The sequence below is a fragment of the Kordia algicida OT-1 genome (assembly GCF_000154725.1).
Classification (GTDB): domain Bacteria; phylum Bacteroidota; class Bacteroidia; order Flavobacteriales; family Flavobacteriaceae; genus Kordia; species Kordia algicida.
In genome coordinates this window covers 853428-910936 of record NZ_DS544873.1, presented here as the reverse complement: position 1 = coordinate 910936, position 57509 = coordinate 853428, and the positions used below count along the sequence as shown (strand labels likewise).

35 protein-coding genes are annotated in these 57509 nt (G+C 35.9%); 1 reads left to right on the top strand and 34 read right to left on the bottom strand.

Annotated features, from left to right (window positions below; all coding sequences use genetic code 11):
• The 6 genes from KAOT1_RS03975 to KAOT1_RS03950 all read right to left on the bottom strand — a co-directional run.
• Window positions 1-1370 (bottom strand): DUF1302 family protein (locus KAOT1_RS03975; protein ID WP_007093423.1); only part of this gene is annotated, 1370 nt, incomplete at its 3' end.
• A gap of 40 nt (window positions 1371-1410) precedes the next feature.
• Window positions 1411-11979, bottom strand: coding sequence for an SDR family oxidoreductase (locus KAOT1_RS03970; RefSeq protein ID WP_007093422.1), 10569 nt, complete (start codon window positions 11977-11979; stop codon window positions 1411-1413).
• Between the two features lie 164 nt (window positions 11980-12143).
• Complete coding sequence (locus tag KAOT1_RS03965; RefSeq protein WP_007093421.1) at window positions 12144-12710, bottom strand: UpxY family transcription antiterminator; 567 nt, start codon at window positions 12708-12710, stop codon at window positions 12144-12146.
• A 541-nt stretch (window positions 12711-13251) separates the two neighbouring features.
• Window positions 13252-13788, bottom strand: coding sequence for a LacI family DNA-binding transcriptional regulator (locus KAOT1_RS03960; protein ID WP_007093420.1), 537 nt, complete (start codon window positions 13786-13788; stop codon window positions 13252-13254).
• Complete coding sequence (locus tag KAOT1_RS03955; protein WP_007093419.1) at window positions 13785-14453, bottom strand: bifunctional 4-hydroxy-2-oxoglutarate aldolase/2-dehydro-3-deoxy-phosphogluconate aldolase; 669 nt, start codon at window positions 14451-14453, stop codon at window positions 13785-13787. The genes KAOT1_RS03960 and KAOT1_RS03955 overlap by 4 nt, the downstream gene beginning before the upstream one ends.
• A 23-nt stretch (window positions 14454-14476) precedes the next feature.
• A complete protein-coding gene (locus tag KAOT1_RS03950) occupies window positions 14477-15517 on the bottom strand; it encodes a sugar kinase (protein ID WP_007093418.1) in 1041 nt (346 codons plus the stop codon).
• A gap of 149 nt (window positions 15518-15666) precedes the next feature.
• On the opposite strand from KAOT1_RS03950, the gene KAOT1_RS03945 reads away from it, so the two are divergent.
• Window positions 15667-16689 (top strand): LacI family DNA-binding transcriptional regulator, encoded by a 1023-nt coding sequence (locus tag KAOT1_RS03945; protein WP_007093417.1) that lies wholly within the window; start codon window positions 15667-15669, stop codon window positions 16687-16689.
• Between the two features lie 60 nt (window positions 16690-16749).
• On the opposite strand, the gene KAOT1_RS03940 is transcribed toward KAOT1_RS03945, so the two are convergent.
• From KAOT1_RS03940 to KAOT1_RS03820, 28 genes are all read right to left on the bottom strand, one after another.
• Entirely contained in the window at window positions 16750-17514 is a 765-nt protein-coding gene (locus KAOT1_RS03940) for an SDR family NAD(P)-dependent oxidoreductase (RefSeq protein ID WP_007093416.1), read from the bottom strand.
• Between the two features lie 18 nt (window positions 17515-17532).
• Window positions 17533-18804: an MFS transporter gene (locus KAOT1_RS03935; protein ID WP_007093415.1), complete on the bottom strand. Its 1272-nt coding sequence runs from the start codon at window positions 18802-18804 to the stop codon at window positions 17533-17535.
• A 190-nt stretch (window positions 18805-18994) separates the two neighbouring features.
• The gene (locus tag KAOT1_RS03930; RefSeq protein ID WP_007093414.1) at window positions 18995-19696 is read right to left on the bottom strand and encodes a FadR/GntR family transcriptional regulator; all 702 of its coding nucleotides are present in this window, start codon (window positions 19694-19696) and stop codon (window positions 18995-18997) included.
• Window positions 19697-19864: 168 nt separating this feature from the next.
• Window positions 19865-20758 (bottom strand): polysaccharide lyase family 7 protein, encoded by an 894-nt coding sequence (locus KAOT1_RS03925; RefSeq protein ID WP_007093413.1) that lies wholly within the window; start codon window positions 20756-20758, stop codon window positions 19865-19867.
• A 7-nt stretch (window positions 20759-20765) separates the two neighbouring features.
• Entirely contained in the window at window positions 20766-21620 is an 855-nt protein-coding gene (locus KAOT1_RS03920) for a PKD domain-containing protein (RefSeq protein ID WP_007093412.1), read from the bottom strand.
• An 18-nt stretch (window positions 21621-21638) separates the two neighbouring features.
• Window positions 21639-23063 (bottom strand): RagB/SusD family nutrient uptake outer membrane protein, encoded by a 1425-nt coding sequence (locus KAOT1_RS03915; RefSeq protein ID WP_007093411.1) that lies wholly within the window; start codon window positions 23061-23063, stop codon window positions 21639-21641.
• Between the two features lie 26 nt (window positions 23064-23089).
• Window positions 23090-25030 (bottom strand): SusC/RagA family TonB-linked outer membrane protein, encoded by a 1941-nt coding sequence (locus KAOT1_RS23725; RefSeq protein WP_007093410.1) that lies wholly within the window; start codon window positions 25028-25030, stop codon window positions 23090-23092.
• A 129-nt stretch (window positions 25031-25159) separates the two neighbouring features.
• Complete coding sequence (locus KAOT1_RS23720) at window positions 25160-26137, bottom strand: carboxypeptidase-like regulatory domain-containing protein (RefSeq protein ID WP_007093409.1); 978 nt, start codon at window positions 26135-26137, stop codon at window positions 25160-25162.
• 284 nt (window positions 26138-26421) lie between these two features.
• Entirely contained in the window at window positions 26422-26769 is a 348-nt protein-coding gene (locus KAOT1_RS03905) for a cupin domain-containing protein (RefSeq protein WP_007093408.1), read from the bottom strand.
• Window positions 26770-26877: 108 nt separating this feature from the next.
• Complete coding sequence (locus KAOT1_RS23715) at window positions 26878-28461, bottom strand: polysaccharide lyase family 7 protein (RefSeq protein WP_316927972.1); 1584 nt, start codon at window positions 28459-28461, stop codon at window positions 26878-26880.
• Window positions 28391-28942, bottom strand: coding sequence for a polysaccharide lyase family 7 protein (locus KAOT1_RS23660; RefSeq protein WP_262494771.1), 552 nt, complete (start codon window positions 28940-28942; stop codon window positions 28391-28393). Before KAOT1_RS23660 ends, KAOT1_RS23715 begins: the two co-directional genes overlap by 71 nt.
• A gap of 146 nt (window positions 28943-29088) precedes the next feature.
• Window positions 29089-29289, bottom strand: coding sequence for a hypothetical protein (locus KAOT1_RS22705; RefSeq protein ID WP_007093404.1), 201 nt, complete (start codon window positions 29287-29289; stop codon window positions 29089-29091).
• A gap of 10 nt (window positions 29290-29299) precedes the next feature.
• On the bottom strand, window positions 29300-30253 hold the full coding sequence (locus tag KAOT1_RS03895) for a polysaccharide lyase family 7 protein (protein ID WP_007093403.1): 954 nt from the start codon (window positions 30251-30253) through the stop codon (window positions 29300-29302).
• A 205-nt stretch (window positions 30254-30458) separates the two neighbouring features.
• Entirely contained in the window at window positions 30459-34232 is a 3774-nt protein-coding gene (locus tag KAOT1_RS21830) for a T9SS type A sorting domain-containing protein (RefSeq protein WP_007093402.1), read from the bottom strand.
• Window positions 34233-34644: 412 nt separating this feature from the next.
• Window positions 34645-37485: a T9SS type A sorting domain-containing protein gene (locus KAOT1_RS21825; protein WP_007093401.1), complete on the bottom strand. Its 2841-nt coding sequence runs from the start codon at window positions 37483-37485 to the stop codon at window positions 34645-34647.
• A 108-nt stretch (window positions 37486-37593) separates the two neighbouring features.
• Complete coding sequence (locus KAOT1_RS03880) at window positions 37594-38280, bottom strand: LytR/AlgR family response regulator transcription factor (RefSeq protein WP_007093400.1); 687 nt, start codon at window positions 38278-38280, stop codon at window positions 37594-37596.
• On the bottom strand, window positions 38280-39983 hold the full coding sequence (locus tag KAOT1_RS03875; RefSeq protein WP_007093399.1) for a sensor histidine kinase: 1704 nt from the start codon (window positions 39981-39983) through the stop codon (window positions 38280-38282). The genes KAOT1_RS03880 and KAOT1_RS03875 overlap by 1 nt, the downstream gene beginning before the upstream one ends.
• A gap of 383 nt (window positions 39984-40366) precedes the next feature.
• Complete coding sequence (locus KAOT1_RS03870; protein ID WP_007093397.1) at window positions 40367-41743, bottom strand: sugar porter family MFS transporter; 1377 nt, start codon at window positions 41741-41743, stop codon at window positions 40367-40369.
• 14 nt (window positions 41744-41757) lie between these two features.
• Window positions 41758-42591 (bottom strand): endonuclease/exonuclease/phosphatase family protein, encoded by an 834-nt coding sequence (locus KAOT1_RS03865; RefSeq protein ID WP_007093396.1) that lies wholly within the window; start codon window positions 42589-42591, stop codon window positions 41758-41760.
• Window positions 42591-44444: a family 43 glycosylhydrolase gene (locus KAOT1_RS03860; protein ID WP_007093395.1), complete on the bottom strand. Its 1854-nt coding sequence runs from the start codon at window positions 44442-44444 to the stop codon at window positions 42591-42593. The genes KAOT1_RS03865 and KAOT1_RS03860 overlap by 1 nt, the downstream gene beginning before the upstream one ends.
• Window positions 44445-46169 carry a sulfatase family protein gene (locus KAOT1_RS03855; protein WP_007093394.1) on the bottom strand — a complete coding sequence of 575 codons (1725 nt, stop codon included), beginning with the start codon at window positions 46167-46169 and terminating at the stop codon, window positions 44445-44447.
• Window positions 46169-47056, bottom strand: a complete 888-nt coding sequence (locus tag KAOT1_RS03850; RefSeq protein WP_007093393.1) for an alpha/beta hydrolase — start codon at window positions 47054-47056, stop codon at window positions 46169-46171. Before KAOT1_RS03850 ends, KAOT1_RS03855 begins: the two co-directional genes overlap by 1 nt.
• Window positions 47056-49656, bottom strand: coding sequence for a glycoside hydrolase family 2 (locus KAOT1_RS03845; RefSeq protein ID WP_040559308.1), 2601 nt, complete (start codon window positions 49654-49656; stop codon window positions 47056-47058). Before KAOT1_RS03845 ends, KAOT1_RS03850 begins: the two co-directional genes overlap by 1 nt.
• Window positions 49657-49666: 10 nt before the next feature.
• On the bottom strand, window positions 49667-52024 hold the full coding sequence (bglX, locus tag KAOT1_RS03840; protein ID WP_007093391.1) for a beta-glucosidase BglX: 2358 nt from the start codon (window positions 52022-52024) through the stop codon (window positions 49667-49669).
• Between the two features lies 1 nt (window position 52025).
• Complete coding sequence (locus tag KAOT1_RS03835; RefSeq protein ID WP_007093390.1) at window positions 52026-52811, bottom strand: carboxylesterase family protein; 786 nt, start codon at window positions 52809-52811, stop codon at window positions 52026-52028.
• 9 nt (window positions 52812-52820) lie between these two features.
• Window positions 52821-54173 carry a glucoamylase family protein gene (locus tag KAOT1_RS03830; protein ID WP_007093389.1) on the bottom strand — a complete coding sequence of 451 codons (1353 nt, stop codon included), beginning with the start codon at window positions 54171-54173 and terminating at the stop codon, window positions 52821-52823.
• The gene (locus tag KAOT1_RS03825) at window positions 54174-55559 is read right to left on the bottom strand and encodes a glucoamylase family protein (protein ID WP_007093388.1); all 1386 of its coding nucleotides are present in this window, start codon (window positions 55557-55559) and stop codon (window positions 54174-54176) included.
• Between the two features lie 117 nt (window positions 55560-55676).
• Entirely contained in the window at window positions 55677-57410 is a 1734-nt protein-coding gene (locus KAOT1_RS03820) for a LamG domain-containing protein (protein ID WP_007093387.1), read from the bottom strand.
• Window positions 57411-57509: the final 99 nt, after the last annotated feature.

The window sequence follows — 57509 nt, the reverse complement described above, 5'->3', positions numbered from 1 at the left end:
AAAGCACTTTGCTCGTCATTTGTTATGGGTATGATTGCATCTAGCGAAAGCGTCATGTTATCGTTGAGTTTGTACGCGCCTGAGAGCAAATTAAAAAATGTCGTATTTGGTCCGTTGTACATGGTAATGTAATTCAGCGACAAGTTATTTTTCATCAGTTCTTTTACGACGACAAAGAATGCTGTAAAGTTGTTTCTAGGAACTCCAACGATGTCTTCTGTCCAATCGATCACGTGATTGTTTACGAGTTCGAGCGTAAAGGTTGTTGTACTATTTAATCCGTATTCAAAACCTAAAGAAGTATCAAATGCATTGCGTTCTATAAGTTCTAAAGAAGCTGTGTTAAACGTTCGTGGAAATTTTATGGCATTTTCTCCTCTAATTAATAGATTCCCGATTGCATAGTTAAAACTCATTCCAACCGTAGTAAATCGTTTTTCTCTGAGCAATACTAGGTTTGGATTTACTTGTTCTTGTGCGAGATTGTTATCTATTAAACTCGTTACTATTAAGCTTACATCACTTTTTTCGAAGGCTTTTTTCCAACGAAATCCGTATTCGATGGAGTTTTTGCCATCATCAACTTCTTGTGTTACAATGTCGGTTCCTGCAAAAGGATCTTCAAAAAATCGTGTTCCTTCTTTAGGAAATAGGTTGAATTTTGCGTTTGGCACAAAGAAACTACTAAAGTTTCCGATGGATGTGTAAAAGTTGAGTCCAACCATAAATTGTCCAACGCGCAATTCGTCAATATTTAGGTTTAACGGATCTCGAAAGTCAAACGGATTGATTTCATCAGTTACCGCAGCAAAATCAGATTCTCCCCAAGCTAAGGTTTGTATACCAACTTTGAAGCTACTTTGTTTGTAACTGTACTGTATGAATGCGTTTCGTGTAATTGATCCAAATCCTACATTTGCGCGTTCAAAATCATCATTGTTGAAATAGGTCAATTCTCTACTTCGACTGTCGCCATCCATAAAAATGAACGATTTTGTATCTAATTGAACAAATAGATTGTTGAATAGAAATTTTGAGTATTCTATCCGAAAGGCAAATCTGTTTTTGATGACTTCCGTTGGATCTGTAAAGTTATAGGTGAATTCATAACTTGCGCCTAATCGTGATGGACTGAATACGTATTCTTTCCAGAATGATTTTTTGGTTTCTACTTCGTCAAGATTGTTCTCTACAACCGTAACTTCTTCTGTTCCTGTATCGAACATATCGCCATCCAACATGTCTAAATTGATTCCGCCTTGTTGTTTTTTAATCGTATCCTTTTTCTTTTCAGGTATTGGCGTTTGACTAAAACTTACGTGTGCAAATAGTAAGAAACACACGGTTATGGAGAAAAATGATTTTATCATTGTATACTCTTTTGTGATTTTTTAATCTTTTTTGTGATTCTTACGAAAGCTTATCGAAGTCTTTCCCTAATAGTTTTTTGAATTCTTCTGCAATATCATCCGATGATTTTTTTGTGGAACCATTGGAGGTAATGTTGTAAAAGGATTCAAGATATTGTTCAAATTCTATTGATTCTGGTGTGTTGTACAGTTTGTATTCTTCATTCATAAACACCAATGATTTGAGCGAGATACATATTTGACCATTGCTGTTTAGCAAATAAATATCTAATACGATTTCTTCATCGTTATGTTTGCTGTTTCTCGCATGACGAACCCAAATAGACATTTCATCTTCGCATGGTGCTAATACCGTGAGTTGCTCTAACTTTATTGGTTGTGGAGCACTTTCTGTGTAATAATCTGGTTCAATCATAAAACCAGATGCATGCAAGGCTACTTCGATCATTGCTGGATGAATGGTGTATTTTGAAGCATCTTTTTTCAGATCATCCGATAAGACAACTTTGAGCAACATTTGTTTGTGTCCCGTATGAATTTGCTGAATTTTTGGATATGTATATCCATTTAATCCTTGTTGTCTGAATGTGTTGAAAAAATCTTCGCTTGTTGCTGTAGTATCTTCCAATTGCTTTTGAAGCACCTCAATATCAATTTGTTTGGATTTTGTCATCACATCAAGTCGTGCCATTCCCTCAAAGTGTACATTTTCTTGATCGTCTTCCTTGCTGAATGCTTCAAAACCGACAGTATTTTCGTTTTCTTCTCGCAGTGCTAAAGAGATTGATTTTTCATCTGCAATGTTGAAAGCACTAAACCATTGAAGGTTTCTAAATGCTACTGCTTTAAAATCAAGGGAATTTGTGGTTGCATGTGTTACTGCGGTATTTGCCATTTCTAAGAATGCCCCAATTGATAGAACTTTTTCTGTAGAATTTTCATCTTCGGATAAGAAAAATTCATTTTTATTAAAAACTGAACTGTACGCTTGCTGCTTTAATACCGAAGTATTTGTGTGCAATAACGGATGCATCAGTTTTGCTGTAGCTTGTCCGCTTGTATTTGACTCATCAAAGTCAAACCAATAACTTTCTCTGGCAAAAGGATAGGTTGGAATGTTTTCTCTTTTTGGCTTTTGAGTTCCGTAAATTTTATTCCAAGTTACCTCAGCTCCAACGACCCAAGCTTTTAAGAGTTCTTCATGGTTATATGCTGAAATAAATGCATCAACTTCTGCGCTTGTTGGAATGACTATTTCCTTATTTTTCTTGTTGACTTTCCCCGTGTAAAGATTTTCTACGTCTTTGTCGTTGATGTAATCTGTCAATAATTGTTTGAGTTCATCAACTGTATTTACAGCGATTCCAAGACGTTGTTTCATTTCGTCTCTACCGACTTGTGTTGTGTATGTTAGGTTGAGCAGACTGATTTCATTGTTTTCTACAAATTGCAGCATATTGCTTGCATACGCTTTGAGTCTGTCTTCATTTTTAGCAGAAAGCACAAATAGGAATGGCTTTTTAAATTCTACTGGTTTTTCTTCTTTTTTAGGAATGTATTCTTCAATCACGACATGCGCGTTTGATCCTCCAAATCCGAAAGAACTGATTCCTGCTCTGCGTGGATATTCTTTTCCATCTGCTCCTTTTATTCTTTCCCAAGGTTTGGTTTCATCAACTACGTAGAAAGGCGTTCCTGCAAAACTGATATGGGGATTGAGTTCATTAAAGTGTAAACACGCTGGAATTTGCTTGTGTTTTATTGCCAATACTGCTTTTAAGAAACTTGAGATTCCCGCAGCCGTTTCTAAGTGACCAATATTGGTTTTTACAGAACTTAGTCCAATGTGTGGTGTTTCTGGAATTGGCTTATTGTGCTTACCGTATAGTTCTTTGAAGCATTTTGCTAAGGCTCTGATTTCAATCGGATCACCTAAACTTGTTCCTGTTCCGTGACATTCTATGTACCCAACTGATGCTGGATCGATATTTCCTTTTTCATACGCTTCCACTAATAATTCTGCTTGTGCATGCGGATTTGGTGCCGTTAGCATGGTTGCTTTTCCACCGTGATTTTCTGAAGTAGATTTGATAACTGCATAAATTTGATCGTTGTCAGCTTCCGCTTGCGCTAGTGGTTTTAAGAATATTGCTCCCGAACCTTCTCCACGCACATATCCGTTGGCATCTTTGTCAAAGGTTTTACATTTTCCATCGCTACTTAACATTCCTGCCATTCCGAAAGAAATATGTGCGGCTGGTGTCATCATTAATTGTACTCCACCAACAATTGCCATGTCGCTACTTCCCGTATGGATAGATTCTATTGCACGGTGAATCGCAATTAATGAACTTGAACATGCCGTATCAATTGGTGCGCTTGGTCCTCGTAAGTTGAGTAAGAATGAGATACGATTTGCTAAGATACAGTGTGAATTTCCTGAAGCTGTATAGCCATCAAGTTCTACATTGAGCGTATTCATCAAATCACTATAATCATGAACCGCAACACCGACAAAGAGTCCTGTTTTTGTTCCAGATAGGTCAGATACCTTATAGCCAGAATCTTCAATAGTATTCCAAACAGTTTCTAGGAATACGCGCTGTTGCGGATCCATCATTTCGGCTTCCCTTGGAGAGATTCCAAAAAATAGAGGGTCAAATTTATCGGCATCATCAATGAATCCACCGTATTTAGAGTTTGTTTTATTTTTTTCTGTGATTGGATCACCATCGTAATCTTCCCAAATCCAACGATCTCTTGGAACTACTGAAATCATATTTTCTTCATTTTTCAGATTTTCCCAGTATTCCTGCATGTTTTTCGATTTCGGCATCACACCACCAATTCCAACAATCGCAATCGGACAGTCAATAAAGCGAGAATCTACAGAAAGTCCTGTGCCTGTTGCGTTATTCACGGCTTGCGGTTGTGAAGTATCTACATTCCAACCTTTGTTGATTCCTGCAAATGCTGGTGTTTCCGCTTTTGTTTCTTTTACAGGAGTAGTTTGGGCTGTAGTAGTTGCCTGAGCTGGTGCGCTTCCGCCTGCCAAGTTGTAAGTGTTTGCAACGGCTCCGCTATGGTCTTTTACTAAATATTTAGTGATTTCGTTGATAGATGGATATTCAAAGAATAATACAGGTGTAATGACGTCTAAACCGTATTTTTCATTTAGCGCATTGGCATACGAAGCGAGTCCGATAGAGTCAAAACCAATGTCAAGTAGTATTTTGTCTACCGCAACATCTTCTTCTTCTAATTTTAGGAAGTCCATTACAATTTGTATCAAATCTTGGCGGACTAATCCTGTAATTTCCCCACTAGCTTCATCTGTTGTAGCAACGTTTGTTGATGCTTCATTTCCTGTTGCTGTTTGTGGTTCTTCTTCTTTTTCACGAATTCCCCAAGCAATTTCCATTCGCTCTTGCATACCTTCCACCACAACTACTTGTGTTTCTTCTGCAAATAATCCGCGAGTGAATGTGCCAATTCCTATTTCAGATTTTAATGGACGAATTCCTAAGCTATTTTTGAAGAAAGCTTCCATTTGTGCATCTAGCTTCATTCCACCATTTGCCCAAATTGACCAGTTTAAACTGAGTGATTTTCCTGATCGTAGTCCTTTTTCTTGCAATGCTTCTCTACGTTTAACATACGTATCCATGAAGTGGTTGGCGTACGAGTAATCACTTTGTCCCATGTTTCCTCCAACGGCTGCCATTGAGGAGAATGTTACGAAAAAGTCTAGTTCTGTATCTTTTGTTAACGTATCAAGGTAATAAGCTCCGTATATTTTTGGCGCAAATACCGCTTGCATTTCTTCTATGGTTTTGTTGCGAATGTTGGAATCGCGCAAGACTCCTGCACTGTGTAGAATTCCATTGATCGCACCAAATTTCTTTTTGGTTGCTGCGATGACTTTTTTGACATCTTTTAGTTTGGAAACATCAGAAGCTACATATAATACTTCTGCTCCCAATTCTTCTAGTATTGCTATTTTGGCTGATTTTTCTTCTGAAAGTTTTGATCTTCCTGTCAATACCAATCGTGCTTTGCATTCTTTTGCAAGATATTCTGCAAAGATAAATCCTAAGCCGCCAGCGCCACCTGTAATGAGATAGACTCCTTTTTCTTTGATACCTTGTTTGTTGTTGGAAGTATTATTTTTACGCCAATTTGCGATATTTTGTAGTTTTCTAACGAAACGTTCTTCGCCTTCGTACCGAACTGCCAATTCTTCTACAGTGTCTTCTTGTAGTTCTGCAATGACAAGTTCTGCAATTTTTGAGCTGTCTTCTACTTCTAGTATTTCAATTGTTTTACAACTAATGCTCGATTGTTCTAAGTGTAAACTTTTTGCAAAACCGTTGATCGCTGCGTTGTGTGGTTGTGCATCATTTTCAGCTCCGTGATAGAAATAAGCAATTGAAATGTTGTTCTCAGATTTTAACTGCATTACTGCCTGACACACATATAAAAACGCGTATACTCCAGTTTTTAATGCGTTATCTAATGATTTTTCATCTTCTTTGAAGGTATCTTTTGACCAACCGTAACAGATTTTATCCAAACCAATTCCTTGTTCTTGTAAGGATGTGAATAGTTGGTTAAAGTCTTCTTTGTTTTCTGGATTGATCGTGAATTGATTGTCAGAAACTTTTTGGAACGCTTTTCCTTGTTGTACTAATATGACAGGTGTTTTTGTATCCTTTTTGTAACTATTGAATAGTTTTTCATCCGTATCAAATACAACAATACTTTTGCTTGTATCTAGTTCTTTTGCATTTTTCGTTACAGAAGATGCTTCCCAAATATGTGTGTAATATAAGTCTGTAAATTCGTCTACTTCAGTTGCTTCTCCTGTTGTTGGTATGTCTGCTGGTTTTTCATGGATATCTGTTAATGGAATTCCAACAGAATCTTTGATTTTCACCAATACTTTACCATTTTCATCTGTGATCGTCAGATTGGCTTTTGATAGATTTGAATTTGGTTCGTCTACTTTTTGAATGTAACTGTAACAGTTTTCTACTAACGGATGAAATATTTCAACTTCTCCAAACGAATATGGTACAAATAATCCTTCGGATGATTCTTCACTTGCCGAAAGTAAGTGTGCTGCCATTACCGTTTGTCCTGCGCCATCAAGTAACGAAGGATGCAATAGGTAATCTTTGAATTCATTTTCACAAACGTCTGGTACTTTCATGATTCCCAGCATTTCGTCATCATTTTTGTAGACTTCTTGCAATACTTGGAAACTTGGTCCTAATCCTAAACCTAGTTTGTGGAATTCTGGATAAGCTTGGTCGCCATTTGCTACTTTTGCACAACGTTCTTGAATTCCTTTTACGTCTATAAATTCAGTTGCAGCTTCTACTTCCTCTGCTTCAACGTAGGTTAGTTTTCCTTGCGAGTGTAATTGCTTGTCGCCTGCTTCGTTTTTACTAAATACTTCAAATTTTACAATTTGTCCTGCTTGCGGAAGTAATTCAATCCAAACATCTGTTGGTTGGGAATCGTTTACCGTAATCGGATTTAGCCAAATGATATTTTTGATGGCTTTTACTTTTCTTCCTGCCGCCAATTCTCCTGCTTTTCGAGCAAAGTCTAAGTAAGCAACTCCTGGCAATGTAGGAATGTCTGATACTAAATGGTCATAAATGAAGAATTCTTGATCGTGAAATGTCTTTTTGAATAGTTGACGCTCAAAAGTAGATTCGTTGGCGTCAATCATTGGATGATTGATGCTTGAAACTCCAACAACAGCTTCGTTGTCCGTTCTTTCAACCCAATGGCGTTTGTCTGCAAATGGATAGGTTGGCAAGGAAACTCTTTTGGCATCACTGTCGCTTGCAATTGCTTGCCAATCGTTGATGATTCCTTCAATCCAAAGCTGACCTACTTTGTGAAGATCGCCACTTTCTGCAATGAGTTCTATGAAGGCTTTCTTTTCGTTTTTGTTGAGTAGTTTGGCAATGTTTCCTACTTTTTCAACAACTCCAGTAAGGATATTTTGATCTTTTTTATCTTCAATGAAAAGTGTGAGTTTTTCAATGAGTTCTTCTTTGGTTTCTGCAATGATGATGAGTCTGTGCTCAAAGGATTTTTTTCCAACTCGAAGCGTATGTCCAATGTTTACAAGACTTATTTCTTTGTTTCCATCATCTTTTAAGAAGTTTAGTAAACGTTCTGCAGCAGCGTTGAGTCTGTCCTTTTTTACCGCAGATAGTGGAAATATTTGATATCCTTCTTCTGCTACAGTAGTTTCTTTTCGTTCGTATGATTCGATGATAACGTGTGCATTTGCGCCACCTGCTCCAAACGAGCTGATTCCCGCACGAAGCGGAAATTCTTCACCATCTATTATTTTTGGTTTCCATTCTTCTACTTGTTGTTCTACGTAGAATGGAGAATTTTCAAAGTCAATGAATTCATTGAGTTCTGTGGAGTGCAATGAAGGCACGAGTTTTTTGTGCTTCATTTGCAAGAGTACTTTGTGAATTCCTACAACTCCAGCCGCAGCTTCTAAGTGACCAATGTTTGTTTTTACCGAACCAACTGCTACGGTTTGGTTGGCAACATCATATTTGTCAAAGGCTCTTTTGAGTCCTGAGATTTCTATTGGATCTCCTAATTCTGTTCCTGTTCCATGAGCTTCTATGTAACCAACACTTCTTGCATCAATGTCTGCTTTTTCTAAAGCTGTTACTACCAAATTAGCTTGTGCTTTTGGATCTGGCACCATGTAACCACTTGTACGACCACCATGATTTACCGATACACTTTTGATGATTCCGTGGATGTTGTCGCCATCTTTTTCTGCTTGTGCTAATGGTTTGATGAAGATGGTTCCTACACCTTCTCCAGCAACATATCCGTTGGCTCCTTTCCCGAATGTACGACAAACGCCATCTGGTGAGAGTGCACCTCCAAAGGAATTGATGTCAAATTTACTTTGATGTAAGTCTAAGTTTACACCACCAACAATTGCACCTGAGCATTCTCCATTGTAGATAGATTCGCATGCCAAGTATAAAGCTGTCATACTTGATGAACACGCTGTATCAACCGACATACTTGGTCCTGAAAGGTTGAGACAGTATGAAATTCGGTTGGCAACACTCCACAGGAATGAGTTTGGATTGGTATCGTGACCAACTAATTTTTCTTCGGCGCCAATCATTTGATACATTGTCCAAACGGCACCTACAAAGACTCCAATGTTTTTTGGTGTGTTTTCTGGTGTGAGGATTTCAGGATAGTAACCTGCATCTTCTATTGATTCCCAAGCCGTTTCTAGCAGTAATCGCTCTTGCGGATCAAACATTTCTGCTACTGCTGGCGGAATGTTGAAGAACATAGAATCAAATTTGTCTACGTCTTCAAGAAAACCTCCACGGTATTTTTTTGTGAATTTGGTATTTTTTCGTTGTGCTAATCGTTCTTCTGGAATCACTTCGACACAGTCTTTTCCTGCTAGAAGGTTTTCCCAAAGTTTGTCTAGGTTTTTTGCTTTTGGATATCTTCCCGACATTCCCACGATGGCAATGTCTTGATGTTTGTAGTTTGTATTTTTTGCTGGCTGTTGTTGTGATGCTGAAATGGTTGCTTCGTTTGTACTTTCTGCGGAAGCGGTAGAAGCAAACTCAGTAACGTCTTCCGACACTTCAACGTCATTAACAGCAACAATTGTATTAGTTGGGTTGTGGAATTGTTTTAGTTGATATTTGGCATTTATGGTTCCAAATGTTTCTGGAGTTCCTTTTGTTTCAAGCTCAGGAATGTTTTCCATTTGTTGAAACAGTTGTACTAATTTTTGACTGATTTCAGTAGCTTCGTTCGTTTCCATTCCAACGTGAATTGCCAAGCGTACGACTTCGTTGATTGCCGAATTGCTTTGCATTCCTGCATTGTGTACACTTCCGCGAATTCCCGTATTTACGTATAACCAAGCCGTGAAAGATATTGCTGGATTTTTGAAGTTTTTGAATTGAGGAATTTGTTTTACGTCTATGAGTACGCAATGTGTTCCTACTGGATTGATTACAGGAATTCCCTGATTTTTTAATGCTTTGTGAATGATTTGTACACATTCCATTCGGTTGGTAATGCGTTTTTCAATGACTTGTTTGTTTTCGAAAGAAGTCGCGATGAGTTTTTTGTCGATGATGTCTAGTCCTACACCTTCATCTTCAATGGCATCTTGTACTTTATGAAATAGGTTTTCGTCATTTGTAGCAACGATTCCACCTTTGTTTACGCAAAAATCTTTTGGTAAGCTTGCCCAAACTGCATCTGCAAATGAATAGATTTTTTGAGCAACTTCCCAAATGGTTTTGCCTGCATATTCTTTTTCATTTTCAATGACAAATTTGGCGTTTTCTAATACACGCGTACCATCCATTATTAATGGAATGTTGTAATTTTTGAGTAGTTCTTTGACTTTTGTAAGATGTGCAATGGATATTGGAGCGCCGCCAGCGGCATTGTTAGAAATTTCGATAGCTACAAAAGCGAGCGATTCGTGTTCTTTTTCAACTAAAGAGACTAATTGTTCCCAGTGAAGATTTGCTTTGAAACGCACTTCTGAGTTGAGATCAAATACTTCGTTACTTGGAATTTCTCTTGGTGTGAAACCATTTTGAATTTCACTGTATATCGCTGTTGGAAATAGTAGGTTTTGCAATACAATTCCTTTGTTGTCCCACGATTGGAAGAATACTTTTTCGGCATCTCGTCCAGAAGTAGTGAGCGCAACATTTGTAAACGGAAAAACCGTTTGCAGACTTTTTGAAATGTCGGTTGCCTTGTATATTTGTGAGTATAGAAAATTGAGTTGCGCGTCAATGGCTTTTGAGTCCAATTGTGCCCAAGAATCTGTTTTAAGATCGTGTGTTACGTCGGCATTTGGAATGTTTAACGGATTGTATCCGTGTGCTGCCAATAGTTGCGAGTATTCATTGCCTTCAATCATTACAGTTTCGTCTGTAGTGACTTGAACTGTTGTTGTAGGTTCGTTTTGCAGGTTGTTTTCTGTAGTTTTTTCTTCTTTTGTGTCCTTCTCTGCCGATACTGACATCTTGATCGTAAGTTGTTCGTAGGTGCTTTTTGTTGTAGCTTCAGCATCTGCTTTTGAAGGATCGGCAATCATCATGATAATGTCGGTTACATTGTCGGCATTACTGATTGCTTGTGGTCTACAGATAAATATTGTTTGATGTTTTGGTCGGAATTTGTTTTTGAATTGCAGGTTTCCTTCATCATTAAAGATTTTGCTTTCGCGAAGGAAATCGAGTGTTTTTTCTAGTTCAGGATCTGCATTTTGAGATTCTTCTATTTTACAACCGTAGGTTCCTCCAAGACTGAGCATGTTTGAACCTTCGCTCGCCAAGGCTTCCATCATTTTCACGATTCCGTATTCCAATCCGCCAAGTGGCATGTCTGTTGGATAGAATTCTAAATCCATCAGATAGCCATTTAGTTCGTCTGATAGTTTTGAGATTAGAATTGCGTTTTGGAGCTTGTCATCTAAATATGTTAGAAATAATCGGTGTTCTTTGTTTAGTTTTCCTTTGAGGATTTCTTCTCTTACGATATGAATCAACGGATTTACCATGGTTCTTGCGGCAGACCATTCATCGATCAATCGAACAATTTCTTTGTCTGTTTTTTTGTCGGTTCCGTTGGTGTATTCAACCGTTTTACAGTCACCCGTTTTTTCAAATTTTGAAACTTGATAACGCAAACGACGCATTTTACTTCCGCTTAGCGAAAATTTTTGCATGTTTTCAACCCTAGAAATGACACCAAAAGGTGTTGCGTAGAATGCTGTGTCGTTGATGGATTCGATTGCATGATCGGATAAGATGGTGATTTCAAAACCATTGTCTTCACAGTATTGTGTGATTTCTTCGGCAATTGTAGTTAGGTACGATCGTGGTCCTGTATACGCGTATACTAATATGATGTTTCCACTTTTGCTGTAGTTTAGATATCCTTTTCGTTCGCTTCCAATGAATAGTAATGGTGCTATATTTCGTGTTCCTCTTGAGGTAGAACTTTCATTTTTGTGTTCTTCAAAGATGGATAAATACCAGTCTTTTAAGTCTTTGTGTGTCATCAACTCTTTTTCTGAGATGATGATTGGTCTTCGAATGAGTGTTTGCTTTTTTACAATTTTTTTTGTTGGTGTAGCTTCCACTACTTTTTGCGGTGCGCTTATTTTTTTCTCCTCTTGAACCCTTACTGGTTTTTGTGGTGTTTTAGTTTGTTTTTTTACTTCTGGAGATTTCGCTTTTTTCACAACTATTTTTTTGGCGTTTCCTGTATTGGAAAATTTAGCGGTCAATATAGATGCATAGGTTTCCACAAAGTAGTTGCTAAGGTCACTAATATTAAAGTTTTCAAACAACAGTGTTTTTGGTAGTGTTCCAAAGTCTTCTTCTAGCTTCTTTATGATTTGCAATACACGAAATGAGTCAATCCCCAGTTCTAAAAAAGGAGTTGATGCATCATTAGTTGTGATTGGCAAATCTGCTACATCAGAAATTAGTGAACACAAATACGATTCTGTAGTTTCTAGTAATTTTTCTTTTTGATTCATTCTTTTCAAATTGTGAATAAATGATTTGTTTTTTTATTGTACCCTAATATTAATTCGCATATAATCAACTTCTACAACCATTGCATGAGCGGTTTTTACGCTCAATTAGGTATAGTGTTACGAAAAAATTAAAAATTTGATTAGATGGGTTGTGGAAGTTTTTTTTAGAATTTTTCTAATGCACTCGTGCATATTTCTATGGAAGCCACCTGATTTATCTCTTTCAGATGTATCCCGAATTTTGTTTTTGACTTTTGCTGAACAAGTACGCCATTGTAACCCGCAAGTGGACCTTCTACGATCCGGACTGATTCACCTTCTATGAAATCATTTCCAACGGAAATTTCTTGATCCATACTTAGCATACATTTAATTGCTTCAATACATTCAGGAGAAACCTTACAGGGTTTGCCTCCGCAATGTATATAAGTTGCAATTTTATTAATCCTGCATATTTCAGCAAGATACCGTTCGTCAGTTTTAACAAAAATGTAGCTTGGAAAGAGTACGGAATCAATAAGCTTTTTTTGACGATTTTTCCATATTCTTAATGATTTAGTCATTGGAAGAAATACCTCATATCCTCGATATTCGAGTTCCAGCTTTGCTTTCTTTTCTGCTCTAGGAGCTGTATAGAGAACAAACCAATTACGATTTTTGGAAGGTACAGTTAATTTTCTTTTGACTGGTTGGGTCGCTACTTTTATTCCGTCATTTTGCGAAAAAGACATTGTGTTTTAGTATTTAGATTCGTTTATTTGATTTACTCAATGATCTAACTAAATATTAACTGGGGGTATAAGGGTAAGATAAGCGAAAATATTTTAGATTGTATATGCTTTTTTTATACAGCTTCGCTTGGTCAATTAGCAACTAGCGCTTCTAATTAACATTTTTTTAAGAATTACATTTGTAACAAAAATATGAAATATAGTAGATACTAAATATGGGTAAGCCATAAAATAAGTAAGCTTTTACCCTACAGATATCAAATTCGCAGATGAGACTGCGTAAACACTAGAAAAATCCCACAATACACAGGATGAATACACGGGAGAATATTCTGTAATTTTTCAAAAAAAACAGCTTTTTCTTACGTGAATTATTTGTAACTATTTGAGATAAATTTGTGGAAATTTTGGAAGAAAATAACAGTTTTTGTTAGTTTTCTTAAAAATTATACATTCAATTTTAATCTGAATGTATTTTTGTAGTTTTCAGACAATCAATCACCTATGATTTGTAAAATTGTACTTTTATTGTTTTTAAAATTTAAGCACTTATTCTTTGTAATAAATTTTTAAACCCTGAAATTGATTTTTCTTTGAAGAATTTGTCATTTTGTAGCGTTTCAGATACTTCAATGTGCTCTACAGGAAGTATATTTTCTTTTACACTGATCGTTTCTTTGTATGCATTAGTAGAGAGCATAATTACACCATCAACACTGCCATCATTGATGTTTTTTAAACATTCTTTTTCTCGTTTTGTTTCTGCAAACGATTGAAACAACACTATACGGTATCCGTATTTTGAAGCTACTTTTTCTATATTATGCAAAAAACAGCTGTAAAATGTGGTATTGATTCGTGGAATGATAATCGCAATGGCTTTGGTTTGTTTTTTTCGTAAAGCAACTGCATAATTATTAGGTACGTAATTATACTTTACAGCTATTTTTTTTATCATTTTGCGTGTCGTAGGACTGATGTCAAATTTATCATTTAACGCTTTTGACACCGTAGAGATTGAAAATCCTGAGAGTTGTGATAATTCTTTTAGTGTGATGGCAGATTCTGGGGTATTCATGATCGTACTGCTTTTATTATCTGAAGTGCATTTTGTGTTGTGTTTTTTATTTTTTCTAGGTCATATTCGCCATTTGCCTCTTTTTTAATGAGTTTTGAGCCCATTCCGACGCATGTGGCACCAGCATTAAACCAACCTTCTAAGTTTTCTTGTGTTGGAGCAACTCCACCTGTTGGCATAATACTTGTCCAAGGTTGCGGACCTTTAATAGCTTTGATAAAATTAGGTCCGTAAATTCCGCCTGGGAATAGTTTTACAATTTCACAACCTAGTTCTTCTGCTTTTGTAATTTCTGTTAACGAACCGCAACCTGGTGACCATAGTACTTTTCTTCTATTACACACAACCGCAATATCTTCTCGCAATACTGGTGTTACAATAAAATTAGCACCAAGTGACATATATATTGAAGCAGCGGCGGCGTCTGTTACAGAGCCAACTCCCATAATCATTCCGGGAAGTTCTGCAACCGCATATTTTGTCAATTCACCAAAAACTTCGTGAGCGAAATCGCCACGTGCTGTAAATTCTAACAATCGAGCGCCACCATCGTAACAGGCTTTGAGAACTTTTTTGCTTATTTCTATATTGTCATTGAAAAATAGCGGAACTAATCCGGTTTCTTTCATTACTTGTGCTACTTCTATTCTTGAAAATTGTGCCATTTGTGTATTTTATTTTGTGCTTTTTATCTAGCGACTCTTCCTGAGGCATCTCCGCCCATTAATTTTTCTACTTCTGCAATAGTTGATAGGTTTGCATCTCCTTTGATTGTATGTTTTAAACAGGAAGCTGCTACTGCAAAGTCTAACGCATTTTGGTCATCCTCAGGATATTTTAGCAATCCGTAGATTAATCCGCCCATAAACGAATCTCCACCACCTACTCTGTCTACGATATCTGTAATTTGATATTGTCGTGTTTCATACATTGTTGAACCATCATATAAAACACCTGCCCAAGTGTTATGGGAAGCTGATATAGAACCTCTTAGAGTTGTAATTACTTTTTTGGCTCTTGGGAATTTTTCCATCATTTGCTTACATACTGAAAGAAATGCTTCTGCTTTTACATCATGCCCATGTTTGTGTACATCTAATCCTTCTGGATGAATTCCGAAGTGTTTTTCTGCGTCTTCTTCATTTCCTAAGATGATGTCACAGTACGACGTTAATTCTGTCATGATTGCTTCACGATCTCCACCATATTTCCAAAGTTTTGCTCTATAGTTTAAGTCTGTAGAAATGGTAATTCCTTTGGCACTTGCTGCTTTTACTGCTTCTAGGCAAACATCTGCTGCTCCTTGTGATATTGCTGGCGTAATTCCTGTCCAGTGAAACCATTCTACACCTTCAAATACAGCGTCCCAATCAATCATTCCTGATTTTATTTCAGCTATAGCAGAATGTGCTCTGTCATAGACAACTTTGCTTCCTCTACTTACGGCTCCAGTTTCTAAGAAATAGATTCCTAAACGATCTCCTCCCCAAACAATTTTATTGACACCAACGCCGCGTTTTCTCATTTCCATCATGGCACAATGTCCAATATCATTGTCAGGCAAACGCGTTACAAAGTCTACATCTACTCCATAATTGGCAAGTGATACAGCTACGTTAGATTCTCCTCCACCGTATACGACGTCGAAGCTATTTGTTTGAGAAAATCTTAAAAATCCTGGAGGTGCTAAACGAAGCATAATTTCTCCAAAAGTGACTACTTTACTCATGATTTTATGGTCTTAAGTTGTTAAAATTCTTTTTTTGCTTAAACGTTTAACCAAAGTTTAAAAAATAAATCAAAACTGGTTTGTTTTGATTATTTACTATAAAAAAGCTACTTTTGCTTAAACGTTTAAGCAAATATATAAAAAACTACGTGAAAAAAAAAAGAACTACGATAAAAGACATTGCTAATGTTTTGAATATTTCGCCCGCAGCAGTCTCCAAAGCACTTCATAATGATTCTAGAATAAGTGAAAAAACGAAAACTGCGGTAAAACGTGTTGCCAAGGAACTAAATTATCAGCCAAATCATTTAGCGAGTGCATTGCGAAAAGGCAAAAGTAATTTAGTTGGTGTAATTGTTCCTAGAACGAGTAGTAACTTTTTTTCATCCGTTATTCAGAATATTGAGGAAGTACTGAATAAGGAAGGCTATAATATTATTATAACACAATCCAACGAATCGTTTCAAAAAGAATGCAATAATATTGACACACTACTTTTTACACAAGTTGACGGAATTATCGCTTCTATGGCGAATGAAACTGTTGATTTGTCATATTATGAAAAAATAAAATCTAAGGGAATTCCTTTGATATTGTTTGACAGAGGTGAGAATGATTTGAATGTTGATTATATAGGAATTAATGATTATGATAGTAGTTTTATGATTGTTGAACACCTTATTTCTAAAGGATGCAAACGTATTGCGCATATTGGCGGTTTTAGACATACGCGCATTTTTAATAATAGAATTAGAGGTTATATTGATGCTATACACGCGCATAATTTACCACATGATGATGATTTATTGATTGAAAGTAGTTTGACTTTAGAAAACGGAAAGCAAAAAATGCAAGAGTTATTAGCATTAGAAAATCCTCCTGATGCCGTGTATATTGCGGGTGATTATGCTGCTTTGGGTGCACTGCAATTGTTGAAAGAAAAAAATATACGTGTTCCTAATGATATATGTTTGGTTGGCTTTGGGAATGAACCTTTTACTTCACTTGTTACACCTACTATTACAAGTATTAATCAGCATAGTGCACAAATAGGTCAGTTGGCTGCCAAAACTTTTTTGGAACGTGTGAAGATGGAAACGGTAAAACAGACATTGAATAAAATTATTTTGGATGCTGAGTTGATTGAGCGTGATTCTTCTCAAAAAAAATAAGCGCTATTGTATAAAAACAATAACGCCTATTCATTTTGAAAATAAAATTTGTATTGTATGCTAGATTCCTAACGCTTGTCCTCCACCAATTTGGATCGTTTCTGCAGTTATGAAAGAAGCATCTTTGCTTGCTAGGAATGAAATAACACCAGCTACATCTTCTGGTTGCCCTAATCGTCCTAACATAATATTGTTTGCCCAAGAAGCGAAAACTTCTGGTTTTGTTGATTTTATTTGTGCGTGAAATGGTGTATCAATCGTACCTGGCGATACTGCATTAGAACGAATTCCGTACTCAGCTAAATCTTTAGCCAATGCTCTTGTAATTGCGTGAACACCTGCTTTTGATGTTCCGTAGATTCCTGCACCTGGTCCACCTGCTGTCCATCCTGCATTTGATGTATAGTTTATGATAGAAGGATGTTCTCCTTTTTTCAGAAATGGTATTGCTGCTCTGGAAGCAAAAAATACTGAATCAAGATTTAATGCCATGACAAAACGGTAGAATTCTGTTGTCATTTCTTCAAATCGAGACCTTCCACCTAATCCACCAGCGTTGTTGACAAGCACATCTATTTTACCATATTTTTCTCCGATTTTGGTAATGTTTTCTGTTACTTGATCTTCTTGCGTTACATCAAAACTATAATACTCTGCAGTTATTCCTGCGTCTGTTAATTCTTTAAGTTTTTCAGCACCTGCTTCATCGTCTATTCCATTTAAAATTACGGTATATCCGTCGTTACCTAATCTTTTTGCTACTTCGAAACCAATTCCACCAGTGGCGCCAGTAACGATGGCAACTTTTCCTTTATTGTTATTCATATTAAAATGTTTTTTTGTTTAGTTTATGTTGTTTTCTACAGGTTTTATTTCTTTAATTAAAAGGTAAATTGACAATACTGCTAATGGCGCTAGTATTGCTAGTATGATAAATGCTGGCGTATAAGATTCTTTGGTAATAATTGGAATTAACCAGTTCATTATTATTACTGAAACAGCACCAATACTTCCGCCCAAACCAGCTAGAGTCCCTACTGATTTTCCATTTAGCAAGTCGCTCGGAATTGTTTGGATATTACTGATTGAAAATTGGAATCCAAATAATACAATAAATACAAAGGAGACAAATTTTTCTGGTGTATCTGCAAAGAGTATCGCTGCAATGATTCCTAAGAAAATAATGATTCCGCCGATGGCAATCACTTTTTTTCGAGCTTTGTCAAGTGTCGTTTTGTTCATTAATTGTTTTACATACCAACCACCAGCTAGACTACCAATCATAGCTCCTACATATGGAAACCATGCGTATAGTCCAATTTTCTTAACATCGAATCCGAATTCATCAAATAGATATATAGGCATCCAAAATACAAATAGCCACCAAATAGGTTCGATAAAGAATCGCGCTGCAATTACGCCCCAAGATTCTTTTTTGGATAGAATTTCTATGACTGTTAGGCTTTTATCATCTTCTACATTTTTACGACTTTCCAATCGTCCAGATTCTATATGTACTTTTTCTTCTTCGGTAATCCAAGGATGATTTTTTGGTTGAGTTTTATTGAAGATTACCCATGGAATTATCCATAGAAAACCTAATACACCAATAATGATAAATGTTACTCGCCAGCCGTAAGCTCCAAATAGTTCAGATACCGTTGGCGCAGCTACAATGGATCCTATTGCTGCTCCAGAATTAAAAATTCCTTGTGCTAAGCCACGTTCTTTTATTGGAAACCATTCTGCATTGTTTTTTACTGCTCCTGGCCAATTTCCTGCTTCGGCAACACCTAGTAATCCTCTAAAAATTCCAAGTGATGCAGCTCCTTTTGCAAAGAAGTGTAATACAGAAGCCAACGACCAGAAAAAGATAGATAGTACAAAACCAATTTTTGTACCTACTTTGTCATATACTTTTCCTGAGATAAATTTACCCGCCGCATACGTGACGGTAAAGATGTTGATTATCCAGGAGTAGTCTTGTTTTGTAAGCCCTAAGTCTTTACTCATTTCTGGCCACATTATTCCTAATGCAGATCTATCAATATAGTTAATAATGGTAGCAAGACATACTAAGCCTATTATCCACCATCTGAGACCTTTTATTTTCATATTTTATGATTCATAGATACAAACTCCTTGAAGATACAAGTGCTTGTATGTAGATTTTTAAGCAAATTTGCTCGATGTTGTGTGTAATTTAACGAGAAGAAATGTGCATGACATTTTTCTGTATAAAATTACTTCCCTCCATATTTTTTTCAGTTTTGAATTCGTGCATTTTCAAAACTGGGTATTTTTTTTAGATATTGTAACAGTACTGATACAATACACTAAAGTGTTCTTTCATTTTTTGTTTTGCCAATTGTGGTTTTTGATCTTTTATTGCATCAAAGATACTTTGATGTTCAATAATTCCAGACTGAGCTAAGCCTTTATCACACACGTGATATTTTTCAAAGTTTGTAATTATTTCTGGTGTAATGATTAGCATGAATGTATTCATCGTACTGTTTCCACTAGCTTTGGCAATAGCCAAATGAAATAGTAAATCTTCTTGCACTGCATCTTCACCATTGAGTACTTTTTCTGTATAAGCATCTAAGGCTTCTTTCATTTTTAAAAGATCGTCGTCAGTTCTTCGCAAAGCTGCTAGTCGTGCTGTTTTTAATTCTAACAAAATTCTAGTTTCTACCAACGATTTAAAATCTGGTTCTTCTAAACGTAAGATATCTTCTATCATTCCATTCATTGCGGTGACTCCAATGTTTGCTACAAAGGTTCCGCTTTGTGGAATAGATTTTAATAAACCATAGAATTCAAGTTTTTGAATTGCTTCTCTTACATTGCTACGTGTTACTTCAAACTTTTCAGATAACATACGTTCTGAGGGAAGTTTGTCACCTGGCTCCAAATTTTTGGCATTGATTAAGTCTCTGATTTTTGAGATAATCGTTTTTTGGATGTCAAGTGTTTCTGTTTTTGTTAAGATATCTAATTTCATACGTAAGTAGCTGTAATTGGTTAACCAGATTTTGTATGTTAAATTTAAAAATTAATAGTGAATATACGTTAACAATTTGTGAAATCTTTACATGAATTTTACTGATCTGCTATAGATCAGTAAAATCCAATTAAAAAGCTTCTATTCAAATATAAATTAACTTCGTTATTAATGCGTTACTTCTAACGTGTAGTATCGAACTTTTGCATATGAACCTTCATCACGTGACTGAAAGTAGTTTCCTGCTTTGAAATAATTTTCAAAGATTCCCCATTTTCTCATGTGAATGTTTTCATAGGTTTTGAATTCGTTATTGTTTAATACTACAGTCATTTTTCCTTCACTGACTCTTACTTCGAGTCTAAATTTTTTAAAGCCTACTTTTTCTTTGAATGTGTATCCTTTGTCATCTTCCCAAGCATCTTCATGCAGTAATTCTGTTTCAGTTGCATTCAGATTTTTTAAGACTTTAGTTTTGACACGAATTTTACCATTTTGCCAGTAAATTTTTAGTACTGGTGGCGCATTGTTGTCCTTTTGACCAATTAAATCTCGTTGTTCATTGGTTAAACGACCGTGAATCTGCATGATGATAATTTTATGATATTTACCTTCATCATCACGAGAAACCTCATCAATTGCCAATTTACCTTTCATTATTCCACCTTGCTTGAATGTCCAATTGACATTGTTACTACCAGGTTCCATTTGCTCTCTCAATTCTGAGCGTGAGTATTTGGTATTTGCCGTAGTGGCTTTACTTGGATATGCATAGAAAACGATGGCACCACGTACAGAATCGTTGTACATATACGGTTTTAAGTCTTCATTTGTTGCGTAATCAAATATTTCTGGCGGTAACACCTCCAGCGGTTTTTTACCTGTTCCCGCTGGTGTTGTCACTTTCCAATGTGATAAATCTATTTTTGGTAATTTGTATTTCTTTTTACGCTTTTTTTCAGTTTTTGAATTTACCGTAACTGTATTATCATTAGTTTGACAATAACAAATACCAATCCCAAATAAGAAAAAAGATAATATGATGATACCTAATTTTTTCAAGACACTATTAATTTGCTACGATTGAAAAATTATCTAATCTCGCCTCTACTCCTTCATTTGAAACATATATTGAAATTGTCTCATTAGCTCCTGTATTGAAAGGAATTGAGGACATTACATATGTAGATGGACTCGATTGATCAGTTCCATTAAAAGATTCAATTACTGTAGCTGTAGAAGCATCTGTAATTCCACCTCCTGCTAATACAGACACGGTTATTGAACCTGGATTATTATCTTTTAGCGTATAATGAAATGTGAGCGTGTAATCGGAATTTGGTGATACTGTAAGTTCTTGATATGCTATTCGGTCACCTCCGGACGGAAATTTAGCTGCTTGCGAGCCACTTTGTACTGGGCTTGATGTAATTTGAATTACTCCACCAAGATCTGAGTTTCTCCATGAATCTCTACCATCTCCAGAACCATCTGGCAGACTATTGTCTTCAAAATCTGATTCTAAAATATCTGGCACAACCGCCATAGGAGCCTCAGGTTCAATAATTTCTATTGTTTGCGAAAATGTACTTATAACGCCTAATGCATCAGATGCGGTTAGTGTTACGGTGTACGTTCCTTCTCCTGGATACGTATTTGCACCGTCTACTTCTGAAGATGTATTTCCATCTCCATAATCCCACGTATATGTTGTGGCACTAGTAGACAAGTTAGCGAACGTATAATCTTTCCATTCCTCATTTGGCCCTTGTCCTTGGGTAAATGAAAAATCTGCTTGTGGTGGAGTTGCATCTGCAATTGAGTTTTCCCCTAGCGGTTCAAATTTGTCAATGTCACATGATTGATATATAAGCGCTCCTACGAGTAGAAATGCGATACCAAGTATTTTTATTGTTTTTTTCATAATGTATCTTTTTTAGTTTTAGTAACCAGGATTTTGAGTCATTATACCATTACTAAGATTTATTTCACGTTGTGGAATTGGTAATAATAAATCTGTTGCCGTAAACGAGTAATTGTTTGCTGTTGAGAGGTCTGACAATACATTTTGTGCTTCTCCAAAACGGATTAGATCAAATAAACGTTGATTTTCAAAGGCTAATTCTGCGCGTCTTTCATTTAACAATTCTTGTTTTGTAATAGAAGTTACTGCGTCTGTTAAGCCTGCTCTGTCTCTTACTGTTTGGAAAGATGTTATTGCAGCCATGTTTGTCGTTTCTTGACCGCCAGCCAAGATCGCTTCTACATGCATTAATAATACATCTGCATATCTGATTACAACCCAGTCATTACCTGATAAAGTAGCATCTGATGCAAATACGTTTCCATTGGCTCCGCCATCTTCACCATTTGGTAAATATTTTACAACTTGTCTTTGTGTTGGTTGTAATGGATCGATTCGGTATGAGAATTCTGTTCTGTTTCCTCCGTTAGCATCTAAGAATGCAGCAGCATCTTCTGTTACGTAGTTTACACCTACTGTACGCCCTACACCATTCATAAATTCTGCAGAGAAATCTTGACTATCAGCCTCTATACCTTGTGTGTATGCAATTACAAAAATAACTTCGTTGTTTCCTTCATTGTAAAAGATGTCGTTGAAGTTTGGCTCCAAGGTATACCCATATCCCATTACATTTTCGCAAAGAATTTGTGCTTCAAGATAATTTCCTAATGTTAGATGTACTTTTGCTAATAGTGCTTCTGCAGCAGCTTTTGAAGCTCTTGTGTACTCACCATTACTAAGATTTGCAGCGGCAGTTTCTAAGTCACTCACAATTAAATCGTAAATGGTAGCTGTAGCCACTCTTGTGAAGGCAATTTCGTCGTCTTGTGGCGTGATTGTTCTATCTATTAAAGGAACATCTCCAAAAAGGCGTACTAAGTTAAAATAACTGTAAGCTCTTGCAAATTTTGCTTCACCTTCAAAGATAGGCGCCATTGTTTCAGAGGCATTTGCGAGGTTTTCTAATACTAAATTAGATCTAAAGATCGTACTGTAACAGCTTCTGTAATAGTTTTCTACAATACCGTTATTTGGTGTAATTGCATAGCTTTCAAATTGAGCTGCTTCACCTTCTTGATTTTTAGTTCTGGTATTGTCACTACGCATTTCAGTTACGTAATATTCGTGTTGTATACCACGATTGTCATTTAAATTTGTAGAATTTACTCCTTGTATTGCATCGTAAATAGCAATAACACCAGTTTCAATTTGTTGATCGTTTAGAAAGTAGTTTTCACTACTTACGGCTGCTTCTGGAATTGGTTCTAAGAGGTCTTTGTGACAAGATTGAAGACTTATCACTGCTAACATCAAAAAACCTATATATTTTAATTGTTTCATAATTAAATGTTTTTAGTAATGGTGTATTAAAATTGTAAGTTTAACCCTAATGATATTGTGCTAAATATTGGTGAACCAGCACGCTGATAACCATATGTTGTTGCACTTGTATCGTTGATAGATTCTGGATTGAAACCTGTGTAATCACTCGCCGTAAAATAGAGCAGATTTTGACCTGTTGCATAGAGCCTGAATGATGATGCTCCAAATCTGTTAGCGATGTCTTCAGGAAGATTGTAACCAATTGTTAGGTTACGGAGTGCAATGTAACTTGCATCCTGAATGATGGCATCTGTAAAGATTTTTTCTTTGATGAAACCTTGGTCTGGCGTTGTAGCCGTATTAAAATCTTGCCCACTGTTAAAGTGGTTGAACAAGTATTGGTCTCCCATGTTACGTATTTCAGCACCATGACTTCCTTGAAACATGAAGCTTAGATCGAAATCTTTGTATCTGAAATTGTTTGTGATACTCCATACTAAGTCTGGATAAGGATTCCCAAGAATCGTTTTGTCATCATCATCAATAAGTCCGTCACCATTTAAATCTTTTACATATACGTCTTGTGCTTGTCCACCAGCTGGATGGTATGGATCATTGATAAATTCTAAAGGAATGTCACGATCTACAACCCAACCGTAGTATGATGAAATAGGGTTTCCTACGAGGTTGATCCATTCTGCAGCTCTTTTACTGTCTACATTTTGAATTTGTCCGTTAGAGTCTGCAAAGTCTAATAATTCATTTTTATTGTGAGAAGCAATTAATGTTGTTCCCCATCTGAAATCTTCTGTAGAAACGTTTCTTGAAGTAACTTCTAATTCAATTCCTGAGTTTCTCACTTCTCCTAAGTTTTCTAATGCTGCAGAAAAACCTGTTGAAGATGCAACTGGATTGAATAGTAAGAGTTGGTCACTCGTTCTTGTGTAGTAATCTACAGAACCTGTAATTTTGTTGTTAAAAAATCCGAAATCGATTCCTGGGTTAAATTCTATTAATCTTTCCCACTGTAATTCAGGATTTGCAATGTTTAACGCTACAAAAGCTGCTTGTGAGTTGTAATTGTCTGTTCCAAGTAATGATATTGAAGGATATAAATCTGTAAGATTGCTTCCTGTGTCAATATCTTTGTTACCAGTAACTCCGAAACTTGCTCTTAGTTTCAATGAGCTTAATAATTCGCTTTCACTCAAGAAATCTTCTTGCGATACTACCCAACCTACCGAAGCAGAAGGGAAATTACCATATTTATTATCTACACCGAAGATTGAACTACCATCGCGTCTAAAGCTTAAAGATGCTAAGTATTTGTCTTCGTAAGAATAGTTTACTCTTGCAAAGAAAGAGGAGAATCCTTCTTCGTATTTGTATGAGGTAATTTCATTTAAAACAGTAGCTGCACTTAGCGTTTGAACTAAATCTGATGTATAACCAGATCCGAGTGCGCTGTCTCCTTGCCATTCCCACTTTTCAGCTGATGCTCCAAGAACTACATTGAACGTATGCTCACCAAAAGCTTTATCGTATGTAAAATATCCTTCTGATAGTGTGTGAATTCTGTTTTCGTTAGATTCAAAATAACTTGCTGCCGAAGCACCATTTCTGTTAGATCGAACACCTTGCCATCTATTTCTAAATGTGTTTTGGTAATCACCTCCTAAGGTAGCTCTGAATCGTAAACCATCAATGATTTTATACTCACCATAAAAAAGTCCTGCTAGTTTAAATTTGTAATCGTTACGATCGCGCTCTAGTACTTTTGCCGCTGGGTTTGTGTTAGATGTGTTACTGATGTCTTGTAAAACAGAACCATCACCAAATAAATCATAATTATCGAAGTGTCTTTGAATGGCATAATCTCCAATTTGAACGTTTGGATACGTTGCGGTATCCACAAACTGAATTGAATTGGCATCGTGGTATAAAGGCAACCACGGCGTTTGTCTTAAATATCGTGTGTAGACCATCAAACGTCTTCTTCTTGTGTAGATGGCGCAAGTTACCCTAATTTATTTTGTCACTTAGTTTGTATCTATTTATCTCGCATTGTAACGTTTGTAATCGTCTGTAAGTAAAACACTTCATCATGATTGTATCTAAGGAAGCGCTAAATTTTGTGTTTTTGTTTCCTCCACGAGCATTAAATGAATGCGTTGTAATAGTTCCACGTCAAAGATTACGTCTTGCCAGTCTCTGTCAATACCAGTTGTTTGTGTAAGTAATTGCTTGTAAGCTGTTCTGTTGGAAAGTGTTCCTGTTGCAGCACGTTCTGCAGCAACAGTTTCTGCTACTGTGAAGTAGTAATCGTCACTTTGTCTTGCTTCTTTAAAACCAAAGAAAGAGTTGTAAGAAAATGATGTTTTACCTTCTTTACCTTGTTTTGTTGTGATTTGGATTACACCATTTGCACCACGAGAACCATATATTGATGTAGAAGCCGCGTCTTTGAGAATGTCAAACGTTTGTACTTCGTTCATATCTAAGTTTCCAAGAAAATCGCTATCTACTACCAATCCGTCAATTACAATTAATGGAGCAGAATCTCCATTTAAGGAACCGACACCACGAATACGAATGGTTGGATCTGAACCTGCTTCACCTTCTGTAGCTGCAACATTTAAACCTGCTACTTGCCCAACAAGCGCATCGTCTAATCTGGAAACAGCTATCTTATCTAATCCTTTCTTTTCTACACTTAATGTAGACATTGCACCAGTAAGGTTGCTTTTCTTTTGTGTTCCATATCCAATTACAACTACTTCATCTAAAGCACTTGCATCTTCAACTAACGTAATGTTTATCGTTTTTTGAGCATCAATAATAACTGTTTGTGAAGCATAACCAACATAAGAGAATTGTAATACATCACCTTTTGTTACTGAAATTTGATAATTACCATCAAAATCTGTAGTAGTACCTTTTGATGTTTTAACCACCTGAACGTTTGCACCAGGAATAGGTTGGTTGTCTGCTTTGTCAACTACTTTTCCCTTAAGGAGATAGGACTCCTGTGCGTACATTGAAATGCACAAGAGAAGCATTACAATACAGGTAAGCTTTGTTTTTAAATTCATAATTAGGTTTTTTTAATTAGTTAATATTCTACTAATTACTTAAAGCTTTACTGCTACTGCCATTTTTTTTGTATTTTTGCAATATGCATGTTACTACAAGTAATTATGTATAATTTTACTTCCCTCCAAAGAAGTAATATTCCAAAAAGGATAGGCGTGCACCTGTCCTTTTTTTGTGGCTAAAAAATTGGTTAACCAGATTGGTTTACCAAATATATGTATTTTTTTGAGATTTACAACGTTTTCGTAAATTTTATTAAATAATTGTTAATTTTTTTTACTTTTTATTCCATAAAATCTTCTCGTATTGGACTAAAAACGTCTATTAAAATGCCTTCTTCTGTGCAGATAGCTCCGTGTAATACGTGTGGCGGAATGTACACAGTATCACCTCCTTTTACAACACGTGTTTCTTCTCCTATTGAAAATTCGAATGTTCCACTTTCAACATAGGTAACCTGACTGTGGTAGTGTTCGTGCTTGTACCCTATTCCTCCTTTGTCAAAATGCACTTTAACGAGCATGATTTTATCATCATATCCCATAATTTTGCGTTTTATACCTTCGCCTACAACTTCCCATTCAAGGTCTTTGTCTAGTATAAATTCTTTGCTTGCTCCAAATGTTTTCATTTCTGTATTGTTTTTTGTTGTTTGTTGATTGTTTGCTTTGCTCCGTTGTCGCTTATTAGTTGTTGGTTAATGAAACTCATCACTTTTTAACTCTTAACTCATTCATTATTACTTATGAGTTGCTGGTGGCGTTCCAAGTCCTACCGTTGCTTCTCTAAACCATACTTCTGTGTAACAACCATTTTCGTATTGCTTAGCAATATCGCCTCCATAGGTTTCTGCTCCTGCACACCAAACCATATTTTTTTCAGGACTTTTCCCGTTAGTTTGATTGTATGCTCCTTGCTTAAAATACCCTAGTTCTCCACTGTAGGCAGTAGCACGCTCGGTTCCATCTTGTCCAATGGGTACAAATAGTTTTTGTACTTGTGTTGGTATGTCTGATTTATTTACATATTCAGATTTGATAAGGTTTTTAGTGAATGTTTTGGTTTCGTGACCTTCACTCTTAAACGTGAGATACATGATACCTTTATACACGTTTACCTCATAACTGAATTCTTCTCCTAGTTCGATTCCATCTTTAGGTTCTGCAGGGTAATCATCTTTGGTTTTTCCGATGACTGACATGTCATTTCCCCAAACGGCAGTGGAATAATCCCAACGTCCTGAGTTGTCATCACCCGCAGTGTTTATTTCGTAGTTCCAAAAGACAGAACCTTTGGTATGTCCTGGGAATTTTTTGTAAAATATTTTTAGTGGTTCGTTTTCATGTCCTTCTCCACTATGAATTTGTCCTACTACTGTAGCGTAAGAAGCTGCAACTCTAGCATCACCAGAGACTGAAACTTGCATTACTTTACAAGTACCCGTGAGTTTTCCACCTTCTTCTGGTGTCCATTCACGTTTTTCATGTAATTCTGTTCTTGTATTGCTTGAATTTTTTGAGGTAACTCCTGAGTTTGGTGTTTTGTAAACTACCCAACGTCTGGTTCCATCAATTACAGTGTAAAAAAAGTTTTCATCTTGAAAGTTGATAAGATTATCTTCATTAGTTCCATCACCCATTAAGATTTTGAATTTATCCATAAAAGGAATAACCTCATTTGGATATACTATTTTTTTGCTTAAACCATCGTTTGCTTTGAAATATCCTTCATTAGAGATTGCATCATCGCTGATTTCAATACTTGCAGATTTAAACCAAACTTCAGCATAATTTCCATCAGCATACTGTTTGGTAATGTCTCCACCATAGGTTTCTGCTCCAGAACACCAAACTTTGTTTACTTTAGGATCTTTCCCGTTTGTTTGATTGTAACAACCTAATTTGAAGAAAAGTCCCTCACCTGCATACGCTTTTACTCGTTCAACACCATCTTGACCTATGGGCACAAATAAATTTTGAACCTGTTTCGGAATGTCTGAATCTTTGGTATATTCGGAAGCGATCAGATTTTTAGTAAAGGTTTTGGTTTCGTGTCCTTCACTTGAAAATGTAAGGTGCATAATACCATCTTTTACTTTAACTTCATAACTGAATTCTTCCCCTAAAGCAATTCCGTCTTCTGGTTCAGGTGGATATGTATTTTTATCTGTTCCGACTACAGAAAAGTCATAACCCCAAATTGGATAAGAATAATCCCATCTTTTTGAATTGTCGTCTCCTGCGGTATTGATTTCATAATTCCAAAAAACTGAACCTTTGGTATGACCTGGGAATTTTTGTAAAATATTTTTTAAGTGGTTCATTTTCATGTCCGTCTGCACTATGAATTTGACCAACTACTACTGAATATGTTGCTGCCACACGCGCATCACCTGTTGTTGAGACATTCATCACTTTTAACGTGGCGTTCATTTTTGCATCTGTTGTTGGCGACCATTTTTTTAGTTGTGCCAATTCGGTTCTGGTATTGTTGGAAGTTCCGTGTGTGTTTCCCGCATTTGGTGATTTGAATACTACCCAATCTCCTTTTTCGTCATTTTCAGTATAAAAGAAATCTTTGTTTTCATAATCTGTAGCTTTTCCTACGTTAGAACCATCACCCAAGATTAAATTCCAGTGTTGAAAGATTGGTATGACATCATTGGCATTACCATTTTCTGCTATTTTTTCTGTTTTATTTTCTGTGTTTTGTTTTTTAGTATCAGCACATGAATTACATAGTAAAAGGAAGCTTATCATTACTAAGTAAAAAGGGAAAACTGATGTGGATATTTTGAATCTCATATGATATTTTGTTTGATAATGACTTTTTTCGGTTGTGAAATTAAAATTATAAAAAGCTTCTGCAGATATTTTCATGAAAACAGAAGCTGCTAGTACTGTTTGAAATTATTCTTTGATTTTTTTTGCTACACTCATATTATTTATCGCTATTTGAGCGATATACATTCCATTAAGATTAGAAATATTAATGCTATTGTGACTAACATATTAGTACGAGAATATACTGAACTCGATTTGCTATCCAAACGTTGAAAAGGTTTTCTCGTTCCTGTACTTATGGCAAGTGTTGTTTGCGTTTCTGCAAAACTTACAATAAGTACTATTATTAAAAGTAATTCTATTTTCATGTAGTAGCTTTTAATGAGTTATGTATAAGTTGTAATATTTTACATAAGAATATGCGTTGGCATCTGTGGCTGTTAGATAGTTTCCTGCTTTGAAATAGTTTTCAAAAGGCCATTTTTCTAAGCTAATGTCTTCATATGTGTGTGAGGATTCATTGTTAAGTGTCACGACGATTTTTGCATCAGAAGCTTCTATTTTGAAGTCAAATGCTTCATAACCAACATACCCAAGATTTTGTTTGATGTCATACCAAGTATTGCTCGACGTATCTAGTAAATCGTCGCCGTTTGTACTTTCATCAACTAGAGATTTTTTGTGTGACCAGATGTAACCATCTTTCCAGTAAATTTTAATTAATGGTGGTCCGTTATTAGATGAGAAATTGAAGGTATTCATGTCTTCTTCGGAAATGATTCCGTGAATTTGCATTACAATAACTTTGTGGTAAGTGTCGCTTGAATTGGTGTTTTCTGAAACGTCTGTAACTTTTAAGCGTCCTTTGAGCGTTCCACCTTCAAGTAATGTCCAATTTTCTCTTGAGTTTAAAGGATTGATTAATTCCCGTAATTCTGTACGAGAATACGAGCTATTTGTCGTAGAACTTTCAGGGTATGTGTAAAAAACCAATGACTCGTCTTCTGTATCATCATACATAAATGGTTGTACAGGCGCGAGTGTTTGGTATCCAAAATTCACTAATTCGTCGGGTTGATATTCGTCAGGTTTTCCATTATTATTTTCATCTACCGGAAGTGTAACTTTCCAATTTGAAAAGTTAATATCTGCATAATTTACTGATATTGGCTCAGGTTCTGATGGCGTTGTAGGAGTTGTTGGTGTACTCGTTGTTGGCGTTGGCTTGTCCAATTCATCATTATTTGAACAGCTTACACAGAGTGTGAATCCACCTAATAATACACAAAGCCTTTTTACAATGGTACTTATGAATATGTGTTTTGACTTCATTTTAAATTGGTTAACCAGATTGGTTTACCAAATATATAGATATTTATGAAGTGAACAAATAATATTCGTATTTTTCTTTAATCGTTATCTCAAATAGTGGCTATGATTTTTATAAACTTTGCAGATTAGGACTATAATTTTTTCGCATTTATAAAGAAAAAACAAATTCAGACTTGATTATATATTGAAATGACGTTTATTCATACTATCGCTTTACCACTTTTTTGATAATGACTTTCTTTTCACTGTACAATTTGACAAAATAGAGTCCTGTTGGGTAGTTAGCCATATTGATGATAGTGTGGTTAGTTTTGATAATTCGTTGACCACTGGCATTGTAAATTTCTATGGTATCTAATGTTGTAGATGTTTTAATTGTAAGATTGTCACTAACAGGATTTGGATATATGCTAAAAGCTTCTTCAAGAGTCGTTTCTGGTGTAGATAGTATCGCCAAACATGCAGCTTCAGTATTGGTAAAATTACTCGTTCCTTCCACAGACCAAGTCATTAAATATCCTGCGTTTTCATCATCAACCAAAATACAGGTCAGTTGTGTTGAACCGATTGTATTGAAACTTGTAATCGCAGCATTGTTTCCATTACGAATACTTACCGTGATTAGATTGAGATTGTTTCCTAAATCTACAGTTTTTAAGTTAGTTAAATCATCTAAGTTTGCAGTGCTAAATGTATTTCCATCTGCAAATAAATGTTCTAAAGCCATTGGTGTTACTGACATTTCACTGCTTGCGCCAGAGTTTCTACTTACGATATCAATAGACAAGCCTGTTAAGGGACTTAAATCATCGATGCTGTTCCCAGAAATATCTAACGTTGTAATGTTTATAAAAGCATTTAATCCTTCTACACTTGTGATTCCTCTGTTGTTTAAATCCAATGTTCCTGTGACTGCAGCAGCTTCTTCAAAACTAATAAAGCCATCAAAATTAGTATCTATAGTTCCTAAAGCTAGTAAAGCCATTGTAGTGAAGTCGTCTGTATTTATGTATAATACATCTATACAATCTAAACTAAAAGTCACATTCGTATCCACATTAGTTGTCCAATTGAGATTTGCGTACGACTCATCACTAACTTGAATACAGCTTAATAAGTTATTAAATGCTTCTAAGTTTACAAGTTGTGCTTGTTGGCTAATATCCAGTTCAGAAAGTTGATTTGCACTACAGTCAAAATTTGTGAGCGAACTCATATTCCCAAAGAAAATAGTATTAATTTGGTTATTGGAACAATTGAGATCGAGTATGTTAAGGTTTGCTACATCTAAAACAGCAAGATTGTTATTGGAACAATTTAGTGTTTGTAAGGCGTTTGAATTTGTTACATCTAATGAAGTGATATTATTGTCAGAGCATTCTAATGTAATCAATGCTGTTTGATTGCTTAAGTCTAAAGAGTTTATATTGTTGTTTGAACAACTTAGATTTTCTAACAACGTATTGAGTTCTACGTTTAATTGAGAAAGGTTATTATTATCTATTCTCACCTGCTTTAAAGCAGAAGCACTATTAATATTGATTGTCGTTAATAGGTTTTCTCTACAATTTAAATCTTCCAAAAAAGGATGATTGTTAAAATCTAAACTTGTGAGTTGATTCGTTTGACATTCTACTCTTTCTAATAAGTTGTTTGAACTAACATCCAAAGCAGTTAGTTGATTATCAGAACAGAGTAATTCTGTCAACAATACATTTGTACTGAGATCAATATTAGTTAATTGGTTATTTCGGAAATTTAAAAAATCAAGTGCAGTATTTGAGCTTACATCTAAACTTGTAAGTTGATTGTTTGCACAAGTAAATAATTCCAAAGCTGTATTGTTACTAATGTTTATAGTAGCGATTTGATTTCCAGCAACTCCCAATTCTTCTAACAATGTATTGGTAGAAACATCGATGCTTGACAGTTGATTTTGAGCGCAATATAAGTGTTCTAATGCTGCATTTTGACTTACATCTAAACTTGTAAGTTGATTTAAAGTACCGTAAAATCGTTTTAATTCTGTATTGGCACTGATATCAATTGTTGAAAGATTGTTATTAGTTACATTTAAAAATTGAAGTCCTAAGAATGCTTCAATTCCTGTCAAATCTGATATCGATTTAGAACTTAAATTTAACGTAGTTACACTTTCAGCAGTCATTCTATCTACATAATCATCCAATACATTATCATATCCTAAATCGATCAATGCCTGCTCAAAATTATCATTTGGCACATATACAGGTCCGCAATTGTTTCTAAATACGACGTCATTGTCTACCATACCAATCCAATTGGCTTCCGCATAAGCAACATCCGCCACAGCAATACAAGAAATATTATTGGTATTGGCACGTAAAAATGTAAGTTGCGTATTGTTGCTTACATCCAACTCGGTTAAATTGTTTGAAAAACATCGTAAATCTTCCAAAGCAGCACAACTTGCTACATCAATAGTTTCCAATTGCCCATAAGTTACAAAGCAATCGCGTAGCATTGGATGATTTGGAAAACTTAAATCGGTCAATAAATTATCGCCACACCAAATAATTTCCAGTTGTGTATTGTTATTTAAATCTAATGTCGTTAGTTGGTTGCTAGTTATGTACAAGTTTTTAAGCAATACATTGTTGCTCAAATCTATTGAAGCTACTTGATTGTCTCTAAAATTCAATTCTTCCAACCATACATTATTATTGGTATTGATACTTGTGAGTTGATTTTCTGTACAGATAAGTTTTTGTAGCTGCACATTTGAAGTTACATCCAAGTTTGTCAGCTGATTTGTTGCGCAATAAAGTTCTTCTAAATTTGTACTCGCGTTGATGTTAAGTGCTGTTAGATTATTATTGGTTACGTCTAAAGTTTTCAGGTTGAAGAAAGCTTCAATTCCTGTAAGATCTGCAATGTTTTTTGAAGAAACGTCTAAATTCATCACATTGATAACATCTGCAAAAGCTACATAATCGTCTAAAACGCCTGAAGTGTCAATTCCTAAATCGATCAAAGCTTGTTCAAAATTATCATCTGGCACATAAATATCTTGCCCAAAAAGACTGCAATCTTCTAGAAAAATAGCGTTTTCATCCACGTTTGTATACGTATTTGCTGCATCATCAACTTGAATACAGCCTAAATTTGGATTGTTTAAGGCATTAAAATTGGCATTTGACATGTTGATATTGTTGCCATTCTTAATACTTAAACTTTCCAATTGATTGGTTTGACAATATAATGCTGCCAACGCTGTATTTGCACTTAAGTCTAAAGAGGTCAATTGATTGTTATAACACACCAATTCTTGCAAATTACTCTGATTTACTAAGTTTAAAGACGTTAATTGATTACTATACACAGATAAATATTCTAATTGTGAATTGATTAAAACATCTAGTTCCGTAAGATTATTATTGGCAAGATCTACAACGAATAAGTTTTGATTGTTGCTTAAATTTATAGTTGAAAAATTATTATTGAATGCGTATAATTCTTCTAAGTTACTGTTGTTATTGAGTGTAATTGAAGTCGCATTATTGTTATGACAATCCAACGTGAGAAGCGATACGTTATTTAAAAAACTAATCGTAGAAAAATTATTGTTACTGATATCTACTTGCCTCAATTGTAACAAATTCGCCGTGTTGATGCTTGTTAAATTATTTTGATACACAACCAATACTTGAAGTGCCGTTAAACCATTGATATTTAAACTTGTAAGATTATTTTGAGATGCATCTAAAACGACCAAACTATCAAAGTCTTCAATTCCTGTCAAATCAGAAATATTTCTATTACTGACATACAATTCGGTAACATCATTAATTTGATCCGTAAAGACTTCTCCGTCAAGGACAATATCATAGCCGAAATCAATTAGTGCTTGTTCAAAGTTTGCATCTGGAATTGCTGTAGTTTGCGCATTTAGTATACTAAGAACAAAAAGGCAAATAACCGTAAATAGAACATTTTTCATCTGTTTATTTTTTTGGTTTCTGATGATTCAAAAAAATTGAATACAATCAGTAACTCACATAAATTTTAATTATTCCTTTGTATAAATTTTTGAAATAATAAAAACTCATGTTCGTTTTATAATGATTCATGTGTTAGTTATGACGCGAAAATATTTTCCGCTGTAGCGAAGACAAAAATCATTTAGTGAAATAGGGTGTTTTTTTAGTGAATTCTATTGCGTAAGATTACGAGTAATTAAATCTTCATTATTGCATAAAATAACAACAGCCATTCTTTAGGATAAGAATGACTGCTGACTTACACTTAAATCTTCCATAATTTGTGCTAATAACCAAGTATTATGGAGTGCCAAGATTTACATTTGAAACCTACACAAAATACTAAGTGTATTCCTTGAAATGTAAAAAGCATCATTGTAACATCACTTTTTTGTGACTTACACTGTTATTCCCTTTAAGTGTGACTAAATATATTCCACTAGAGGCATTGGACATATTGATAGCTACTTGATTCTCATTTTGAGTATCTACAACTGTAATTAACTTCCCAGACAAATCATAAATGCTAATGGTTTTGATTTCAGTGGTTATATTTTTTACATGAATTGTTTTGTTGGCACTGTAAAGAATTGTTTCTGATAGTTTACTTTCTTCAGTACTTAATACTTGATTGCTAGTTACGATAAAGAAACGACCTGTTCCATTGGTATTTTGTGCTAATGTAAATGTGTATTCAAACGTATTATCTGCAATTTCTGTCAAGGTATTTTCTTGTGTGTCTTGTAAATACACATTTCCAGAAATATTATTATGAAAGGTAGCGCGTATTGTATAAGTTCCTGCATTTGCTTTGATTCCAAGCGGAATGCTTTCTTCGGCAGTATCTCCAATACTTTGGATACTAAAATTTGCTGTTGACAACGTTGGATCGACCAATTTGGTATAAATGTCTAAACTTTCTGCATCAAAATTCCCAATATCTTCACCGATGTCTAAACCGTTTGTCGTTCCACTTTGTAGGTTGATTAACGTACTCACCAAATTGTTGATAGATAATTCTAACGAAGAAGCAGTTTCTTGACCATTAAAAGAATTGAATATTCCATTGAAAGAAACGGTACTTGTCGCTGGTTGTTCGCTTCTTCTATTCGCTAGAAACACAAAACTATTGGCTTGCGCAGGTTTTGCTTTTACAAGAAATCCTTGTCCTGGATGAATATATCGTGTATTGATAGCTTCTTCCGTAACTGGAATGTATTTTCCTTGCGATTGACTCCAAAAATACAAGGCTTTATAAGCATCATCCAATGAACTAGCATTATCTGCCAATGCGCTGTTTGCATCTCCGTTTGCTGCATAAAAACTCAGGTATGGATTTCCTACTGAGTTCCACTCGCCCATTACAAGAGGCACTCCTGTTGTAGCATTTGCTTGTTGTTCACCTGTAAAATAATAATTAGGTCCACCTAATGAAAATTCTATCTGATAGCCTTTTGCTGGCACAAAGCTTCCTTCCATATCAGCATCTACTGAGGCTTTATCTACATACTCCCATTTGTTTCCTTCTGTATTGGCATCATTATATACACCAATTAAATACTTATCATTAGCGATATTGGTTGCCACATTTTGATTAGGATAATCTACAAAATCTTTTAAGGACATAGCTACAGGAGGCGAAAATAAATAAGGTTGGTTATTTGAAAGTTCTTGTCTTTTATAGACGATATCTCCTGTAGAAGTTCCAGCTACAAATAAGGTAGCACTTTGATCGTTATCGGCTTCTAACTCTAGCGTTGCAGTAGTTGCAATCCCTAAATCACCATCTATATCTAGATTGATTCCTTTTTTCACTTCCAGTTGCGCACCATCTTCTAGCGTAAGTTTTTTAGCTTCTGCATCTACGGGGAGCGCAATATCTGCTGTTTCAGGCAAATACACTTCCATTGATGCCGTAGGAACGCCATTGCTCCAGTTATCTGCAGCAAACCATGTTTGTCCACTTGGCGGAATATCTAAAAAGCGTGTTTCATTGGGATGATATTTGTATAAATGATATTGTCCAAATTCTTCTGCACTAAAATAAATTGCTCCATTATATACTGTAAATGCTCTAGGGTTTGAATCCATCAATCCGAGGTTTATATCTGCTACTTGCGAAGGTGGATTTATACCATCGTATTGCATCAATTCATTTCCGTTAGATCCATCATCACCAGCAAAGTACAAGGTGTTATCCAAAATAACAAAATCTAAAGGATCTCCTTGATTGGCAAGTCTAAACCCATCTCCAAAAAGGTTGATATCAGCTACCATGCTCGGTGTATTGGTTCCGTCGTACATCCAGAGTTCTCTACCATTTGTACCATCATCTGCAGTAAAATATAAATTTCCATTAAAGACAATTAAATTCTGTGGTTCCGAACCGCCACTTGCATTCAAATCAGCTACTAAACTTGGTGCATTTACACCATCATATTCCCAAAGTTCTGTTCCTCCGGTATCTCCTTGGGCAGCAAAGTGTAATTTACCATTGAAAACCGTTAAATACGCAGGATATGCATCATCAAGACCGTTTCCTATAGGATTGATATCTGCAACAAGCGTTGGCGCATTTACACCATCGTATTCATATAATTCATTACCATCTGCTCCGTCTGCCGCAAAATATAGTTTCGAATTAAACTCCGTAAAATAGTTCGGATTACTAGAATTAAAAGGGTTTACTTCATATTTTACAGGAGGATTTACTCCATCATATTCATGCAATTCTACGCCTCCCGATTCTCCATTGGCAGCAAAGAGTAATTTTCCATTAAATACAAAGAAATTATCAGGATTAGACGAACGTGGCACACCTCCTATAAATCCTGTATAAATGTCAGCAACCAAAGTTGGTGGATTTACACCATCGTACACGCATAGTTCATTTCCAAAGTTGCCAATATTTGCTCCAAAGTATAATTTATTATTAAACTCAACAGGAGTTGTCGTTTGTCCTACAACAGGTTGATTTGTTAATGGAACGAGTCCTAAAGTCTTCGCCCTGCTAATGCCATCATATTGCAGTAATGTATATACGGGAGTTTCATCTGAGTTGGCATTAAAGTAAAATTGATTGTTAAACACCGTTCCTTTGGTGTATTGAAACATAAGATTTGCTCCAGAATCTTTTGTTTTTATTTTATACGGTTGTTGTGCAAGTACAAAGGATGTACATCCTAAAAAAAGTAATAGTATTTTTTTTTTCATTATAATGATTGTTTGTGGTTATTAGACAAACAAACTTATGCGAGTTACAAAGGTTCCTTGTAAAACCTTTAGTGAAATCGGGTGTTTTTTTAGTGAAATTATTTCTGATTAAGAATTCCTGACAATTTGCAAGAGTTCAGCACGTCTAGCTTCACTGAGTGTAATTTCGTTCGTGTTAATAAAGACAGCTTTTTTACCCACATTTGTAATTTTATTTGTATTGATGTAATACGATCTGTGTGGTGTAAAGAAATGATTTCCTTTTAACTGTTCCCTGATTTTTTTTAAGGTATGAGGCACTAAGAGTTTTTTCTCTGTAAGATGTATATAGCAATAATTGTCAAAAGCTTCTAGATAAAGAATGTCCGTTTCAGGAATTTTATAAATATATCCATCCGATTTTACAATTAAGGTGTTCCCTTTTTCTGAGAGATATTTATTCCAAACGACACTGATACTACTCCACAATCCTGAATTTGTAAAGGGTTTTACCAAATATCCTAAAGGTCTTGTATGCTCTACTTCTGCTAAGGTTAATGGATCTGTTTGTGCAGTTAAGTAAAAGTATGGTAGTTGAATTTTATCCAATTCTTTTGCAAATAATACACCATCAAAATCTCCTTGAAGTTGAATGTCGATCAAACAAACATCTGGCTTTGTCTCTTTTAATAAATCCCTTGCTTCTTCTATGGTTTTAGCCATTCCAACAACTTCCACGGCATTCATTTCCAACACATTTTTTATGTTGATAGCAATAAAAGGATCGTCTTCTATGATAAGAAATTTATGTTTCATTATTTTGGATTAAAAGAAATCGCTACTGCAAAACTATTTTGATTAATGGAATGTTTTTTTGCTCTGAGGCGATCTATTAAAATTTCTATTAATTGACTTCCATAATTCTTTTGAATCGGTGTTTCTACTTTTGATTTTCCATTGTCGTACATTTCAAAATAAAGCTTTTCATCTTGTGCAATAATTTTTAGATGAATTATTTTTTCTAAAACTTCATCATTCCAAGCATATTTTATAGAATTTGTTGCCAACTCGTTTACCAAAAGTCCAATGGAAGTAGCTGTATTTACATCTAACACATAAGATTCAATAGAAGATTGAACTTGAATATCTTGCGAGGTATACGATCTTAGAATCTCGTTGATTAATTCTTCAATATATAACTTAAGATCTACTCCTAATAGATTATCTCTTGCATACAATTGTTGGTGTAGTACAATCATTGAATTTACACGTTGTACTGCATTATTTAAAGCACTGACTGCGGTTTCTGCTTTGCTTCCACTCGCTTGTAATTGCAACAAACTACTCACCATTTGAAAACTATTTTTGACACGATGATGTGTTTCTTTCAAAAGCATATTTCGTTGGTTGAGTAACTTTTCGAGTTCTATTTTATTTTGGTTTAATAGTTTTCGCTTCTTTTGATTCTTAATGAGTAAAACTAAAATCAATATTGCAATGATAAATGCAATTGTAGAAATGAAAATCCAGAGTTGTCTTTTACTTTTTTCTGCTAGAATTTGTTCCTCTTTCTTTTTCGTTTGGTATTTTGTTTCTAGTTCAGCCACACTTTTATCATAAAAATTTGAACTGATAGAATCTTTTATATTGAGTAATTTTGATTGGTATTCGAGAATTTTCTCAGTTTCATCAAAAAAGGCATAAACTCTTACCATGATATCATAATAGCCTTCTTTTACTTGCAGATTTTTTTCGCTTTCCATACTCTTTGAAAGTACAGGAACATATTTTTGTAAGGTGTCTTTCTGTTGAAGTTGAAGCGTATTTTCTATCAATTGAATATAATCTTGTGCATATTCTCGTTGTCCTTTCATCGAATCTAGCGCAATAATTTTTAAAAATAGTGGCTGCGCCTTTTGATAGAGTCCTTGTTCTTTTAAATTTTTTGCAATTCGTAAATACACAATATTTTTGTGATAATCAGATTCATCTTTGTATTGAAAATATTTATCAAAATTCTCTTGTGCTTCCTCATATTTTTTTAACAAACTTTGTGCAATTCCCAAATTAACAAGCGCACTTTTAGCATCAGTAGTTTTGCTACTATACTCACTTGTTTCTACAGCTTTTTTACCATAAAACTCGCTCTTTTCATAATCGTTTACCATGTACATGATACACAAATTATTATATAAAGAACTTAGCTTATTCAAATGATTTTTTTCGGCAATTTCAATGGCTTGAAAATACAATTCAGAAGCTGTTTTAAAATCGTTTTTCACTTCTTCGTAATAAACACCTTTAATCTCGAGGTTTAATATTTTACCGATAGTAGAGTTGTTTTTTTGAGCGTATTCAAGTCCTTTATCTGCGTAATATAATGCACTATCGTTTTGCTTGTAATACAAACTCCAAGCTTTATTAGATAAGGATATTGCTGTAGAATCTGTTTTCTTCTGTGCGTTTAAAGAAAGAAACAAGAATAGCGCAAATATGATGAGTATACTTCTAAATTTCATTATGTAAAGAAACTAACAAAGTAATTCAAATATATTGGATTCACAAGCTTTACAGTGAAGCATTTGTATAAATGGAATTAAAATTTGTATAGTTAGTTTTGGAGACAAAAAGCAGAAATAGTAGAGAATATAAATTAAACCTAAGATCTATTCAAATCATTTTTTTGTACACTTAACTTTTCTTTTAGAGGTTAAAAAACACAAATATCTAAATATCAAATTTTTAAACTTCATAAAAAGAAAAAGCATGATTCTTGGAGTACAATTTTTAGCATTTTTCCAGAAGAATAATATTGTCATGAAAAAATAAAAAAAGTCCTTCATTTCTGAAAGACTTATCACAGGTAAAAAAACGACTTTGAATTTAGTTTTATCGTTAAAATTTATTCCCAAAACCCTTCGATCTCTTCAAGGGTTTTTCCTTTGGTTTCTGGGATGAATTTATAGGTTAAAAAGATAATGATTAGAATAAACCCTATAAATATAAAATACGGCATAGAACCATTCCAAGGTGTACTATTGTTGGCTTCACTCTCCATAACTATTGGGAATGTTTGTGACACAAGATAATTTGCTGCCCATTGTGCCGCTACTGCTACCGACATTGCTACACTTCGTATTTTGTTAGGAAACATCTCAGATAAAATTACCCAAACAACAGGTCCCATTGATAAAGCAAAAGAACCAATAAATATCAAAACTCCAATTAGCGAAACCAAGCCTACTGCATTTTGTTGTAATGATACTCCTAAAAGTAAAAAACCTACGATCATACCAATAGAACCAACATATAGTAATGGCTTTCTTCCATACTTATCGACAGTATACATAGCTACGAAGGTAAATACCAAATTGACAAATGCTAATAGGATTTGTTGTGCCAAAACGTCTTCTTTACCAAAACCAAGTGCTTTTTCAAAAATATCTGCGCCATAGTATAAGACTGCATTGATTCCCGTAAACTGTTGTAAAACAGACAAAGCAGTTCCGATAATTATGATGACTAAAATAGCTTTAGAGTAGTAATTTACTTTTTCTTTTTGCTCTTTTTGTTCTAATGAAGCTTTGATTTCTTTGATTTCATGTTGCGCTTGTTCTTTTCCGTGTACTTTATTCAAAATATGTAAAGCTTCTTCGTCTTCGCCTTTGATAGCCAACCATCTTGGACTTTTTGGTACGAAAAATAACAGCACTAAAAACAATAAACTTGGCACCAATTCTGACCAAAACATACGTCTCCAACCGAATTGTATATTTTCAGCTTCCGTTAAACCGTTTCCTATAAAATAGGTGGCTAAAAATACGACAAAGAACCCAACGACAATCGCTAATTGATAGTAGGTGACCATTTTACCTCGTATGTTGCTCGGCGCTATTTCCGCAATATACATCGGTGCGTTCATAGAAGCAATTCCAATTCCAACTCCTCCAATGATTCTAAATATTACTAACATGGTTACGGTTTCAGGGAACATTTCAGGTAATCCTGATCCCCAAGCTGATACTGAGAAAAGTACTGCAGAAACGATCAGCGACCATTTTCTACCAATTTTTATACTCAAAGGTCCTGCTATAATGGCACCTGTAAAACAACCTACTAATGCACTTCCAACTACCCAACCTTTTAAAGTAGCATCAAGCTCAAAGTATTTACTAAGAAAAAATTGTGCGCCATTGATAACGCCCGTATCATAGCCAAATAATAATCCACCTAATGCAGAAATGGCGGTAATCAGTAATAAAAATGCTTTTTTGTTCATTGTTTTATAATTAGTTAGTTTGTTAGTGTAGTTTCTATCAATACAGGTAAATGATCTGATGGATATTGCATGTTCCAATGGTCACTTAACACTGCGTATTTGTGCACCTTAACATGTTTTGAAACGAAAATATAATCGATACGACGAGTGACAGGTTTGTCAAAATGAAAACCGTTAAATGTTCCTTCAGGACCAAAATCTAATGCAGCTATCTTTTTAGAATCCTTCAACGATTGTGTAATATGGTCGATACTTTCATGATTCGGTTCCATATTGAAATCGCCCGTTAAAAACACAGGATAATTTTCTGTGTTTGCGCTTTTTATTTTATTTAGAATTAACACAGCACTATTTTTTCTGGCTTCTTTTCCTACATGATCAAAATGTGTGTTAAATACCCAAAATTTTTGTTTTGTTTTCGTATGTTGAAACAACGCATACGTACACATGCGATTGCACACAGCGTCCCAACCCATACTTACTTTTTCAGGTGTTTCTGACAACCAAAATGTAGAAGATTGTACGACTTCCAATTCGTCCTTTTTGTAAAATATAGCTGAATATTCGCCTTTGTTTTTGCCGTCATCTCTCCCAACACCAACAAAGCTATAATCAGTCAACAAACTATCTAGATCTTTCATTTGATTGGGCAAAGCTTCTTGCACACCTAAAACAGTTGGCTCATAAAACTTGATTTGATTCACCATAAAAGGCTTCCGATTCATCCAACTGTTTTTTCCTTCTTTCGGATAATCCAATTTGATGTTGTAGCTCATTATTTTCAGTTCTTGTGATGTGACTGAAAATGATATGAATACAACTAATAAGGTTAATAAGTATTTCATCATTATTCTACAAAAATTATTTCAGTTTGATCAGATATTCCGTTTTCATTATACGCTTCAATCGTAAAATAATACGGCGTATCGCTGTCTAAACAACGCATAAAATGTGTATTCGTATCATATACTTGCCAAGATTGATACAATTTGTCTGGCGCAATTCCCCAACGAATGTTATATCCTTGCGCGCCTTCTACTGCATCCCAAGAAAACGATGCATCTCTGCGATCTTTTTCACGATTGATTTTAAAGTTGGCTACTTCACTTGGCACTTCTCCCAAACCAAGTCCGAATACTCTAATTTCAGACATCGCAAAGTTATTTCCCGGCACTTTGATATTATTGTAACGCACAAACTTTGCCTTAACAGGTTTGTCTAACACAAGATACGCATTTGGTGCATCAATAGTACTTTGGCTTCTATCCACAACAGTTTTCCAATTCGTCCCATCTTCGGAAGTTTCAATCGTAAATTGATGCTGTAAACCTTCTACACGCGTGTAAATTCCCGATTCATGATCGTGATAATTCAGTTGAAGCGCATGAACCGTTCCTTCGTTCAGTAATTCGATGGTAATCCATTGTTTATCATCATTCGCTTCAGCTACCCAAAAAGTTTTTGGATTTTCATCGGTTAAAACATTTGCCGTTAATTGTCCTTCCGCATTTATTTTCTTCGGAAGTTCTTCCACTTTTACTTCATCATCATTTGAGGTAAATTTCATAATTTGCTTTAAAGAAGAAGAAACCGTTACTTTTCCTTTGTATGATAGTAACATCCAACCGTTATGTTCGCCAGCTTTCGTCGGATGATTGGGTCCAAATCGCGGATAATCTCCGTATGAAGTGTTGCTGTACATCAATCCATCTTCATCAAAATACGTTGGAAACATACATAAACGACGTTCCCATTGTGCGTTTGACGCTAATGCCATCGTCGCAAAATGCCAGTACTGACCGTTGGTTTGCTTCACCGTAATTCCGTGTCCTGCGCCATTGGTAAATCCACCTGGTTTAAAACTCATCGGATTGTTTTTCATGTATGTAAATGGTCCGAGTGGCGAATCACCAATATACACTCCATCGGCATATACGTTAAATTGCGTTCCCGGTGCTGCGTACTGCAAATAATATTTTGCTTTGTGTTTCGTCATCGAAGCACCTTCCATATAGCCTTCTTTCAACGTCAGATGAAAGTTGTTTTCGCCAAAACGTTCCCAGCCGTGTTTTTCTTCTACTAAATTGATGAGTTCTTTTCGAACGCCGGTTTCCAGAAAACGATCGTCTTTGTTTAACATTTTTACACGAATCGGATGCAGATTCGATGATCCCCAATAGAGATATGATTTGCCATCATCGTCAATAAATAATTCGGAGTCTTGAATGTTGTTTGAAATAGAAGCCGTTGGTGTCCACAAGCCTTTTTTGGGATCGTCGGTATATAAAATACTACCGTATCCTGCGGGATCGCCCGCAAAATAGACTAATGAATCTTTGTAGTTAAATGCAGTCGGTGCGTTGCTGCCTTCAAAAAACCATTGTTGCGGTTTGATAAATTTCCAATTCACCAAATCTGTAGAATGCCAATAGCCAAACGAACGCGTGACGAACATATAGTATTCTCCTTTAAACTCAATTACCGCAGGATCTGCACCAGAACGATAGGATTTGTTTCTGCTGGAATTGTACACCATATACGTGTAATCAATATCAAGCGGATTGATGTACGTTTGCGTGGAATTGATGGTTTTATTTTCGGTGGAATGGTCGCTAGTCACAACATTTTTTTCTTGAGTGTTTTCACAAGAAATCAATGCCGTGAGCGTTATTGCCAATAATGTGATGTGTTGTATTTTCATTTAGTGATGGTGTTTTCTTGAACCTGTATGACCTCTTAATCTGTCGAATTGCTTGTACGCTTTGTCAACCTTTTGTTTCGGAGCTTTTTCAAATTCTTTTTCAGTGACGTTATATTGCTGTTGTAATTCTACTAAACGTTTTCTAAGTTTCGTTTCGATTTCGTCATAATTTTCATCATTGATTAAATTTGTTAATTCTTGCGGATCAGTTTGTAAATCATACAATTCCCATTCGTCAATATCATCGTACACATGAATTAATTTATAACGTTTCGTACGAATGCCATACATTTTTTTCACCATGTGAAATGCAGGATAATCGTAATAGTGATAATACACCGCATCTCTGAAATCTTCATCACTTTCAGAACCGTCTAATAAACCAACAAATGATTTTCCTTGCATGTCTTCAGGAATGTCAACGTTTGCAAAATCTAAAAACGTTTCGGCAAAATCTAAGTTTTGTGTCAAACCTTCAACTACAGTTCCCGATTTGATTTTTTCCGGATACTGAATCAATAAGGGCATTTTTAAGGATTCTTCATACATAAAACGCTTGTCAAACCAGCCTTTTTCACCTAAATAAAATCCTTGATCTGAAGTGTATACTACAATCGTATTTTCTGCCAATCCGTTGGCTTCCAAATAGTCTAAAATTTTCCCGACGCCTTCGTCCACAGATGCAATTGTGGAAAGATATTCTTGCAAATAACGTTGTCCTTTCCATTCTGCCAACGCTTTTCCGGTTAAGTTTGCATCGTGAAAAGCGTCATTTTTTGGCTGGTAAGCTTTATCCCAAGCTGCGCGTTGTTCCGGCGTCATTCTTTCAAAATCAGTCTTCCACGGATTCCAAGCTAATTCTGGACTTCCTTTCTTTTTGGTCATTTTCAAATCGTGTCCTTCGTACATATCGCGATAAATGGTTTGCAATTGCTCTTTGGATGCAGTAGAGTTTTCGTGATTTGTAAAATAAGTTTCTGGAAGTGGAAATTGTACCGAATCATACTTATTTAGATGGCGCAAAGCAGGCATCCAATTGCGATGTGGCGCTTTGTGATGCATCATGATAAAAAATGGTTGGTCGCTGTTTTTCTTCTTATCAATATAATCGATTGCATAATCGGTAATTAAATCGGTTGCGTATCCTTTTACGGTAGTGGTATCAGGCAAATTGGCAGTCCAATGTGCTGTTGAATCAATATGTTTTTTGTTGAAGTGAATGGTGTCCTGAATTTTGATAAACTGCGGATTGTAATAGTTTCCTTGATCGTTTAAAATATTCCAATAATCAAAACCTTCAGGATAGCCGTGTAAGTGCCATTTCCCAATGATTGCTGTGTTATATCCTGCTTTTTTCAATAATTTTGGAAGTGTTTGTTGAGAACCGTCAAAACGTTCGCCGTTCATTCGAAATCCGTTGATATGACTGTGTTTGCCTGTTAAAACCACGGCGCGACTTGGTCCGCAAATAGAATTCGTACAAAAGTTATTTTTGAAAATCGCACCGTTTTTTGCCAATCGATCAATGTTTGGTGTCGGCGCCAGTTTCCCGATTGGATGACCATACGCACTGATGGCTTGCGCCGCGTGATCGTCTGCCATGATATAGATAATGTTAGGTCGTTTTGAGTTTTCGACTGCGCTCGAATCGGCGGCTTCCGACTTTGCATTTTTGCAAGATTGTAGTGCTACAAGTGTGATTAGTATGAGAAAAATGTTCTTCATTATTTTTTGGTTTTTATAATTTTTGTTTGAATCACTTCATCGTTCAATACAGTTCGTTTGAAAAAGTTGAACACGATATCTAATTCTTCAAAAGGAATTCGGGAAATTTCGTGACGTGCATCTTTTACTATATTGAAATAATAAGACGTTTCAAAATCTTCTAATTTTTCGGCAATAATTTTTGAGCCATCTAGCATGATGTAGCCATCTTTCGTGGGTTCACAATAATGATGCGGTGCGTTTCCAAAAGGCACTAATTGATCTTTTGTTCCATGATATAAAACTGCAGGAACCGCATTGTTTGGTGTGATGTAACTCGCGTCTACAACCGCGCCGGCACAGGAAAAAGCTCCTGCAAATTTCACTTTGGAATAATCTTCGGCGTTATCAACAAAATATTCGCGCATGAAAACTGCGTTCAAAATACCTTCTGCTCCCGCACTACTGCCGCCGGCAATGATTTTTGTGGTATCGATTTGCAGTTCGTTGGCGTGTTCTACTATATATTTGGCAGCATCCATATAATCAATTACTGCTTGCTTGAAAGTTTCCAGTTTTTCATCTTTCGTGCAATCGCAACCGAAACCTGTTTTGGTACCTTTTCTGAGTAAACGATAGGAAATCGAAATACCAATGTAATTCTGCTCTTTGGCAGCGTATTTTACTAAATTTTCATCGTCTATATAATCTCTGTGTCCTACAGAGAAACCGCCGCCGTGCATCCAAAGTAACACAGGTAACTTATCTGTTTTTTTGATGTTTTTTGGTGTATACACGTCTAGTTTTAAGGTGTCTTTTCCTTTGATGGAATACGTGTATGTTGTTTTATTTTGTGCTGAAAGTGATAACACAAAAAGTATGATGTATATGTTAATTGTAAGTTTCATTAGTCTAGTTTTTCTATTAAAATTCCGCTGATAACAGGTAAACCTTCGATAGCGTTGAGTTTCAACGTAAGTCCTTTTTTCGTTTGAATTTTTGTTTGAAGCGTTACACCATATTTTTCCGGATACGCTTGCGCTAAATTTAATTGTTTTTCGATCAATTTTTCGTTGATATATACATCAAAAATGCGTTGTTTTTTATCAATTGTAGCAGTGTTTTTTGAGAGATTGTAAATATTTTCTGTTGGTTTGATCTGTGGTTCCACAAAATATAAGATTACTTTGTAATTGCCTTCTGGAACGTCCATTTTATATTCGTTACAGCCTTCTAACAAAGTTTGAAATAATGGTTCTGCATCCGTATTTTTAATGTTGTGTGGTAATCCTTGATTTTTGTCTTTGGTAATTCCGTAAGCTGTTCCGTTTTTGTACCCAAACCAACCTTTTTTGTAGACTTGATCCGGAACGAACGTGATGTTTTGTTCTTCGTCATAAAAGTAGAGATGTGAACCAATATTGATTCCGAAACGCTTGAAATTTTCAAAATCGAACGTTTTAATTCGATTGATATGTACATATTTTTCTTCATAAACTTCATGCGTCATCACTTCAATTCGATTTTGTCCGTTCTGCAATGGTAAATCAACTGAAACAAAACCATTTTCAAGTGAATATTCACGATATTTTTCACCGTTTAAAAACACCGAAATAGACGGCTGATTTGAATAAATCTGAATCGGAAATGTTTCATCTTCTAACAAAGTCAATTTCTTTAGATTATCAGTTGCGATATGAATAAACGGTTCTTTCGTATCCAAAACCGATTTGTACCAATAATAGATGTCTTTCGGCGTTCGGTCGTATTGTACCAAGCCTTTTTGATTGACATGCGGAATCGCATCACCACGAAATTCTGAACCAAAATCAGCAAAATTCCACGCAGTCATTCCAGTCATAAAAGGTCTGTTAGTAATTTGTTTGTAATACGATTGATGCAGTTTCGCCTGATAATTGGTAGAGAAATCAAACTTCTTTGGCGTTTTAGTAAAGATTCTCACGTCCGCGCCAGGACCGTATTCCGAAAGCAATAACGAACGATTTGGATACCGTTGATGTTGGTCGTCAAGAAAAGTTCCCAAATCTTCAATTTGTGCATCGTACCAACCAAAATACAGGTTCCAACCAAGGAGCATCGGCACATCAGCAATTCCTGTCTCGTTATAGACTTCGTTTAAATGCCCTGCCATTACGGTGATATGATTCGGCGCTAGTTTTCGGGTAAGTTCTTCAAGTTGATTGGCGAGTTTTAGAGTTGTTTTTTTGAGGGCTTCTTTTTCTTCTTTCGTAGATTTTCGATCGAAAGCCAAGCGCAGAAAGATTTCATTCATATAGCCAAACATTACCACACTCGGATAGTTGTAATATTGTTTGATATGTTCTTTTTGCATGGTCGTTGACACCTCAAAAAATGCTTCGGAATCCGTTACTTTGTTAACAATCGGAATTTCTGTCCAAACTAAAATTCCCAGTTCGTCGCAAAGTTTGTATAATTCCCGCGCATGCGGATAATGTGCAAAGCGAATCACATTTGCGCCCATGTTTTTGATAAGATGAATGTCTTGTTTTTGCAATTCGATTGGCACTGCATTTCCGTAATTTTTATAATCTTGATGACGATTGATGCCAATTAATTTGAGAGGTTTTCCGTTGAGAAAAAAGCCATTTTCAGAATCAATTGTTGTCCAACGGAAGCCTATATTCGCGTATTTTTGATCTAAAATGATTCCGTTTGTATCGCGTAACGTCAGTTGTAATTTATAGAGATATGGATCGTCTGGCGACCATAATTTCGGATTTTTAATTTCTGGAAATGTAACTTTGATCGTTTTGCTTTCCTTTGCGTTCAGCTTTGCTTTTTGATGTTTTTCTGTAATGAGGTTGTTTTCAGCATCTACGATGGTAAGGTCTACATTAGTATTGGTTTTTTCATCAAAATTATCAATCAATACAGTAACATTCACACCTGCTTTTTCGTTGGATACGTTGTCATAGTTTACATAAAATCCATCTGAAGCAAAATCTTTCAAGCTAAAGTGTTGTTTTGGAACTTTGATTAATTCAACATCACGATATATACCTCCGTAAAAGGTAAAATCAGCATCTAACGGCGGAATGTTTTCATTATGTGAATTATCAACCTCAACTTCAATTATATTATAAGAATCAAAGTTTATATGTGATGTAATTTCAGTAGTAAAAGCGGTGTAACCACCTTTGTGATTGGTGACTTTTTTTCCGTTCACAAAAACCGTTGCTTCTTGATTGACCGCATTAAATTTTAAATAGAAAATTTGGTCTTTTTCTTTTGAAGAAACAAAGAGTTGTTTTTGGTAAAAACCCAATCCACGACGGTAACCAGCTACGTCATCAAACGCATCTTTAACATTCCATGTATGCGGAATGTTGACTGTTTGCCAATTCGTTTTATCTTCTGAATATTGCCATCCCGAATTAATCGTTTTGGATTGTCCGTGACTTAAAAAAAAGAAAGCCACACACATTATAAAAGATAGAAAAAAGGACTTGTATTTTATGTGTGGCATAGTTTAGTTGTTAGTCTAAAAGTTGAAATGAATTAGTGAGTACAACATCAGAGTTTGTTCCTATGGCAACTTGGAATTCTCCAGGTTCTGCCACAAAGTCTAAGTTTGAGTTGTAGAATTTTAAATCTTCTATAGAAATAGTAAAACGTACTGTTTTGGTTTCTCCCTTTTTTATAAATATTTTTTGAAAGCCTTTGAGCTCTTTTACAGGTCTTGTTACACTTCCAACCACATCTCTGATATAGAGTTGCGCCACTTCTTTTCCGTCGTAATTCCCTGTGTTTGTAATATCTATCGATACCTTGATCGTTTCGTTTTTAGATAGGGAAGTTTTGTCAAGTTTTAGTTCGCCATATTCGAATGTCGTATAGCTCAAACCATAACCGAAAGGATATAATGGTTCATTACGAACGTCTAAATAATTCGTTTTGAATTTCTCAAATTTTCCTTCATTGTTTCCTAATGGTCGTCCTGTATTTTTATGATTGTAGAATAACGGAACTTGTCCGACATTTCTTGGAAACGTCGCAGTGAGTTTACCTGACGGATTTACATCGCCAAATAACACATCTGAAATAGATAACCCAGCTTCACTCCCTGGAAACCAAACGTTCAGAATCGCCGGAACGGTTTCGCTTTCTTCAACTAAGTTTAACGGTCTTCCAGTAAATAATACCAATACAACAGGTTTTCCTGTTTTTAGTAAAGCTTGCAGTAAGTCTTTTTGTATTTGAGGAATTTTTAAATCCGTTCTGCTACTACTTTCGCCACTATATTCTGAACTTTCACCAATGGTAGCTACAATTACATCTGATTGTGCCGCAATTGATAAGGCTTCTTCTAAAAGTTGCTTGTCTGTTCGCTCGTCTCTCGGAATATCTTTCCCAAACATGGTAACACGTTTTTCCAATGCGAGATCAGCTGTGATATTGCTTCCTTTTGCGTATAATAGATTTACTTTAGTACCAACTGTTTGTTGCAAACCGTCCCAAACTGAAATTGCGTTTTGATGGTCTGTCGCAACACTCCAAGTTCCCGGCATGTTGTTGCCTGCTTTTGCCAAAGGTCCGATGACCGCAATTGTCCCTGATTTTTTTAGAGGTAATATTTGCTTATCGTTTTTGAGTAATACTGTTGATTCTGCTCCAACTACGCGAGCATAATCTCTATTTTCTTGCGTGTACGTTTCTTTTTCAGCTCTTTCAAGATTGCAATATTTGTATGGATCGTCAAAAAGTCCTAATTGATATTTTGCCGTTAGTATTCTTGATACGGCTTTGTTTATGTCGTCCACTGAAATAAGGTTTCTTTCTAAAGCAGTTTTCAAATCTTTCGTGAACGAAGCGGAAATATGCGGTGAGTCACCAGCCATATCCATATCCAATCCTGCTTTCAGTGCTAGAGAAGTTACGGTGAATTCATCTCCCATTCCGTGTGCTCGCATTTCGTAAATACCTGTGTAATCTGAAACTACAAAGCCGTTAAATCCCCAATCCTCACGCAAAAGTTTTGTCAACAACCACTTGTTTCCCGTTGCTGGAACGCCATCAATTTCGTTGAATGAGGCCATTACCGAACCAACGCCTTCATCCACCGCAGCTTTGTAAGGCTGCAAATATTCATTGTACATCCGTATACGACTCATATCAACCGTGTTGTAATCTCTACCAGCTTCTGGCGCGCCATATAAGGCAAAATGTTTTACGCAAGACATTAAGGTATTGTTTGCGGCTAAATCATTTTGTTGATATCCTCTAACCATTGCGCGTGCAATTTGGCTTCCTAGGTATGGATCTTCACCATTCCCTTCGGAAACTCTACCCCAGCGTGGATCGCGAGAAATATCTACCATTGGCGAAAATGTCCAGTTAATGCCGTTTGCGCTTGCTTCCATTGCAGCAATTTGCGCTGTTTTTTCTATCATTTCCATATCCCAAGACGCGGAAAGACCTAACGGAATCGGAAAAGTAGTTTTATAACCGTGAATGACGTCCATTCCGAAGATTAACGGAATTTTCAAGCGACTTTTCTCAACTGCAATTTTCTGAATTTCATATATGTTTTTTGGATCTTTTATGTTGAAAAGACCGCCAATTTTTCCTTCTTCAATTTTTTTAATGACTCCAGTACTTTTTGAAGCACCTGTCGTAATGGGTCCGGTTGCAGGAAGATTTAGCTGACCAATTTTTTCATCTAACGTCATTAAACTGATGATGGAATCAACTTTTGCCTGATACGGATTGTCAGTTGTAGACGATGTAGTTTTGTTGTTAGTATTGATATTTGTATTGGTACTACAAGCCATTACAGTTAGTAATCCAAAACTGATTATTATAGATTTTATGTTCGTAAGTCTAAACGTTGTCATTTTATTTTTTTGATTTAGAGAAAAGCCAGGTTAGTAATTTAGGTTCAGCAAAAGCAGGATCCCAACTGTTATGATTGGCATCCGAGTATAGTGTAAAGTTTGGTTTTCCGCCGTGTTTTAGGATGGCACTCACCATCGCAACAGATAATTGAGGATCCACCACATCATCTTTCGCACCGTGAAATACCCAAAGATCAATTTTATCAGCATATACTTTAGCGGAAGCTGGATTGCCACCACCACAAATAGCGAAGGCTGCCGCAAACATTTCTGGTCGCCTGTAAAGAATTTCAAAAGTTCCCATTCCGCCCATCGATAAGCCTCCGACGTATATTTTTTCTTTCTTTACAAACGGTTTTTCAGAGAATTCGTCCATGAGATTCATGACCATTTTCATAGAAGTTGTCGGACCGCTTTCGTATGTAAAATTGAGCCCTATCGGTTTTGTAGATCTGTCTACCTCAACTTTTGACCAATAATCGCTCTTTGGGCATTGCGGAAAGATTACAATTGAGGGAAATGCACCTCTGTTGGTTTTGTCAGAAAACAATTTACTCCCGTGAACCAATTGTTTTTTGTTATCATTTCCGCGTTCGCCTGCGCCGTGCAAAAATAGTACTACAGGATATTGTTGCGTTTTGGAAAAATTTTCTGGATACATAATTCGGTATTGTAGCGTATCTTTTCCTTGTACGTGTATTTCTTCTTTGTATAGATCTTCTTGCGCAGTCACTGCTATCGCAGAAAAGAGTAGACACCAATTGAGTAGTTGTTTTATTCGTTTCATAGTATTCTTTTAATATGTAAAACCTAGAACATCCAAACCATTTTGGACGTCTTCATTTTGCATGAATAAATTCCACAATAAACCTGAACGATAGTTTTCAATCATAATGATTTGCGGTCCTTGATCGATTGCCAAATAACGTTCTGTAATCCAATTATAATGAGGACTAAACGCATCGTAAAAACCTGCAGGTCCCATTAAATCGTTTTCATAGAAATAATGCATGGCTGCCAATGATTTTTGCGGTGTGTACGGTATGGAACTTATTGCCGCCGTAGGCGAAATTGTACCGTTATCGTTTTCCGGTTCGTGTGCCGCATAACCCACAGAACCATCGGAGTTACGCGTGTAACTCGCTGTTAATCCCCAACAATCACTTCCATAATCTGTGTAATTGTTTGGATTGTTGACGCAGTATTGGTAGTTGATATTTGTATGATTTACATTTAAATTCCAGTAATTGGCGTATTGATCGGATAGATTTGTCGGATTTAAACCCAAATACGAATAATGCGCCCAAAATAAAGGTCCTGTACCGGAACCTGCATGATCTAAAATCAACGGAATATCGTATTGGCTTGAAGCTGAAACAATATTGCCGTTGCTCGCCCAACCTTGGTGATATACATCTCCCGAAATTGTATAGTCGGGAGAAGCGGCACCGAGAATAAAAGCAATCAGTGTTTCGTTGTAGCCTTTTAGTTCTAAGTTAATTGCAAAATCGTCCGATGGACTCCAATGCCATATTAATTTGTTCTGATTGTTTGTGTACCAATTCCATTCAACACCTTTCCAAAGTGTGTCGGCTTGGTTTGCCAAGTTTTGTTCTGCTGTTGTTCCGTTTTTGAAATATTCTTTCACACAAATTAATCCTTGTACAAAAAATGCTGTTTCTACAATATCGCCGCCGTTATCTTGCGCGCTAAACGGAATGACAGCTCCGCTAGTATCATCAATCCAATGCGACCAAGCTCCGTGAAAACGATCTGCGTTCTGGAAAAAGTTTAATATTTGTGTTAGACGTTGTACCGCCTCCGATCGCGAAACATACCCGCGTTCTATTCCGACAAGAATTGCCATCAATCCGAAACCACTTCCGCCAGTTGTAATTACATTTTGACTGTTGGATGGATCATTTGGATGGTAACGTTCTTTCGCGCCACCAGAATTTGTTCCAGCAAAGTCCCAAAAATATTTAAAGGTTTCTTCTTGGGTTATGTCCATGAGTTCTTCGTCCGTTAACGGATCAACCACTACTGGATCTTCAGCATTTGGATCGTATGGTTCTTGATAACCAGGACCTTCGTCGTCTCCGCAACTCATTACTATTGCAATTATAAATATGAAACAGAGTTTTTTCATTTAATTTTTGTTTTCGTACGTAAAGCCTAGTTTGTCTAAACCATTTTGCACGTCATTATTTTTCATAAATAGGTTCCAAAATAAACCTGTTCGGTAGTTTTCGATCATTACAGGAATCGGTCCTTGATCGATCGCTAGGTATCTTGGCAGATACCAATTATTTTCAAAGCTAAAAGCATCGTAAGGACCGTATTTCCCAACCAAACTATCGTGATTTTGATATATATTTTTCAATACCTTCATGCTTTCTTTTGGAGTGTAAGGAAACGAAGACAATGCTGCTGTCGGAGCAATGACACCAAGATCATCTTCTGGTCTGTGACCATGATATCCTTTAATGGAATAACTGGAAGTTAATCCCCAAAGACTATCACCGTATCCTTTGAACTTTTTTGGGTTGTCAACACCATATTTGTAATGAATTTTCGCATGATTTTGCGTCAGTTTCCAATAATTTGCGTATTGATCTGAAAGTCCTTTCGGATTTAGTCCCAAGTAGGAATAATGTGCCCAAAATAATGGTCCGATAGGATCTTTTCCGTGTTCAAAATAATCAAGCACCAATTCTTCTCCGTAATACGATTCCTCAGAAACTATTTTACCGTTTCGCGCCCAACCTTTTTCATACACCTTTTTGGAAATTGGGTATGTTGGCGATGCGGCAGCAAGTACGTACATGATTAAGCATTCGTTGTAACCGCCGACAGGGAAATTCATGTCCCAACCGTACTTTGGCGACCAATGCCAATAGAGTACATCTTCGCCTTCTTTGGTATACCAATTCCACTCTACTTCCCTCCAAAGTTTGTCAATTTTTGCAACGAGTTCTTTTTCTTTTTCGGTACCGTTTTTGAAATATTCTGAAACTGTTAAGAGTCCTTGTACCAATAAAGCAGTTTCGACGAGATCACCGCCATCATCTTTTTTACTGAATGGATGAACTTTTCCTGTTTCGCCGTTGATCCAATGTGGCCAAGCGCCGAGAAAACGATATGCTTCTGCTAAAAAGTTGACGATTTTTATGTATCGATCTAACGCTTGATTTCTTGTGATCCAACCACGCTCAACGCCTATTAATATTGCCATGAGTCCAAAACCGCTTCCACCCGTAGTCACTGTATTTTTGGGTGATGTCGGATAGATATTGTCCATGTGCAAACGCTCTCTTGCCAATCCTGAGTTCGGTTCTGCACCTTCCCAGAAGTAGTTAAACGTTTGAAATTGAATGGTGTCTAAAAGCTGTTCATCGCTTACATTAACTTTAGATATTTTAACTGAAGCTATTGCGATGTTTTTTTTGGAATCCGTATTTTTTTTACAACTGTATATGCAAAAAAGTATTGTCATTGCGAAAATGAATGTATATGTATGCTTACTTATTTTCATTAAAATGATGTTATTGAAAAAAAACTTTAGCTGCATTTGTTTAAAATCCAGCTAAAGTAATAGCGACTAATTCAAGTTTAAATACACTATTATACTATGTTTTGATTTTTGAAAGTCTTACTGCAAGGATTGGATTTCTGCTTGTGAGAGTGCTTTTTTGTAAATTCTTAAATTATCCATGGCACTTTGATCTGATAAGTGATTCCAACCTGTGAATCTTGGCGCTCCTGACATGATTGAAAGGATATCACAATCGGTCCAATCTACTCCGGGGAATGTATTTTGACTTACAATTTGCCCATCGATATAGACTACACATTCTGTTTGCGAAATTGTGAAAGCCATTTGTACCCATTGTGGATTTGTCGGATCTAAATCTGCCGCAGAACCGCCATCAAACCATGCTTCTCCACTTCCAGTTCCTACATTGAGTTTGAAGCGTTGCATACCGCCCGCATTTTCACGGAAGAATCTGAATCCGCTTGTTCTGTTGTTTTGTGAATCAGGATTGTCTGCATCTGGTGGACCGATTACTAAAATTCCCGCTCTGTCAGGAGAAGCATTGACTTTGTAATCAAATACAGCAGAAAATTCATTTGATACTAATTCTTCAGCAGGGAACGTTAGATATGAATCTGCCGCACCTTCATACGCGCTTGTACCTTCGGTAGCATCTGTAGTGAATCCCGGACTTCCTACTTCGGTACAATCTTGATCGCTGTAACTTTCTGTATAACTTCCGTTAAAGTTTACTTTGAATATTTCATCTGCTTGCGCTATTAATTCGATGACATCATTTTGCGTTAACGCCATGTTGAAAATTCTCAATTCGTCCATATAGCTTTGGTCAGCATTGTGTCCCCAACCTGTAAATCTAGGTGCTCCCGACATGATTGAAAGTATGTCACAGTTTGTCCAATCGACACCCGAGAACGTATTTTGACTTACAATTTCTCCGTTTTTATACACTACTGCTTCTGTTTGTGAAATGGTGAATGCAAAGTGAACCCATTCGTCTGTGTTCGGGTCTACATCCGCAGCTGAACCGCCATCAAACCAAGCTTCTCCACTTCCCGTTCCAACATTTAGTTTGAAACGTTGCATTCCGCCCGTGTTTTCACGGAAAAATCTGAAACCGCTTGTTCTGTTGTTTTGAGCATCTGGATTATTTTCATCTGGCGGACCAATTACCAACACGCCTGCTCTATCTGGAGAGGCATTTACTTTTAACCAAAAGGAAGCACTGAATTCATTTGCTAAGAGTCCATCGGTTGGAAATGTTAAGTATGAATCTGAAGCGCCAGCATACGCACCCGAACCTACACGAGCTTCAGGAGCAAACCCTGGATTCCCTACTTCAGTTGCATCTGTAGAAGTCACTAATTCACTGTAACTTCCGTCAAAGTTCATGTAGAACGTTTCGCCAGGATACAACGGTGTGTAGGGTGGTTCTTTACTGAAGTTAGAGAGTGATGACGTTACATTTCCTGCCAAATCTGTCGCAACTACTTCCAAAGTGTGTTCTCCGGTTGTGATGTTGTCATACACAAATTCTTCAATAAATATTCTGTAGTCTATAAATTCATTGTATGCGGCAATTTCTTGTCCGTCAAGCTTTACGCTTACCGAACCTATTTCGATGTCATCTTCTACTCTGAATTCGATTTCGGTAGAAGTTACCGGTTCTGGCACTTGGATTGAGAAACCGTCTACAGGTTTTTCAATCGTTACAATTGGCGCTCCCGCGTCCGGTCCTGGATCTACTTGAGTTATCGGGTCGATATTATCTTCACAAGAGAGCATGAATATCAATAAGAATACCCCAAAGCTATATTTATAAAATTTTTTCATTTTCTTTTCGTATTAGTTTTGTTGTAACGGCAATAAGTCTAATTGTTCTTGCGGATATGGCAAGTATTCATCATCTTCGGTGAATGTGCGACCTTCGTA

Excerpts from the sequence above, each read along its gene's own strand:
- KAOT1_RS23725 (WP_007093410.1), bottom strand. The coding sequence starts at position 25,030 with ATGGTCTACACACGATATTTAAGACAAACGCCGTGGTTGCCTTTATAC.
- KAOT1_RS03860 (WP_007093395.1), bottom strand. The coding sequence starts at position 44,444 with ATGAAAATACAACACATCACATTATTGGCAATAACGCTCACGGCATTG.
- KAOT1_RS03875 (WP_007093399.1), bottom strand. The coding sequence starts at position 39,983 with ATGAAATTTAGAAGTATACTCATCATATTTGCGCTATTCTTGTTTCTT.
- KAOT1_RS21830 (WP_007093402.1), bottom strand. The coding sequence starts at position 34,232 with ATGAAAAATGTTCTATTTACGGTTATTTGCCTTTTTGTTCTTAGTATA.
- KAOT1_RS03920 (WP_007093412.1), bottom strand. The coding sequence starts at position 21,620 with ATGAAAAAAACAATAAAAATACTTGGTATCGCATTTCTACTCGTAGGA.
- bglX (WP_007093391.1), bottom strand. The coding sequence starts at position 52,024 with ATGACAACGTTTAGACTTACGAACATAAAATCTATAATAATCAGTTTT.
- KAOT1_RS03830 (WP_007093389.1), bottom strand. The coding sequence starts at position 54,173 with ATGAAAAAACTCTGTTTCATATTTATAATTGCAATAGTAATGAGTTGC.
- KAOT1_RS03950 (WP_007093418.1), bottom strand. The coding sequence starts at position 15,517 with ATGAGTAAAGTAGTCACTTTTGGAGAAATTATGCTTCGTTTAGCACCT.
- KAOT1_RS03850 (WP_007093393.1), bottom strand. The coding sequence starts at position 47,056 with ATGAAACTTACAATTAACATATACATCATACTTTTTGTGTTATCACTT.
- KAOT1_RS03820 (WP_007093387.1), bottom strand. The coding sequence starts at position 57,410 with ATGAAAAAATTTTATAAATATAGCTTTGGGGTATTCTTATTGATATTC.
- KAOT1_RS03935 (WP_007093415.1), bottom strand. The coding sequence starts at position 18,804 with ATGAAAATAAAAGGTCTCAGATGGTGGATAATAGGCTTAGTATGTCTT.
- KAOT1_RS03895 (WP_007093403.1), bottom strand. The coding sequence starts at position 30,253 with ATGAAGTCAAAACACATATTCATAAGTACCATTGTAAAAAGGCTTTGT.
- KAOT1_RS03855 (WP_007093394.1), bottom strand. The coding sequence starts at position 46,169 with ATGAAGAACATTTTTCTCATACTAATCACACTTGTAGCACTACAATCT.
- KAOT1_RS03825 (WP_007093388.1), bottom strand. The coding sequence starts at position 55,559 with ATGAAAATAAGTAAGCATACATATACATTCATTTTCGCAATGACAATA.
- KAOT1_RS03960 (WP_007093420.1), bottom strand. The coding sequence starts at position 13,788 with ATGAATACCCCAGAATCTGCCATCACACTAAAAGAATTATCACAACTC.
- KAOT1_RS03965 (WP_007093421.1), bottom strand. The coding sequence starts at position 12,710 with ATGTCTTTTTCGCAAAATGACGGAATAAAAGTAGCGACCCAACCAGTC.
- KAOT1_RS03845 (WP_040559308.1), bottom strand. The coding sequence starts at position 49,656 with ATGCCACACATAAAATACAAGTCCTTTTTTCTATCTTTTATAATGTGT.
- KAOT1_RS03865 (WP_007093396.1), bottom strand. The coding sequence starts at position 42,591 with ATGATGAAATACTTATTAACCTTATTAGTTGTATTCATATCATTTTCA.
- KAOT1_RS03930 (WP_007093414.1), bottom strand. The coding sequence starts at position 19,696 with ATGAAATTAGATATCTTAACAAAAACAGAAACACTTGACATCCAAAAA.
- KAOT1_RS22705 (WP_007093404.1), bottom strand. The coding sequence starts at position 29,289 with ATGAAAATAGAATTACTTTTAATAATAGTACTTATTGTAAGTTTTGCA.
- KAOT1_RS03870 (WP_007093397.1), bottom strand. The coding sequence starts at position 41,743 with ATGAACAAAAAAGCATTTTTATTACTGATTACCGCCATTTCTGCATTA.
- KAOT1_RS03835 (WP_007093390.1), bottom strand. The coding sequence starts at position 52,811 with ATGAAACGAATAAAACAACTACTCAATTGGTGTCTACTCTTTTCTGCG.
- KAOT1_RS03955 (WP_007093419.1), bottom strand. The coding sequence starts at position 14,453 with ATGGCACAATTTTCAAGAATAGAAGTAGCACAAGTAATGAAAGAAACC.
- KAOT1_RS23715 (WP_316927972.1), bottom strand. The coding sequence starts at position 28,461 with ATGAACCACTTAAAAAATATTTTACAAAAATTCCCAGGTCATACCAAA.
- KAOT1_RS21825 (WP_007093401.1), bottom strand. The coding sequence starts at position 37,485 with ATGAAAAAAAAAATACTATTACTTTTTTTAGGATGTACATCCTTTGTA.
- KAOT1_RS03940 (WP_007093416.1), bottom strand. The coding sequence starts at position 17,514 with ATGAATAACAATAAAGGAAAAGTTGCCATCGTTACTGGCGCCACTGGT.
- KAOT1_RS03905 (WP_007093408.1), bottom strand. The coding sequence starts at position 26,769 with ATGAAAACATTTGGAGCAAGCAAAGAATTTATACTAGACAAAGACCTT.
- KAOT1_RS03915 (WP_007093411.1), bottom strand. The coding sequence starts at position 23,063 with ATGAAACAATTAAAATATATAGGTTTTTTGATGTTAGCAGTGATAAGT.
- KAOT1_RS23720 (WP_007093409.1), bottom strand. The coding sequence starts at position 26,137 with ATGAATTTAAAAACAAAGCTTACCTGTATTGTAATGCTTCTCTTGTGC.
- KAOT1_RS23660 (WP_262494771.1), bottom strand. The coding sequence starts at position 28,942 with ATGAGATTCAAAATATCCACATCAGTTTTCCCTTTTTACTTAGTAATG.
- KAOT1_RS03970 (WP_007093422.1), bottom strand. The coding sequence starts at position 11,979 with ATGAATCAAAAAGAAAAATTACTAGAAACTACAGAATCGTATTTGTGT.
- KAOT1_RS03880 (WP_007093400.1), bottom strand. The coding sequence starts at position 38,280 with ATGAAACATAAATTTCTTATCATAGAAGACGATCCTTTTATTGCTATC.